Genomic DNA, 57,236 nt, shown 5'->3' on the forward strand with positions numbered 1-57,236 from the left:
CATGACGACAACAAACAAGAAGACAGCACCCGCCGAGGGTGGTGTCACCGCAGAAGAGTCGTTCACCCCGGAAGAGAAGCAGTGGGTGGACAAGAAGAAGTACGCCTGGATCCTCAGCATGGTGCCCGGTGCCATGCCGCTGATCATCTGGGGCATCGTGGAGTGGATGCGGGCCATCAACGCTCCCGACGTCCTGGTCTCCGCGTCCTGGTTCCTCGGGCCCATCGCCGTGTTCATCATCGTCCCCATCGGGGACTGGGTCCTCGGCCGTGACGGCGAGAACGCCCCCGAGGAGTTCGTGCCCTGGCTGGAGGAGACGAAGTACTACCGGATCATCTCCTACCTGTACTTCCCGCTCATGCTGGCCAGCCTGATCCTGTGCTGCTGGCAGTGGACCTACGGCGGGCTCGAGTGGTACGACAAGATCGGCCTGGCCTGGACCATGGGCATGACCTCGGGTATCGGCATCGTCGCCGCCCACGAGCTCGGCCACAAGAAGGGCAGCTTCGAGCGCTGGCTCGGCAAGATCGTCCTGGCGGTCCCCGCCTACGGCCACTTCTACGTGGAGCACAACAAGGGCCACCACGTGAAGGTCGCCACCCCGGAGGATCCGGTCAGCTCGCGCATGGGTGAGAACGTCTACGCCTACCTGGTCCGTTCCATCCCCCGTCAGATCCCCCGCGCCTGGGACATCGAGAAGAAGCGTCTCGCCCGCGGCGGCAAGGGCCAGTTCAACCTGGACAACGACGTGCTCAACGCCTGGCTGATCACCGTCCTGATCTGGGGCGTGCTGCTCGCCGTGTTCGGCATCAACATCCTGCCGTACCTGCTGATCCAGGCGGTCATCGGCATCGCTCTGCTGGAGTTCGTCAACTACCTGGAGCACTACGGCCTGCTGCGCCAGAAGCTCGAGGACGGCCGCTACGAGCGTTGCTCCCCGGAGCACTCCTGGAACTCGGACAACCTCACCACGAACATCTTCCTGTACCAGCTGCAGCGCCACTCGGACCACCACGCCAACCCCACCCGGCGTTACCAGTCCCTGCGTTCGGACGTCTTCGCCCCGGAGCTGCCCGGCGGTTACGCGACGATGATCGCCGTCGCCTCGTTCCCGCCCCTGTGGTTCAAGATCATGGACAAGCGCCTGATGCAGTACTACAACAACGACACCGAGCGTGCGAACCTCTACCCGCCGAAGGCCGCCAAGCTGCGTGCCAAGTGGGGTACGGCAGCACCGGCAGCCGCCACCAAGGAGGGCTGACCAATGACCGCGACCGCGAACAACGCATCGTCCGACGCCCCCGACATCGCCGCGATCCGCGCGACCGGCGGGGCCGACATCCCCGAGAACCAGGCTCCGCCGCAGAAGATGACGAACCCGAAGGTGCACTACATGCTCTGCACCGTGATCGCCGTCGTCGGGGCGGTGGCACTGGCCCTGGGCATCTTCGGGGCGTACGGCCTGGCCTACGTACACGCCGTGAGCCCGTGGCTCGTCCTGATCTCCCTGTTCTTCCTCCTGCCCGGCCTCGTCGGCCTGATCAGGGGCCCCGGGGTCCCGTCCACCCACGTGATCCCCCGGCCGAAGAACCGCAAGCCGATCGACTACGCCGCCGGCGCCGGTGGCGCCGCCGGCCCGGCCCCGGCGGCCTGACGAGTCCCCCTGCCCCACCCGTCGCCGTCGCCGGCGGCGGTTCCCTACTGCACACACCATTGAGAAGAGAAAGGACAGGTGACCACTGTGGCTGTCTACCAGTGCCCCCTGTGTGACTACCGTGTCGACACCGACGCAGGAGACGACGCCGAAGGGTTCTCCCCCGGATTCGACTGGGAGTCGGAGGTCCCCGAGGACTGGTTCTGCCCCGACTGCGGGGTCCGCGACAAGGTCGACTTCGACAAGGTCAGCTAGGTGCCGACCGCAACGGCAGCACCGGACACCAGCTCAGGAAAGGAGCTCACCATGGACGACTACAAAGTCTACGAATGCCTGCAGTGCGGGTACATCTACGACGAGGCTGAAGGAGACCCGGCGGAGGGCTTCCCCCCGGGCACCCTCTGGGACGACATCCCCGACGACTGGGAGTGCCCGGACTGCGGTGCGGCGAAGGCCGACTTCGAGATGGTCCAGATCAGCCGCAAGTAGCCGCACACCCTCACGTTGACGTACCACCGACTTCACAGACAGGATCCTGCTCATGACTGAACCCGACCACCAGCGCATCGCCGTCATCGGCGGCGGTGTGGCCGCCCACTCGGCGCTCAAGGCCTTCCTCGCTGCGGCCGGGGACACGGTCGGCTCCACCACCGTGGACATCTACACCCGGGAGGCGCACCGCCCGTACCGTCGCCCGTCCGTGAACAAGGACATCCTCATCGACGGCAAGGGCCCGCAGGACGTCTCCCTGCCCGGCGCGGTCTTCGACGGTTCCGACAACGTGGACGTCGAGCTGCACCTGTCCAGCGAGGTCACCGCCGTGGACACCACGGCCCGCACCCTCACCGTCGACGGCGAGGAGCGCCCCTGGGACCAGCTCGTGCTGACCACCGGGGCCTCCCCGCGTGAGCTCGACACCGCGTGGACCGCCGGACGCGACGTCCACTACATCCGCACCCCCGAGCACTCCACGTCGCTGCGCGGCTCCCTCCAGGGCCTGACCGCCGACGACAACGTCGTCATCGTCGGCGCGGGCATCCTCGGGCTCGAGGCGGCGGCCGCCGCGTCCTCCCTCACCGAGGCCAGCGTCACGGTGCTGGAGGCGCAGGACGACATCTGCCGGCGCATCCTGCCCGCCGCCGCGGCCGGCTGGCTGCGCCAGCGCCACACCGAGCACGGCATCGACATCCGCTGCGGTCTCAGCGACGAGCAGATCGACGCCGCGGTCAGTGAACTCGACCCGGCCGTCATGGTCGTCTCCGTCGGTCTCGACCGCGACGTCTCCCTGGCCCGCTCCGCCGGGCTGGAGGTCGGACGCGGCATCGTCACCGACGAGTTCGGCCGCACCTCCACCCCCGGCGTCTGGGCCGCCGGTGACTGCGTGGAGATCCGTGCCGAGGACGGGACCGTCAACCTCCCGGAGGACGAGGGGTCCGCCCGCCTGCTCGGCGGCATCGTCGGCGCCGCACTGGCCGGCAAGGACGCCGAGTCCTTCCTGCTCTCCCCGTCCAAGGGGTGGTCGCGCCAGTACGGTCTGATGCTCAACCTCGCCGGCGCCACCGGCCGACCGGTGCAGAGCGGCCAGCCCGGCCCGTCCGACACCCCGGCGGACCACGAGCTCGTCCTGCTCAGCGAGGACGAGGAGCTCGTGGTGTTCAGCCTTGTCTCCCGCTCCGGCGGGGAGTCCGAGGTCTCCGGTGTCACCACCGTGGGCCGCAGCCCGGTCGTCCGCAAGGCGAAGAACGCCCTGGGCATGACCCTGCACGAGGTCGAGGCGGAGTTCTTCACCGACGGGGCGCTCATCTCCTCGGCGACCTGAGTCCCGCCCTCACGGGCCCACCGTGACCCACCGTCCTCAACGCCCGGCCACCCCACGCGGGGGCCGGGCGTTAGGCTTGTCGGCATGCACCAGGGACCCCGCACCGTCCGCACGACCGTCGCCGACCGGTGGACCGTCACCACGACCACCGGGAGGATCCGGGGCCACGCCGTGAACCACGGCGTGGCCTTCCGCGGCATCCCCTACGCCGAACCGCCCGTCGGTGACCTGCGCTTGCGCCGTGCACGCCCGAAGACCCCGTGGGACGGGACCTTCGTCGCCGACCGCCCCGGCGAGTACTGCAGCCAGTGGCGCGACGCCCGCCACGGCTGGATCGGCTCCGAGGACTGCCTCTGGCTCAACGTCGTCGTCCCACACGGCGGGCCCCGCGACGGTGACGAGCAGCGTCCTGTCGTGGTCTACCTGCACGGCGGATCGAACATCCACGGCTCCGCCCGCGAACCGCTGCTGTCCGGCGAGTACTTCGCCAACGCCACCGACGCTGTCTACGTGGCGGTGAACTACCGCCTGGGCATGCTCGGCCAACTCGCCCTCGGCCACGCCGACGGCCTCGACACCGACCGTTTCGAGACCAACGCCGGGCTGTCCGACATCGTCACCGCCGTCGAGTGGGTCCACGCCAACGCCCAGGCGTTCGGCGGCGACCCGTCACGGATCACCGTGATGGGCGAGTCCAGCGGCGGCGCGATGGTCACCGCGCTGAGCGCCTCACCGCGGATGGACGGCCTGGTCGCCGGTTTCATCGCCCAGTCCCCCGCCGGCGCGATGGTGCACTCCCCCGCCCAGGCAGGGCAGCTGTCGGACGCGGCCCTGGAGCTGCTCGCCACCCGGACCGACGCCTCCCCGCTCGACGCCGACCACCGGGACCTCGCCTGGTTGACGGAGAAGCTCAACGCCGCGTCCTGGGGTGCCGCCGGGATCGCCGGCGCCTTCGCCCCGGTCGTCGACGACCTGCTGCCGCGCCACCCCCTGGAACCCGGCGCGCAGTTGGACGTGCCGCTGCTCGTCGGCACGAACCTCGACGAGTACGTGCTGATGCGCTGGAACCGGGTGTCGCGCAGGACGTTGCAGGGCCAGACCCGCGACTTCGCCGGCCTCATCGACGACGAACGAGGGCCGGACGTGCTGTCCACGTTCTACTCCGGCGGGCGGCGTCGCGGGGACGCCGGACGCTTCATCGGCGACGCCCTGTTCACCGCCCCCTCCATGCGGCTGGCCGACCAGCACCCGTCCGGGCGCGCCTGGATGTACCGGCTGGACCTGACGACACCGTCGTTGAACATCTCCGGCATCGGTGCCACCCACGCCCTGGACCTGCCGATCCTCTTCGGACGCTACGACTCCGGACGCGGCCCCGGTGCCCTGGCCCTGGGCGGGCGCGACCGGATGTCGGCGACGACGGCGGTGATGCAGCAGCGCTGGCGCGAGTTCATCCACCGGGGTGACCCGGGCTGGACGCCCTACCGGGACGGTTTCGCCACCCAGGTCTTCGACGCCGGCGAGGAGACCGTCGACGACCCGGTGCCGGAGCTGCGTGAGGCGTGGTCGCGGGTGCGGCTCACCGGGTAGCAGCTGGCCGCTTTCCTCTGTTCCCCTGCCCCGGTTCCCCTGCCCCCCCCCCTGTGAGACCTTGAGCCCTCAGGTCGCGGATCGGGGTGATCGGCGACCTGAGGGCTCAAGGTGCGGTGCGTGTAGTGCGTGCCTGTCGGTCAGCCGCGCACGGTGGAACCGGTGAGCTCGGAGTCCTCGGGATCCTCGGCGCTCCCAGCGTTCTCAGTGCTCCCAGTGCTCTCAGCGTCCTCCGGCAGGTGCGCGCGGTGGCTGTCCTCACCGGCGGAGGCCTCGAACCCGCCCTCCTGGGCGGCGTCCCAGATCTCCTTGTCCCAGATGCCTGCCCGCTTGGCCACCACCGTGGCAGCCAGGGACTGACCGGTGACGTTGACCGCGGTACGGCCCATGTCGATGATCGGCTCGATGGCCAGCAGCAGGCCCACACCGGCGAGCGGCAGGCCCAGCGTGGACAGGGTCAGGGTCAGCATCACGGTCGCGCCGGTGGTGCCGGCGGTGGCGGCCGAACCGATGACCGAGACGAAGATGATCAGCAGGTAGTCGGTGAAGCCGAGGTCGATGCCGTAGAACTGGGCGACGAACAGGGCGGCGATCGCCGGGTAGACCGCGGCGCAACCGTCCATCTTCGTCGTCGCACCCAGCGGCACGGCGAAGGAGGCGTACTCGGTGGGCACACCCATGGAGCGTTCGGTGACACGCTGCGTCACCGGCATCACGCCCATCGAGGAACGGGTGATGAAGCCCAGGGAGGTGACCGGCCACACGCGGCGGTAGAAACCGACCACGGGCAGTCCGTTGAACGCGAGCACCGCCGGGTAGATGACCAGCATCACGATCGCCAGGCCGATGTAGATCGCCAGGACGAACTTGCCGAGGGAGCCCAGGGCGTCCCACCCGTAGTCGGAGACGGCGTGGCCGATCAGCGCACCGGTGCCGATCGGTGCCAGGCGGATGATCCACCACAGCACCTTCTGCACCACGGTGAGCAGTGACTCGGTGACCGCCAGGAACGGTTCGGCGGACTTGCCCGCCTTCACCGCGGCCACACCCAGCACGATGGAGATGACCAGCAGCTGCAGCACGTTGAAGCTCAGGCCGATGTCCCCCTCCGAGTTGGCGGAGGCCGCCAGGCCGAGGATGTTGTCCGGGACGATGGACTCGAGGAAGCCGAGCCACGAACCGGAGCTGGACGGCTCGGCGGCGCTGGTCGCGTCCACCGAGGTGCCCTCGCCCGGCTTCATCACCAGGCCGACGCCGATACCGACGAGCACGGAGAAGAAGGCTGTGATGGCGAACCAGATCAGGGTGCTCACCGCCAGGCGTGCGGCGTTGGCGACCTTGCGCAGGTTGGCCACCGAGGTGATCACCGCGGCGATGATCAGCGGCGGGATCATCAGCTTCAGCAGGCTGACGTAGGTGGAGCCGACCTCGTCGAGGAGGGTGCCGAGCCAGCTCTGGTCGTCCTCGCCGAGGTCGGCGCCCTGGGCGCGGGCGATGAAGCCGAGGATGAGGCCGATGACGAGACCGGCGATGACCTGGGCGCCGAACCCGGTGAGCCAGCCCGGGATGCGGCTGCTCCGTTGGTCGTGTGTAGTCGACATGCGCGTGTTCCTGATTCTCTTCGCTGCACGGGTTACGGACAGACTCATCTGTCTATTCTTGGTGTCCATACTCTAACGCCACCGGCCCCCGAATCCATTCCCGGGTGGGTCCCGGCGGTGTCCCTGACCGTTGGCTGGCAGTGGCGTCCGGAGTCCATGTCGATCCGTCCACAGCCCGCCGATGAGCTCGCGGACCATGCCGCGGGCGGTATAACGTTGATCTGTAATGAGCCTGACCACCACACGATTCACCCCGTCCGCCCTGTTCCGGCGGCGTGCCACCGCCACTACCGCCACTGTCGACACCGCCACCCCCGCGCGCGCCGCCGCCCCGTCGCGAGGCGTCCGCACGCGGGACGTCCTGAACGTCCTGGCGGTCGTCACCGCCCTGGCCGTGATCAACGTCACCGCGCACTTCTCCCAACTCGCCGCCGTCGCCACCACCGTCCCGGTGGGCGTGGCGATCCTGTTGGTCATCGCCCGCGCGAACGGGATGACCTGGCGGGACCTCGGGCTGGGACGCCACACCCACGGCAAGGGCCTGCTGTACGGTCTCGGCGCGGCCGGCCTGGTGGTGCTGGCCGTCGGCATCGGCCTGGCCATGCCGTTCACCAGGGAGTTCTTCTTCAACGAGTCCTACGCGAGCCTGCGTACCGCGCTGATCGCCGCATTGGTGATCATCCCGCTGCAGACCGTCCTGCCCGAGGAGCTGGCGTTCCGCGGCGTACTGCACGGCACCCTGGCACGCATGGGCGGCACGAAGCTGGTGTTCTTCGGCAGTTCGCTGCTGTTCGGTCTGTGGCACATCGCCAGCTCACTGAACCTGACGGCCAGCAATGCCGGCCTGACCGCCTTCCTGGGGTCCGGGACGGCGGCACAGTGGCTGGGCGTGGGCGCCGCCGTCGTCGCCACCGCCGGGGCCGGCGCCGGGCTGACCTGGCTGCGCCACCACACCGGCAGCGTGATCGCCCCGATCGGCCTGCACTGGGCACTCAACGCGGTGGGTGCGCTCGCCGCAGCCGCAGCCTGGCAGCTGCTCTAACCGGCGCCGGTACGAGGCTCACTCGCAGGCGACGCCGTCGTTGTCGCCGTCCATCTGCGCCCGGTAGCCCGGCTGGCCACGGTAGAGCGGAGCCGCTCCGGCCGCACGTGCCGCGGTGCAGTTCTGGTAGTACACCTCACCGCCGACCTCCCCCGCCGGCTCGGCGGCAGGGGCCTGCTCGGGGGCCTGCTCCGGGGCCTGTTCGGCGGCAGGTTCAGCGGCCTGCCTGGGAGCCTCCTCCACCGGGGCGAGGCCGGCGGAACCGTCCGAGTCGCAGTTGCCGAGTTCGCGGGCGATCGCGTCATGCTCGGCGGCGGTCACCCACAACGCGTACTTCGCCTTGACCTGCACCTGGGTGGCCACGTAGCTGCAGCGGAAGGCGCGGTTCGCCGGCAGCCAGGTCGCGGCGTCCCCGTCGCTCTTCTGCATGTTCGCCGGGCCGTCGACGGCCAGCAGGTTGAGGTGGTCGTTGGCGAGCTCCTCGCGACGCTCAGCCGACAGCTGCTGCGCACCCTTCTGCCACGCGTCCGACAGGGCCACGACGTGGTCGATGTGCACCGCGGTACTCGTGTCCGGGCCACGCACGAAATCGATCGTGGTCGCCGTGTACGGGTCGTCCAGGGTGCCGGTCATCACCTTGCACGGGCCCTCCCGGTCGATGTCGGTCATGTCGCGGGCGAGGACGTCGTTGCGCTGGTCGCAGCCGTTGCGGTCGGTGTCCTTCCACCGCTGGCCGAACTCGTCGCGGCTGTAGCCGGTCTTCGGCGCCCGGCCCTTGACCTCCAGGGTGCCGAGCATGTCGACCATGTCCTGTACGGCGGGTTCGCCGGACGCGGCGTCGGCTCCGTCGCCGGCGTCCCCGGTCTCGGCCGCGTCCGTCGTCGGCTCCGGGGAGGACGCCTCGGACGACGTGCCGGACGCTGCCGCCGGCGCGGACGTGGCGGAAGGCGCGGCGGACGTGGCGTCCTGCGTGGTGCCGGCGCAGCCGGCGAGGACCAGTGCGGTGGCGGTGACGGCGGCGAGTACGGACGCCCGGCCGGTGAAGCTCATGTGACCCCTGAGTCTGATGTGGTCGTTACGACTCACATACTAAGGGGACAACTCACACGGGTGTTACTCAGGCTCGTGGGCGGCAGCGCCACGCGGCCACCAGCAGCAGCACGAAACACACGATCCCGGCGATACCCTGCACGTTGCTGAGCAACCAGTTGCCCTCGAACGCCCGGTAGTACGGCTCCACCGTGGCCCCCACGCTCACGTCGTTGCGCGGCAGCACGTTCGCCGCCAGCAGCACGAACACCCCGACCAGGGTCACCCAGTCGCGCGAGGCACCCTCCCGGCCCAGCACCAGCGAGACCAGCAGCCCCACCGCCACGATGATGCCCGTCCAGTGGTGCGTGACCGCCACCGGCGCGGAGATGCTCACCGCCAGCACCATCAGCAGCAGCACCGACACCGGACGCCCCGCCCGGCCCAGCTGCCAGGCACCCCAGCCCGCCAGCACCGCGATGACCAGCAGCCCGGGCAGCATGATCGTCTGCGCCAGGTCGCCGTCCACCCCGGCGCGGGAGATCAGCCCGGTCAACGCCTGGTTCGCCTCGTAGTCCGGCGGGCCGCCACGGTCGCCGTTGAAGAACTCCTCCGTCCAGTAGAACAGGGACTCCGCCGGACGCATCGCCCAGCCGAGCGCCACCGTGACGAAGAACGTCCCGGCCGAACGCGCCAGGTCGCCCCAGCGTCGCGACACCAGGAAGACCAGCGCGTACGCCGCCGGGGTGATCTTGATCCCCGCGGCCAGGCCCACCCCGGCACCACGCAGCCACCGCGGCGTGTACCCCAGCAGGTCCGCGGTGACCAGCAGCACCAGGAACACGTTGATCTGCCCGTACATCAGGTGCGTCTGCAACGGCTCCAGGCACAGCGCGAAGCCCAGCATCGGCAGCGCCACCAGCAGCGGACGCCACAGGCGCAGCCGGTCGGCGACCATCGCCAGCACACCCCAGGCGGCCACCAGGCTCGTCGCCGTCCACAACGCCTCCATGAGGTTCTCGTCGAACCAGGTCAGCGGCACAAACAGCGCCGCCGCGAGAGGCGGGTAGATGAAGGCGAAACCGCTACGTGAGTCGAAGTCCTCGCCGTAGAGCCCGCCGCCCTCCACGACGGCACGTCCGGCGTCGCGGAACACGCCCACGTCCAGCAGGTAACTCGAACTGACGTGCCCGATGACGCCCACCAGCTGCCACACCAGCAGGACGACGCCCACCGCCGCGGCCGCGCCGGCGACGGTGCGTCCTGCGGTGGTCCGTGGCGTCCTGCGTGGCGTCCTGCGAGATAGCTGCCCCGGCAGCGTGTCCGACACCGTCCCCGGGTCACTGGTGGGCTCGGGGCGCGACGGTGCGGCAGGGGTCATGGCAGATGGTCTCTTCCGTACGGGGCTCGGTTGGTCGGCTCAGGTGGTCAGGTCGGTGAACAAGCGTAGGGGACGGCGCTGGCCACGCCACCCCCGCACACTGTGAAACCGCTGTCAGCCCCGTTGGGACTGACAGCGGCTTCAGGAGAAAACGCGGCTACCTGCTAGGCGCCGGAGGAGATGTTCCCGCTACCGTCCTCCAGGTGAGCCCGGATGAACCACTGGAACTTCTCCATCTCGCGCACCTGGCCCACGATCAGGTCCTCGGTGACCGGATCGAGCTGGTCCACGGCGGAGTCGGCCTCGCGGGTGTCCACGATGACCTTGTCGTAGATCTCGTTCAGGGCGGTGAGGTGCTGCTGCACCGTGCCCTTGTTGATCGGGTACTGCAGCGGGTCGCGGCCCGGTGCGTGCGAATCAGGGGTGCCGACCGGCTCGCCACCGAGCGCGGCGATGCGCTCGGCCACGTCGTCCGCGTCACCACGGACACGGTCGACCTCGGGGTCGAGCATCTCGTGGACACCGATGAACGTCGGACCAACGACGTTCCAGTGCGCGTGCTTGAGAATCAGGTGCAGGTCGTTGTACGCGGTGAGACGCTCCTGCAGGATGTCGATGACCTGCTTGGCGTCGCCCTCGGACAGGCCCGGAACAGTGAAGTTACTCATGATGTGAATCTCTCCTTTCACCAACTCAGAGTACGCGCGGGCGGCGGGGCCCGCCATGTTCACATAATTGTTCTCGCCGACCTCCCACGGAATGTAGTGTTACCGATATTATGACTTCACGAACGAATCCCTCCCGCGTACGACGTCTCGCCCGCCGGGCCCAGGGGCAGGTCATGAAGCGGGTCTTCTCCGGCCCCCAGGCCTTCGAACGCTCCCTGGACGTGTGGCCGCCGCTCGCCGGCGCCGGCGTGAAGGTGCGCGGCATCGCCGACGACTGGTCACACGGCACCGTCGTCCTGCGACTCGGCCCGCTGAACCGCAACATGCACGGTGCGGCCTTCGGCGGCACGCTGTTCGCCATGACCGACATCCTCTTCGGCACCCTGGTGATGAAACGCCTCGGCTCCGACTACGAGGCCTGGACCCGCACGGGCAGCTTCCAGTACCTGAACCCGGGGCGCAACGGGGCCAAACTCCTCGTCGACGCGGACGACGCGATGATCGACGACATCATCTCCAAGGTGGAGCAGCACGGCTACTACAACGTGGCCTACACCTCGGTGATCCGTAACCCCGACGGCACCGTGGTGGGCATCGGCCAGCAGGACCTGCACGTACGCCCCCGCAAGGGCCGCGAGGCGCAGCGTCCCACCGCGCAGGACGGCTCGACGACCGCGCGCGGCGTCGAGGAGTCCGCCCCGCCGCTGGAGCCACGCGGCATCACGTTGGCGTCGCTGGTCACCGCCCTGGCGTGGCGGGCGTGGGGCAGTGAGGACGATGCGTCCGACCATGGCGGGCAGCTCAACTCCGCGCTGAGCCACTCCCGCCGTATCCCCGATCCCGAGGACCAGGCGCGCTACGTGGCGGCCGAGGCGCTGAAGACCGGCGCACTGACCCGCGAGCAGATCCTGGAACTGCACATCCCCGAACGGCTGCTGCCGGTAAGGAACGAGGAATGAGCGCGACCACCCCACCCCACTCACCGCACTCCCCGCCCGAGCAGGCCGGGCGCGGCACCGGCCGGCGACGGTCCCTCCCGGTGCGGCTCTACCGCTCCGTGGAGAGCTACATCACCCGCTACGTGTTCTCCACCCCACGCGGGATGGAGCAGGTCACGCGCCTGTGGCCGCCGCTGGCGGGCTCCGGCATCCGGCTGCGCAACATCGCCGACGACTGGTCCCGCGGCGAGGTTGTCCTGCGGCTCAGCCCGATGACCCGCACCCCGAACAACGCCGCCTTCGGCGGCACCCTGTTCGCCATGACCGACATCCTCTTCGGCACCCTGGTGATGCGTCGTCTGGGTTCCGACTACGAGGCGTGGACGCGCACCGGCACCTTCCAGTTCCTCAACCCGGGGCAGAACGGTGCGTTGCTGCAGGTCGAGGTCGACGACGACATGGTCGCGATGATCCGCCAGCGGGTGCGTGACGACGGCTACCTCAACGTGGCCTACACCTCGGTGATCCGTAACCCCGACGGCACCGTGGTCGGCATCGGCCAGCAGGACCTGCACGTACGCCCCCGCAAGGGCCGCGAGGCCAGCCGCGAGTTCGCCACCGACGGATCCTCCACACCGCGCTCGGCCGACGAGTCCGCCCCGCCGTACGACCCGACCGGAATCACCCTGGCCTCCCTGGTCACCGCCGTGGCGTGGAAGGCGTGGGGCGGCCCCGAGGACCGGGCCAACGGCGACGGCCGGTTGAACTCGGTGCTCAGCCACGCCCGACGCATCCCGGTGCCCGAGGACCGCGCACGCTACGTGTGCGCCGAGGTCCTCGCCGACGGTGCGATGACCCGCGACGAGGTCATCGGCATGCGCATCCCCGAGTCGCTGCTGCCGTAGCCGGCGCTACTGCCCCTGCCCCGCCTCGCGCGGCAGGACGAACGCCAGGATCTCCGGCAGCGTGACGACCCGCGGCAGCAGGGTGCCTGTGCCGACTGTGCCGCCTGTGCCGCCGGCGCCACCGGACCCGCTCACGCCCACGAGCTGCTCGCTGGCCTCACGCATCCGGCGGAACGCCTCGTACACCGGCATCGACGCCGGCAGCACCAGCAGGTCCCGGGCCAACGGGGCGGCCGGGGCCGTCCGCGCCTCCGGCAGGGTGTCGCGCACGTGCAGCACCGACGTCGACGTACCGTCCGGCCCCTCCAGTAGGACGCGCATCTGCGCGGTGCGGCGGGCGGCGTCCTGCACCTCCCCGACCGTCGCCGCGGCCGTCAGGTGCGGGACCTGCGTGCCCGGCAGCTCACCGAGGGTTCGTTGCTGCAGGTCCAGGGCGCCGGCGATCTGGGACTGGAACTCCGCCTCCAGGGCACCCTCCTCGGCGGAGTGCTCCACGAGGTGGCGCAGGGTGGCGGCGTCGTGCCCGCCCGCGGCGGCCCGGTCGACCGGTTCCGCCCCGGACATCTTCACCAGGCGGTTGGCCACCCGGTTCATCCACAGCAGCAGCGGACGCAGCACCCACGCCAGCGCCCTCGCCGGCACGGACACCAGACGGGCAGCGCGCTCCGGGAAGGCGATCGCCCACGACTTCGGCGCCATCTCGCCGATGACCAGGTGCAGGAAGGTCACCACCAGCAGGGCCAGGACGAAGGACACGGTGTACGCCGCACCGTCCGGGATGCCCCAGGCGGTGAACAATGGCTTCAACCAGGCCGACACCGCCGGCTTGGTCACCGCGCCGAGGGCGAAGGTGCAGGCGGTGATGCCGAGCTGCGCGGCGGCGAGCATCACCGTCAGTTCATTCACGCCGCGCAGGGCGGCGCGGGCGGTGAGGCTCCGGTCCGCCGCGTCCTCCAGCCGGTGGCGCCGCACGCCCAGCAGGGCGAACTCGATCATCACGAAGAAGGCGCTGCCCACGAGCAGCAGCAGGGTCACCAGGACCACGGTGAGGTCACTCATCGTCGCTCACCTCCAGGTGGACGAGCAGTTCGGTGGGTACGTGGTTGCCGACCTCGGTCACCTCGGCGACCAGGACGCGGTCCTGCGGGCGGTCGTCGACGACCTCACGCGGGTCCCGCGGCAGGGCGACGGGCACGACCTCACCGACCTCCGGCAGGGAACCGAGCTCGTCGATGACCAGCCCGGCGAGGGTCTCGTACTCCCCGTCGGGCAGGCGCACGTCGAGCACGCGTGACACCTCGTCGAGGTGCTCGTCGCCGGCGATACGCCAGCGCTGCACACCGTCGGAGGTGGTGACCTCCGCACTGATGTGGTGCTCGGGGGCGTCGTGCTCGTCGGTGAGTTCGCCGACGAGCTCCTCGGCCAAGTCCTCGGCGGTGAGCACGCCGGACACCCCGCCGTACTCGTCGACCACGCAGGCCAGCCGGTTGTCGGACTCCTGGAGTTCCACCAGGGCGTCCGGCAGGGCCATGACCTCGGGCAGCACCACCGGCTCACGCACCAGCGTGGCCACCGTGGTGGACGGGTCGAGGTCGGGGTCGAGGACGTCGTCCAGGTGCAGCACACCGTAGAGACGTTCCTCCTCCTCGTGGGACTCCTCGTCCTCCACCGAGCCGAGCACCGGGTAGCGGGTGTGGCCGCCGGCCATGCGCACGCGCGCCTCGGCCACGGTGGTGCCCGGGTCCATCTCGCCCAGGCGCGCCCGGGGCACCATCGCGTGCTCCACGGTGCGCTCGGGGAAGTCGAGGATGCGGTCGATCAGCATCGACAGCTCCCGGGGCAGGTCACCGGAGGCGCGCGAGTCGGCGACGATGCGTCCCAGGTCCTTGCGGTCGGCGGTGGAGTCCACGTCCTCCACCGGGGTCACACCCACCAGGCGCAGCAACGCGTTGCTGGACCAGTCGAAGAAGGCGATGAGCCAGCCGAAGAGGAACAGGTAGGCCTGCGTGGACCGGGCCAGGGCGCGGGCCAGCGGCTCCGGGGCGGCGATGGCGAGGTTCTTCGGGTACAGCTCGGCGAAGATCATCTGCACCACCGTGGCCACCAGCAGGGTGACCGTGGCGGCGACGGCGGCGGTGCCCGCCCCGCCGAGGATCTCCCCGACCGAGCCGCCGATCATCGGTTCGGCCAGCTCACCGACCAGCAGGCCGGTGACGGTGATGCCCAGCTGCGCGCCGGAGAGCATGAAGCTCGTCCTGCGGGTGACCGCCAGGGCACGTCCGGCCGCGGCGTCCCCGTCGGCGGCGAGGGCGCGCAGACGCGCCCGGTCCACCGACATGTACGCGAACTCCTGCGCCACGAAGTAGGCGTTGGCGACGATGAGGGCCAGGATGACGACGATGCCGAGCAGCAACGTCAGCAGCGGGCTCACCGGTCACCCCCTGAGGCCGGTGCGCTCCCTGCGCGGGGCGGGTGGCTGTGGCTGCTCCTGCAGCTTGTGCCACCCCTGGTACTCGGACACGGACCATCGTCCATGGTGGACGCTCAACTCCTTCATGCGGTGAATGTAAGTGATACGCAGGATACACGATCCCGGGTACCCTCGGCGCGCATGAGTACCGCAGAGTTCCCCGACGTCTACCGGGCCGCCGACGACCGCTACGCCACCATGCCCTACCGCCGCTCCGGCACCTCCGGACTGCAGCTGCCGGCGATCACCCTGGGCCTGTGGCACAACTTCGGCGACGACCGTCCACTGGACACCCAGCGGGCGATCCTGCGCCGCGCCTTCGACCGCGGCGTGACGCACTTCGACCTCGCCAACAACTACGGTCCGCCGCCCGGTGCGGCGGAGGAGAACGTGGGACGGCTCCTGGCGTCCGACTTCCGCCCGTACCGCGACGAACTCGTGGTCAGTTCGAAGGCGGGCTGGCGGATGCAGGACGGCCCGTACGGCTTCGGCGGCTCGCGCAAGTACCTCGTGGCCAGCTGCGACGCCTCACTGCGCAGGCTCGGCCTGGACTACGTGGACATCTTCTACCACCACCGTCCCGACCCGCAGACCCCCGTGGAGGAGACCGTGGCCGCCCTCGACCACCTGGTGCGCAGCGGGCGCGCCCTGTACGTGGGCATCAGCTCCTACTCCCCCGAGCTGACCCGTCGGGCGACCGCGGTGGCCCGGGACCTGGGGACCCCGCTGACCATCCACCAGCCCTCCTACTCGATGTTCAACCGGTGGGTGGAGGACGGTCTGCTCGCCGCCTGCGCCGACGAGGGCCTCGGCGTGATCGCCTTCTCCGCCCTGGCGCAGGGACTGCTGACCGGCAAGTACCTGGACGGTGTGCCGGAGGGGTCGCGGCTGGGCGCGGGGAAGATGTCGGAGTCCTTCCTCACCGACGAGACGGTCGAGGCGGTGCGCGCGCTGAACACCGTCGCCGAGGCGCGGGGTCAGAGCCTGGCGCAGATGGCGATCGCGTGGGTGCTGCGCCGCCCGGAGGTGACGAGCGCGCTGATCGGTGCGTCCTCGGTGGCCCAGTTGGACGACTCGCTGGACGCCCTCGACAACCTGGACTTCACCGGCGGCGAGCTCGCCGAGATCGACCGGTGGGCCGTGGACCGTGGCATCAACCAGTGGGCCGGTGCCACGGAGTCGACGGCGTAACCCGCGACCGGGTCAGGACGCGGCGAAGGCGGCGACGACCGCGTCGTTGAAGGCGGGCAGGTCGTCCGGGGTGCGCGAGGACACGATGGTGCCGGCGCCCTCAGGCCCCCCGCAGGTGTGCGCCTCCTCGTCGACCCAGGTGGCACCGGCGTTGACGAGGTCGGTGCGCAGGCTCGGGTAGGAGGTCAGCGTCCTGCCGGACAGGACGTCGGCGTCGGTGAGGATCCAGGCGCCGTGGCAGATCACGCCGAGCGGCTTGCCGCCGGTCACGACCTCGCGGACGAGGGCGACCGCGTCGGCGTCGAGCCGCAGCGCGTCGGCGTTGGACGTCCCGCCGGGCAGCAGGACGGCGTCCACCGTGGCCGCCTCGACGTCGGCGGTGCGGGCATCCGCGGGCACCTCGGTGCCCTTCTTGCCGGTGATCGCCTTACCGCCGGGTGTGGCGATGACGACGTGCGCCCCGGCGTCCGAGACCGCGTCGCGCGGGGAGGTCAGCTCGGAGTCCTCGAACCCGTCGGTGGCGAGGACCACGACGGTGCGGCCGGTGAGCTTCTTCTGGTCGGACATGGGTGGTGTACCTCCTTGACGAGAGTCGTTCTCTGGCACCCACCCACGCTACGCCGGTGAATCAGAACAGGCCGTTCGGGTTCTCGTCGTAGGACCACAGCAGGTTCTTGGTCTGCTGGTAGTGGTCCAGCATCATCAGGTGCGTCTCGCGCCCGATGCCGGACTTCTTGTAGCCGCCGAACGCCGCGTGCGCCGGGTAGGAGTGGTAGTTGTTCACCCACACGCGACCGGACTCGATGGCGCGGCCCGCCTGGTAGGCGGTGCGGCCGTCGCGGGCCCAGACGCCGGCACCGAGACCGTAGTCGGTGTCGTTGGCGATCTGGATGGCCTCGTCGAAGTCCTTGAAGGTGGTCACGGCGAGGACCGGGCCGAAGATCTCCTCCTGGAAGCAGCGCATGGCGTTGTTTCCCTTGAGGATCGTGGGCTCCACGTACAGGCCGTTCTCCAGGCCGTCGACGGTGCGCACACCGCCGCCGATGAGGACCTCCGCGCCCTCCTCGGGACCGGACTTCAGGTAGCTGGTGATCTTGTCCATCTGCTCCAGCGAGGCCTGCGCGCCGATCATCGTGGCAGGGTCCAGCGGGTTGCCGGCCTTGATCGAGCGGACGCGCTCGACGGCGAGGTCGAGGAACTCGTCGGCGATGTCCTCCTGGATCAGCGCACGTGAGGGGCAGGTGCACACCTCACCCTGGTTCAGGGCGAACATGGCCAGACCCTCGAGGGTCTTCTCCCGGAAGGAGTCGTCGGCGTCCATGATGTCGCCGAAGAAGACGTTCGGCGACTTGCCGCCGAGCTCGAGGGTCACCGGGATGAGCTTGTCGGCGACGGCCTTGTTGATGATCTTGCCGACCTCGGTGGAACCGGTGAAGGCGATCTTGGCGATGCGGTCATTCTGCGTCAGCGCCGCACCAGCCTCCTCACCGAGACCGTTGACGATGTTGAGCACCCCGTCCGGCAGGATGTCGGAGATCAGCTCGGCGACCAGCAGGATCGACGCCGGGGTCTGCTCGGCGGGCTTGAGCACGATGGCGTTGCCCGCGGCGAGGGCGGGACAGATCTTCCACGCGGCCATGAGGATCGGGAAGTTCCAGGGGATGATCTGGCCGACCACGCCGAGCGGCTCGTGGAAGTGGTAGGCCACGGTGTTCTCGTCGATCTGCGAGAGCGAGCCCTCCTGGGCACGCAGCGCACCGGCGTAGTAGCGGAAGTGGTCGACAGCGAGCGGGAGGTCCGCGGCGAGCGTCTCACGCACGGACTTGCCGTTGTCCCAGGTCTCGGCGACGGCGAGCATCTCGAGGTTCTCCTCGATGACGTCGGCGATCTTGAGCAGGACGCGGGAGCGGTCCTGCACACTGGTCCTGCCCCAGGCGGGTGCCGCGGCGTGGGCGGCGTCCACCGCCTTGTCGACGTCGGCGGCCTGGGATCGTGCGACCTCGGTGAACACCTTGCCGTCGACCGGGCTGATGTTCTCGATGTACTGCCCGTCGACGGGGGCGACCCACTGGCCGCCGATGAAGTTCTCGTACCGGGGCTTGAAGGAGACGAGCGAGCCCTCGGTACCCGGGGCGGCGTAGGCGTTGCTGGCGGTGGCTGTGGTGGTCATGGTGCGGTGCCTCCCAATGCAGGGGTCGTCTGGTTGGTTCTCGTGCCACGACCAACCTAGCGCCTCCACCGCGTGATGGCTACCACTATTTTTTTATAATATGAGCTGAATCACATTACTCACTTCGCGACGCGACGGCGGCGCAGCAGGCCGTCGACGCCGTAGCGTCCTCCCGCAACCGCACCGACCAGCGCCGCGCCGGCGGCGAGCACGAGCACGAGCTCGTAGCCGCCGTCCGAGACGAAGATGGTGCCCGCGTCACTGTGGGCGTACCAGAACGCGCCGGCCATGTCGGCGACGACGAGGACGGCGACCAGCGGCGTGAGCAGGCCGATGATCAGCAGGACACCACCGACGAGCTCCACGGCCGCGGCGAAGACCGCCGCCGCGGTCGCCGCGGGCACACCCATGGACTCGAAGCCCTGGGCGGTGGCGTCGATGCCGTTGGTGACGAACTTCTGCCAGCCGTGGGCGAAGAGGGTCACACCCAGGGCGATGCGGGCGAGCAGGATGACGATGTTGCTGACGACGTTGCTGACGGTGCTCGTGGAAGCGGTGGAGACGGTGGACATGAGGGGACCTCGCTACCGGTCGGAGAAGTGATTGACGTGTCCACGATAACGGAGGTGGTTGACGTGTCAACCTTTTCGTGACGTGCGCCTCACAACCGCCCGGCGCGCACCGCCACCGGCCACGACACCTGACGCGGGCGACCGTTGTCGCCCCAGATGTCCACCAGGTCCGAGGCGAAGTTCTGGAACAGGTCCGAGCGGCCCTGCCGCTCCGCCTTACGCACCGCCGACCACGTGCCCACGTACCCCAGGAACGCCTCCCGGTCCAGGTCCGCGTCGATGCTGAGCTCCGGGACGTCCAGCTCCTCGAAGGGGAATGGCATCGTGCGGTACCCCTCGTCGACGTAGCGACGCTCCGGATCCCAGTACGGCCCGATCTCGTCGTAGTAGAACCGTCCGAACCGCTCCTGCACGTCCGCGTCGGAGATCCGCAGCACCCCGTAACTCACCAGCGCGATCAACGCGCCCTCCCGGCCGATACGCCGGGCCTCGGCGTAGAAGTCCGGCAGCGTGAACCAGTGCGCCGCCTGCGCCGCGGTGACCAGGTCCGCCGAGCCGTCCTCCACCGGCAGTTTCTCCGCCGACGCCACCCCGTAGGCGATGTTCGGGTGATGCGTGGCCGACGCCAGCTGCGACTCGCTGGGGTCGAACGCCAGCACCCGGTCAAAGTAGTCCGCCAACTGCACCGACAGCTGCCCGGTACCGCAGCCCACGTCCACCGCCACACCCGTGCCCGGCGTGTGCTCCGCCAGGAACCCCGACACCTGCGTGGGGTAGGACGGACGGAAGGACGCGTACTCCGCGCCGCCGGTGAACCAGTTGCTGCGGGGCGCCTCAGGGTTGTCGCTCATGACACACAAGGCTACCGCCGATGTCATACCGCCGAAGTCATACCCGGGACTGACGACCCCGGGCACACGCTCCGGCATGCTCTAGGACGTGAAGAACGTGAAGAAACAGCAGAACCGCATCCTCGGGCTCGACATCGCCCGCGCCGTCGCCGTCGTCGGCATGACCGTCGACCACTTCGGCCCCGCCTCCTGGGCCACGTGGTTCACCGGGTGGCCGTCCATCCTCTTCGCCTTCCTCTCCGGCATGTCCATGGCGCTGATGACCTCCCACGGCCTGGCGTCCGGCGTGCCCGCCTCGCAGGTACGCCGACGCGTCGCGATCCGCGGGGCGATCCTGCTGGTCATCGGCGTGCTGCTGGCGTCCGCCGGACCCAACATGATCGTCGTGCTCGCCACGCTCGGTGCGTCCTTCCTGATCTGCACCGCACTGGTGACGCTGCGCGGCACCACCCTGCTCGCCCTAGGCGCCGGCGGCATGCTCGTCCTGCCGCAACTGTCGTACTGGCTGCGGGACGTCCTGCCCGCCGCAGGCGGCGGCAGCGAGGGCGGCGAGATCGAACTCGCCGTGGTCCCCCGCCTCGACCACCTCACCTCGCTGGACGGCGTCGCCACCGCGCTGCGCGCGCTGCTGCTGGACGGCATGTACCCGGTGATCACCTGGCTGCCCGTCATCGTGCTCGGCATGGGCGTGATGACCGTGGGTGTGGACAGGGCGAGGCGCGTGGTGTGGCTGGTCACCGGGCTCGTCGCCGCACTCGGCTCGGCCGCGTTCACCTGGGTGATGGTCGCCCGTTTCGACGTCCAACCCCTGATCGTGGACCTCATGGGGATGGACCTGCGCGAGCTCGCCGAGGCCTCCGACATCTCCGTCTTCGCCGCCTGGCGGATGTACGGCATGTCCATGGGCACCACCTCCTCCCCGGGTGAGCTGCTGGTCGCCGGCGCGCACTCCGGCTCCACCCCGGACCTGCTGCTGAACACCGGCATCAGCCTGGTGGTCGTGACCCTGTGCCTGTGGCTCGGTGACCTGGCGGGACGGTGGCTGTTCCCCCTCGTCGCCCTGGGCTCCTGCGCCTTCACCGTGTACGTGGGCCAGGCGCTGGTGTCCGCCGGGATCAACCACTGGCTGCCGGACGTGGCGGACGAACCGGGCGTGTCCCTGGTGCCGCTGGCCTGCTACCTCGGCGTGGCCGTGGTGTTCTGCACGGTGTGGAAGCACTTCTTCCGCCGCGGGCCGCTGGAGCAGGCCATGTACACCGCGTCGACCTGGGGGTCCGGCCCCCGGGCGCCCGAGAAAACCGGGACGGTCGCACCGAGCGCTCACCGGTGAGCTCGCCGAGGCAACGTCAGGCACGCACGTCGAGACGGCGCCACGTGGCCCAATACGCCAAGGCTGAGAGTACGGAGCACCCGGTCGCCAGACTGTTCGCGGTGAGATACAAATTCCACTCGATAATAGGATCCCGCAGATCCTGAATTCCGGACGCCACACCGATAAACGTACCGACAGCGAGAGAAAAGGCGCCCACCACGGCCATCGCGACGACATAGACGACCCTCACCTTCGGACGTGACCTACTCACGGTGACGGCCCCACGGCGAAGCAGGAGCAGAGCGGCGACGGCCCCGCAGATCAGGGCCACCATATCCGCGCCGAACGTATCGGAGAAACGATGCCACTTCGCGGTCGTGGTGTATGCGCCGATACCCACCGCCCACGTCATGACCACGAACATCGCCACACCTCGCCACCGGTACGGAACCACGAGAAACAGGGCGACAAGCACGGTCATCGCGATCGTGGTGTGCCCGCTGGGAAAGGAATTATGCGCGTAGTGTCCGGAAACCTCGACCAGATCGGGCCGCGGCAGCACGAATCGTTTCAACACCTGGGTCACGATCTGCCCACCCACGATGACCGAGACCGCGACCACCGCCAGGAACACCTTACGGCGAAGGAGCCCGATCATTCCGACCAGCGCAGTTGCTATTGCAAGGGTCCATATCGTGATGTCACCGAGCGCAGACCATGCGCCATCCGATTCCGCGGCCGGTGCCTGGTCCGCCCCGCGCAACGCAGCGTTCTCCAGCTCCTGCCCGGTAGTCGTCAACACGGCGAGCCAGTAGACCGCAACGAGCAGAACGAGGCTGACCGTCAACAGGATCCACCATCGCCGCCCCGTTATCGCGTTCGGGCTGACTTGTTCACGGTCATTCTCGCCAACAGCATTCATCACACCTTCTCCTCACATATCCTTCGCCACCGCACCACATGAAAGATCGGGCGCATCGGCCAACCTGGGGTGAATGCCGACATCGCACAGGATAGCGCCGGTCGAGCCGGGGCATCGGAATCGAGGATTCTTCCGATAGACTGCCGTTGGCAATGCTCCCACCAGGTGGATTGTGACGGCCGACAATGAACAGAAGAAACTACGGGGCATTCCAATCCCCCTGACATCGCAGCAGGAGTTCAGATGACAATAGCGCCAGCGATCGTGGCCGGCGTCATCATCTTCGGGGCCGTAGTTCTGGCGGCCGGGATGATCGGCCTCATCCGCGACGGCAGACGCCTCGCGACACCGGTCTACGTGACCATGGGTCTCGGCCTGCTCGCCATCGGGGTGGGCCTGCTGCTGACCAACCAGGGACACCCGGGGCCACTGATCGTCGTCGGCATCACGACAATGGCCCTGTTCATCCTGGGCAACGTGGTCGGCTATCCGTTGCTGATGATCTTCCTGCTGTACTCCGGCGCCACCGTACTGCGCAAGGAGAGCCGCTCCCTGGGCAATGCGCTGGCGCTGCTCGCCGGGCTCGGGCTGCTGTTCCTCCCGACGACGCTGGGGATCCTGGCCCCACCGGAGACCCCTCGTACCGACCCCGCCTACATGTTCCGGTACGCCACACACCTCTCGGTTGTACTGGTGGTGTTCTACTTCGGCTTCGTCTTCGCCGCCTTCTTCGCAGCCTCCCTGCTCTACCGCTGGCGACGCATCCGTACCGCCCCAGAGGCCGTCATCGTCCTCGGGTCCGGTCTCATCGACGGCAACGTCCCACCGCTGCTCGCCGCCAGGCTGGACCGTGGACTGTCCGTCCAGCAGCAGTTCCACGGCGAGCCGGTGCTCATCCCCAGTGGCGGACAGGGTCCCGATGAACCGCGACCCGAGGGCGAGGCGATGCGCGATTACCTGGTCGCGCAGGGTGCCGACCCCGCCACGGTGACCGCGGAGACCGAGTCCCGCACCACCGAGGAGAACCTCCGCTACTCCCGGAAGCTGCTCTCCGACCCGTCCTCCCCGGTAGTCGTCGCCACCAGCAGCTACCACGTCTTCCGTGCCGCACTCCTCACGAGGACGCTGGGTATGCGCGCGCACGTCGTCGGCGCGCCCACCGCCTGGTACTACTTCCCCAGCGCGGTGCTCCGCGAGTTCGTCGGGGTGATCCGCGACCGGCTCCGGTTCACCGTCCTCAGCATCGCCGTCCTCATTGTCTTCGCCATCGCCTTCACCGTGGTCATCGTGCCGGCGACGGCGCCAGGGATGGGTTAGGGGTTCCCCGCGTCCCGTGCCGGATTCGGCCTTTTCGTGCCGATGATCGGCCGAATCCGGCACGGGACGCGGGCACCGCCCGGCACACTCGAGGAGCGCCGTTGCTCCTCAGGCCGCACCTGGACGGCGTGTAGTCTCGACCAGACTAAGTTTTCATGAGGAACACGTTTCCCGCCTCCGAACGAAAGGACGGTCCCGATGAGAACGTCGACGACCATCACCGGCGTGATCGCACTCGGCACCATCGCCGCCCTGAGCGGATGCAGCAGTGAGGGGGACGCTGCTCCGTCAACGGAACCGCCGACATCGGCACCCGCGTCCGCATCAGCGTCCGACGCCTCGCAACCTTCGGGCGACCCGTCCGCCGGGGATCCCGAACGCTTCGCCGTCGACGGTGGCGGGTACATGTTCACCCTTCCCGACGGCGGGGTCTGCTCCGTCGACAGCGAGCTCAACGACAAGGTCGGCTCCGACTTCGCCTGCCTGCTCACCCTCGAGGAACCGATGCGGACGGAGGATGGCGAGGCGACCACCGGGCTCGAGTACCGGGACACCATGTTCGTCCCCAGCGCCGCGCTTACCGATCCCGACCTGCAGAAGGAGTTCACCGAGGCAGACGCCGAACCACTGGAGGCCGGCTCGCGAATCACCGCCGGGGACTACCAGGTGATGGCCGAGACGCAGGACGAGATCCTCATCGAGAACGACGTCATCGGTGGCAGCTTCTTCATCGCGGCACAGCAGCCGACCCGCTTCTGGATGCCCCGGCCGGACTGGGCCCCGGAGCCGAACTTCCCGCCGATCGACTGAGTTCCCTGACCCCGCCCGACATGACCTCGTCAGACACGGCGACCAGGTGCCCGTCACCCACGTCCCGCAGTTCCGCGCGCGGAGCGTCCTGCCCCGCCGTCATGCCGCGCTCCGGGTCGCGTCCGAGCAGGTCGGCGACGACGTGTCGGCGGCGATCCCGCGGGTCCGACACGGGCACCGCCGCGATCAGCGCGCGGGTGTAGGGGTGCCGGGCGTCGGTGAATATCTGGCCCCGGGTCCCGGACTCCACCACCCGGCCGCGTTCCATGACCACCACACGGTCACACAGGTGCCACACCACACCGAGGTCGTGCGAGATGAACAGGAAGGCCGTCTCCCGCTGTTCACGCAGGTCACTGAACAGGTTGATGATCTGCGCCTGAACCGAGACGTCCAGGGCGGAGACGGGTTCGTCGGCGACGACCAGTTCCGGACCCAACGCCATGGCGCGTGCGATTACGACGCGTTGCCGCTGGCCACCGGAGAATTCGTGCGGGTAGCGCCGGGCTGCGTCCGCCGGCATGCCGCAGATGCCCAGCACCTCCGCCACCAGGGCATCGACGGTGGACCTGGTGGCGAGGCGGTGCTGCAGGAGCGGTTCGCCGACGGCGTCACCGACGGTCATCCGGGGGTTCAGCGCACCATAGGGGTCCTGGAAGATGTACTGCATCCTCGGCCTGGCGCGCTGCAGCTGCCGCCGCGAGAACGTCGCCAGGTCACGGCCGTCGAACAGGACACGCCCCGCCGTCGGCGAGGTCATCCGCAGGACGGCCTGGCCGAGCGTCGTCTTGCCGCTGCCCGACTCACCCACCAGCCCGACGGTCTCGCCTCGCCGGACGACGAGGTCGACGCCGTCCACCGCACGCGTCGTGCCGAAGTGCTTCACGAGCCCGTCCACCTGCAGCAACGGCACGTCCTGCGCCCTCACGCGACGTCCTCCCGCGTCCGCCCGTCGTCCCCGGCGGCGAAGCGCCGGACGTCCTCCGGGATGGTCGGGAGCCGTCGGACGGTCCGGCCGATGACCGGCGACGTCGCGAGCAACGCCCGGGTGTAGGGGTGCGACGGGTTGTCGAACAAGGTGAGGACGTCCGTCTGCTCCATCACCCGTCCGCCGTACATCACCGTCACCGTGTCGGCGATCCGGGCGACCACACCCAGGTCATGGGTGATGAACAGGATCGCCAGACCAAGTTCATCGCGCAGGTCGAGCAGAAGGTCCAGGATCTGTGCCTGGGTCGTCACGTCCAGCGCGGTGGACGGCTCGTCCGCGATCAGCAGCTTCGGGCCCGCGCACAAGGCCATCGCGATCATCACCCGCTGCAGCATGCCGCCGGACAACTCGTGCGGGTAACGGGACATCAACGCCTCCGGTTCCCGCAGCCCGACGCGGTCGAGCCAGGCCACCGCGTCCCGGTGCGCCTCCCGCCGGGACATGTCCCGGTGGACCCGCAACGACTCGGTGACCTGGTCCCCGACGGTCAGGACGGGGTTCAGGGCGCTGCCCGGTTCCTGGAAGATGACGCCGATACCGCTGCCCCGCAGGCGTTGCAGTCCCGACCTGTCCAACGTGAGGACGTCCGTGCCGTCGAACCTCACGTCGCCGCCGACGATCCGGCCGGGCTCGTCGACGAGCCGGAGCAACGACATCGCCGTCACGCTCTTGCCCGACCCGGACTCCCCGACCACACCGCGGATCTCGCCACGCCGGACGGTGAAGCCGACGCCGTCGACCGCGGTCCTCACCCCTCCGTCCGGCAGCGCGAACACGGTGGTCAGGTCCTCCACCACGAGCAGGGGTTCCTGCCCGTCGTGATCCGTGAACTCCATGACCTTCTCTCCTTACATCTTCGGGTCCAGGGCGTCGCGGAGACGGTCCCCCAGGACGTTGATCGAGGCGACGGTGACCAGCACCGCCACACCGGGCGGGACTCACAGCCACCAGTGGTTGCGGAAGTCGACGAGGTTGTTCGCGGAGTTGATCATGTTCCCCCACGAGGCGTGCGGCTCCATCACACCGAGTCCGAGGAAGCTCAGCGAGGACTCGCTGATGATCGACGACGCCGTACCCAGGGTCGCCACGACGATCAGCACCGGCAGGACGTTCGGCAGCAGGTGCCGGAGGATCTTCGACCTCAGCCCCAGGCCGAGGACGTCGGTGGCACGCATGAACATCTGCTCCCTGAGAGTCAGCACCTGGCCACGGATGAGCCGTGCCAGGGCCGGCCAGCCGATGAGACTCAACATCAGCATCACCAGGTACAGGCGGGATTCCGGGGCAATCTTGAACTCGGAGAGGATCGCCGCCAGCACGATGAGCAACGGCAGCCCGGGGATGGACATGAGCAGGTCCACGACCCTCATCACCACCGCGTCCACCCACCCACCGAAGTAGCCGGCGACCAGGCCGAGGAACGTCCCGAGCACCAGGGACAGGGCCATCGAGGCCAGTCCCACCGTCAGCGAGATCCGCCCGGCCAGCATCAGCCGGGTCAGGACGTCTCGCCCGTACTTGTCCGTTCCCAGCCAGTGGTCTGTCGCCGGCGGGTGGTTGGCGATACGCAGGTTGATCTCGTCACCGGTGTACGGCGAGGCCAGCGGCCCGACGAAGCTGACGAGCACCATCAGGAGCAGCACCAGGGCGCTGATGACGGCCACCCGGTTGCCCCGGAGACTGAGGAGCGCCTCGCGCCACAGGCTGTGACGGCGCCGCGGCGATCCGGCCTGGGCCTCGGTGAGCGTGGCGGTCATGACGTCACCACCGCACCCCGGCGGACGGCCCGGCGCGCATCACGGCGCGCGGGACGACGCGCCTGCTCCACGAGACGGATCCGCGGGTCGGCGGCGGTGTAGAGGAGGTCGGCGACGAGGTTGGCCAGGATCGTCAAGGCCGCCAACAGGACGGTGACGGTCATCAGCACCGGGTAGTCACGGACCTGGACTGCCTCCAGCTGCATGCGCCCGATGCCCGGCCAGTTCATGACCTGCTCGATGATGATCGCGCCGGAGAACAGCCCCGGCAGCTCGAAGGCCAGCAGGGTGATCGCCGGCAGCAGCGCGTTGCGCAGACCGTGGCGCATCACCACCGCCTTCTCCCCGAGCCCCTTGGCACGTGCGGTCCGGATGTAGTCCGCCCGCAGGACCTCCAGCATCCCCGTCCTGAAGTACCTGGTCAGGGAGCCTGCGGACAGGAAGGTGAGGATCAGCACCGGAAGCACCATGTGGTGGGCGACCTCGATCACGGCGGCCAGGCCCGTGGCGTTGCTGCCGGTGTCGTACATGCCGCCGGTAGGCAGCAGGCCGAGGTCCAGGGACAGGACCTTGATCAGGACCAGACCAAGGAAGAAGGCGGGGATCGACAGCGAGGCGAAGAGCATCGCGGTGACGAACTTGTCGAACCAGGAGTACTGGCGGGTCGCCGCGAGAACACCGGCAACCACCGCGATCGTCCAGGTCAGCACCATCGACACCGCCGCCACCAGGAAGGAGTTCCGAAGGAACGGGGCGATGGTCTCCGTCACCGGCTGGTTGTACTGCAGGGAGTGGCCGAAGTCGCCGCGCACGGCGTTGCCCAGCCAGATCCAGTACCGCTCCACGACCCCCTTGTCGAGGCCGTAGCGGGAGCGGAGCTCCGCGATGCGCTCAGGCGTCAGGGTGCGGTTGGACGAGAAGTAGTCTCCCGGCATCACCGCGAAGAGGAAGAAGACCAGGGCACTGACCGCGAGGATCATCACCAGGGCGACCGCCACCCGTTTCGCCGTGTAGCCGAGGTAGCTCCTGTGGTTCATCGTTCACCGCCGTGGCCGGTCCGTGGGGTGGGGCGCACGGCGCTCAGTCCTCCTTCGGGGTGAGCTTCGCCAGGGCGATGGAGGAGTCCCCCGCCCCGGTCCGGAAGTCGCCGGTGCCGTCGATGTGGTTGTTCCAGGCGGTGATCGACCGGCGGTAGTCCACGAGGATCGTCGGCGGGTCCTGGCTGAGTTCCTTGTAGAGCTCGGAGTAGATCTTCTGCCGTTCGTCCTCGTCGAGGGTGGACTGACCGTCCTTGACCAGTTCACGGACGCGGGCGTTGTCGTAGCCGGTGACGTTCACCTTCGGGTCGTCCGTCCCGAACTCCGAGACCGCGTCGTCGGGGTCGGACAGGGAGTCGGTGCGAAAGGAGACCGCCTCGTAGTCGAGGTCGTTGAAGCGGGCGAACGCGGTGTTCGAGTCAAGGACCTCCGGGGTGAAGTCGATGCCGATGTCACGGTAGTTCTCGGTGGCGATCGGGATCACCGGGTCGTCCGGGTCGGTGGTGATGTAGTTCAGGCTCAGGCGCTCGCCGTCCTTCTCACGCACACCGTCGGCACCCTCGGTCCACCCGGCGTCGTCGAGGAGCTCGCCGGCCCGTCCGGGGTCGAAGCCGTAGGTGGTCACACCTTCGTCGTCGAAGGACCACTGGGTGGGGGCGGCGTAGATGTCGGCCACGCCTCCCTCCCCCTTGTACTTGGCCTGGACGATCTGGTCGCGGTCGAGCCCGTGGTGCAGGGCCTGACGTACCCGGGTGTCGGCGAACTTGGGGTTGCGGTTGTTGATCCAGATCTGCCCGATGTCGCCCACGGTCCGCGAGCTCGTGTCGGCGAACCGGAGGTCCTGCAGGGCCTGGAGGGTCTCGGGTCCGGTGCCGAAGCCGCTGTGGTCGATGTCGCCGTTCTCGAAGGCCGCGAGCCGGTTGTCGGAGTCGATGATCTTGAAGATCACGTGTTCCACGGCGGGCGATCCGCCGTAGTAGTGCTCGTTGGCCAGGTACCTGACCTCCTGGCCGACCACGTGCCGGTCCAGTGTGTAGGGCCCGGCGCCGACCGGCTCCGCGTAGAGGTCGCGGAGATAGTCGAGTTGGCCTTTCCGGTAGTCCTTGCCGTAGTAGTGCTCCGGGAGGACGGCACCACCCAGCGTCGACAGTGCCAGGGGGCTGACCGTCTCGGTCTCGATCTCCACCGTCCGGTCGTCGAGCACCCGGATCCCGCTGATCTCGTCGGCGTCGCCGTTCTTGTAGTCGTCACCGCCGACGATGCCGAATTTGCTGAAGTCGATGCCGCCGTCGAAGGCCGGGTCGTTGAAGAGGGTGAGGGTGAACTTCACGTCGTCCGCGGTCAGCGGCGTGCCGTCGCTGAACGTCAGGCCGTCGCGCAGGTGGAAGGTGTAGGTCAGGTCGTCGTCGGACACGTCCCAGGACTCGGCGAGGTCGGGGACGTAGGAACCGTCCTCCTGTTGCGCGACGAGTCCGGCGAAGATCGGGGCGACGGCATTGCCGTCCCAGCCGTTGTCGTAGAAACCGGGGAGGAAGACCCCGCCGGGCTTGTTGATCGTGGTGACGAACGTGTCAGGACGCTTCGTCACCGCAGCGGGCACGGCCGTGGGGTCCTCCGCCTCGTGGTACTCGTCGGCGGCGGTGAGTGCGTCCTCCCCGCCGGCGTCGTTGAGCGTGTCCTCGGTGCTGGAGCAGGAGGTCACCGCCAGGGAGACGGCGACGAGGACTGCGGCCAACGCCCGTCCCCTCCTGAAGTTCCTGCCGGTGGGGGCAGGTAGCCCGCGTGCGGGAGTCATGTTCGGTGGGTCCTCTCGGTCTACGTCAGTGGTGCTGGAAGGCACCTGAATCAAAGTAGACCGATCAGTCTGGAAGGCCGGAACGTTCCGCTCCGGCTGAGCCGAAGGCACCACAGGAATGGCGCAGCCGGGAGCGCGTCAGTAGTGCGGGCTGCCCCGGGTCACGGCACAGCGCCTACAGTTCCAGGCGCTCCCCTGCCCACCGTCGGCGCAGCCACCGGTCGTGCGAGGCGACCACGACCGCACCCGGGTAGGCGGGGATCGCCTCCTCCAACGCGGTGACCAGGGACAACGACAGATGGTTGTCGGGCTCGTCGAGCAGCAGCACGTCCGGCGGGTCGGCGAGCAGTACCGCCAGGGAGACGCGTCGTTGCTGGCCGAGACTCAGCTCAGCCAACGGCCGCGACTCGTCGCGCGGGTGGATCAGCCCGAACGTCGCCAGCGGCACGGCGTCCGCAAGTTCGTCACCGACGGCGTCGCGGTAGGCGCGCTCCACCGTGCGGCCCGGGCCGCGTCCCGCCGGGTCCGGCAGGACGACCTCCTGGGTCAGGTGCCCCACGCTCACGCCCGAACCTGCACCGGAACCCACACCGCCGACCGTGCCCGCCGAGGGGGCCAATGTGCCCGCCAGCACCTCCAGCAGGGTCGATTTGCCCGAGCCGTTCGGTCCGGTGACCAGGAGTTTCTCGTCACCGTTCACGGTGACGCTGGTGCGCGGCAGCCGCCCGGCGACCTCGACGCCGGCGGCGACGAGCACCGGCCCCGTGCGTCCTGCGGTGTCGTCGCGTCCTGCGGCGGTGAGTCCGGCGAACGTCAGCTCCGCCGGCGACTTGCGGACCTGCGACTCCTCGAGTTTCTCGAGCCGCGAGCGCGAGTCGTTCACCCGGCGCGACACGACCTTCGCATTGCGGTCGCCGTAGAACTTCTTCGTGATCTTGTTCTCCACCTGGATGTCGCGGTTGGTGTGCCCGACCTGGTGGTTGTCGCGCACCCCGGCACGCAGGCGTTTCAGCTCCGCCTGCTCGTCGCGGTACTGCCGCTCCCAGCGCTGCCGGACGTCCCGGCGCGCGGCGAGGTAGTCGGTGTAGTTGCCGGTGTAGCGGGTCACGCCGCCCTGCGCGCCGACCTGCGTCGGCGCGGGGTCCAGGTCCACCACGCAGGACGCCGCGAGGTCGAGGAACGCGCGATCGTGGCTGGCGAACAGCACCGGCCCCTTCCACGCGTTCAGCACGCTGACCAGGTACTCCGTCGCCGCGTCGTCGAGGTGGTTGGTGGGCTCGTCGAGCAGCAGCACGTCCGGGCGGTTGAGCAGCAGCCACGCCAACGACAGGCGCGCCCGCTGGCCGCCGGACAACTCCCCGGCAGGACGCTCCGGCGGCACCGCGGCAAGGCCGAGGCCCGCGAGCGTCGCGGACATGCGCGCGTCCGTGCCCCACACGTCGCGACGCTCGGCGCGGTCCAACGCCTCGGCGTAGGCCCCGGCGTCGTAGGGGTCGGCGGCGCGCTCCAGGTCGGACGCGGCGCGCCGCTCGGCGGCGACGGCGGACTCCAACGCGCCGGCGACGGTCTCGTCGTCGGCGAACGGTGCCTGCTGGTGGAGCAGGCCCACCCGCGACGAGCCGACGTCCACCGCACCGGCGGTGGTCGCCGCCTCCGGCAGCGAACCGTGGACGGCGTGCAGCAGGGTGGACTTGCCCGAGCCGTTCTCGCCGATCAGGCCGGCGCGCTGACCGGGCGGGACGACGAAGGACACGTCGGTGAGGACCCGGGTCCCGGCGATCTGAACGGAGAGGCCGTCGATCTGCAGCGGGGACTGTGACGCGGAGCCGGACATGGAGCCGGGCGTGGGAATAGTAGACATGGGGGAACTCCCTGAGTGGAGATGATGAGGTGTCCCGCCGGGCGGTCGGCCGCCTCGGGCACAGGACGATTCAGGGGTTCTACTTCCGCATGGTACCGAGCATAGCGTCACATGCGGGGAAGGTCCACCGTGGGCAACGAAACGATCTCGATACCTGCGATGAGAGCAGTTACCCGGGTGAAGGGGACTGGGTTGTCACGGAGTTCTTCTGCGATCCGGTCTCCGAGAACGCGACCATGCTCGCGTCCACCAGGATCTGATCGACGCTCCTGCGCGGTGGAGGCGGTGGCATCATCTTTTGCACCCTCCGGAGGGTAGCTGTCCCCGCCAGGTCGAAGAGACTCCCCACTCCGGTCAACAGCACCTCACCCCTCGAGGATCCCCTTGATGTTCTGGAGGGTCTCGGTGATGCCGTAGGTGGCGGCGTCCTTCCGGTCAGCCTCCTGCGCGGCGGCGTCGTCGCCGAACTTCTGCCGGAAGTACCGCTCGCCGTCGGCGGTGAAGGCGGTGTACTCGGTGAGCACCGTGGCATCCTCCCGCCGGTTCACCGGCTCCATGCGGAACCCCCACCGCGTGCCGCTGGAGGTCACCCGCCAGGAGAACTCCTGGCCCGGACGTGCGGAGACGACCTCGGAGATTGTCGACCACTCCCTCTCCGCGGTGCGGTTGTGCCCGGTGAACGTCGCGCCGTCGCCCCGTGCGTCGGAGTCCCACTGTGCGCGGTGGCACTGGGCGCTCCACTCCCCCGTGCGCGTGACGTCGCTGACGAGGTCGAAGACCTCCGCGGGGGTCGCGTGGATGGTGACGGAGTCGCTGATCTCGTAGGCCATGGGATTCAGCGTAGTCGGACGCACGGCGGGGCCGGCCAGACCCCGCGCACCTACACCGCGCCGCCGGCGGCGAACTGGCTGCGGTAGAGCTCCGCGTAGGAGCCGTCGGCGGCCAGGAGTTCGTCGTGGGACCCCTGCTCCACGATCGTGCCGTCGACCATCACCAGGATGCGGTCGGCGTCGCGGATGGTGGACAGCCGGTGGGCGATCACGAAGGACGTCCGCCGGGCGCGGATCGCGTTCATCGCCTTCTGCACCAGCACCTCGGTACGGGTGTCCACCGACGAGGTGGCCTCGTCCAGGATCAGGATCTCCGGTTCCGCGAGGAAGGCGCGCGCGATGGTGATCAGCTGGCGCTCACCTGCCGAGACCGATCCGCCGTCCTGGTCGATGACGGTGTCGTAGCCGTCCGGCAGGGCGTGGACGAAGCGGTCGACGTAGGCGGCCTTCGCCGCGTCCCTGACCTCCTCGTCGGTGGCGTCGAGCCGGCCGTAACGGATGTTCTCCAGGATGGTGCCGTCGAACAGGACGGCGTCCTGCAGGACCATGCCGGTGCGCGAGCGCAGCTCGGCGCGCCCCATGGCGCGCGAGTCGACACCGTCGACGTAGATCGCACCGCCGGTGACCTCGTAGAACCGCATGATCAGGTTCACCATCGTGGTCTTGCCGGCACCGGTGGGCCCGACGATCGCCACGGTCTGTCCGGGTTCCACGTCCAGGTTCAGGTGCTCGATCAGCGGGGTGGACGGCGAGTACCCGAAGGAGACGTCGCGGAACTCCACGCGGCCGCGCACGGCCTGCGGCGAGGCCGTGGCGGACGGGTCGGCGTCCTGCTCCTCGGCGTCGAGCAGCTCGAAGACGCGCTCGGCGGAGGCCACACCGGACTGCACCATCGTCATCATCCCGGCGAGCTCGCCGAGGGGCTGGTTGAACTCGCGGGAGTACTGGATGAACGCCGTCGCCGCACCCAGGCTCATCTGCCCGTTCGCTACGCGCAGGCCGCCGAACACGGCGATGACCACGTAGCTGAGGTAGTTGAGGAACTGCATCAGCGGCATCATCATGCCGGACAGGAACTGCGCCTTCGCGCTGGCCTGGTAGAGCTCCTCGTTGCGCTCGTCGTAGGTCACCGACATCTCGTCCTGCCGACCGTAGGCCACGACCAGTTCGTGGCCGGTGAAGGCCTCCTCGACATGCCCGTTGACCTTGCCGGTGCCGGCCCACTGCGCGCCGTACTGCTTCTGCGCCCGGGTGCCGACGATGCCGACGACGATGGCGGTCAGCGGCAGGGCCAGCAGCGCGACGATCGCGAGCTGCCAGGACACCCGGAACATCATCACGGTCACGCCGATGATCATCATGCCGGAGTAGGCGAACTGGCTCAGCGCCTGCTGGAGGGCCTGCTGGACGTTGTCGACGTCGTTGGTGGTGCGCGAGAGCAGGTCGCCCTTCTGCCGCGAGTCGTAGAAGCTCAGCGGCAGGCGGTGGACCTTGCGTTCCACGTCGGTGCGCAGCTCCACGATCACCGCGACGACGATCTTGTTGAGGATGAACCCCTGCGCCCAGTTGAACACGGAGGCCACCACGTACATGCCCAGCACGATGCCGATGAGCCGGCCGAGTTCGCCGAAGTCGATGCCGGCACCGGGCTCACCGTTCCAGGTGGCGAGCACGCCGTCGTAGATCACGTCGACGGCGTCGCCGAGGACCTTCGGCGCGTAGACGGTCAGCACCACGCACACCACGAGCAGGACGAAGACCCACGTCAGCGCGATCTTGCGGGGCGCCATCAGCGCCACCATGCGCAGCGCCGAGGGCCAAAAGGCCTTCGCCGACCGCGGCGCGGACTCCGCGCCCCGGTCAGTCACTTCGGTGTCACTCATCGCTGTGCCTCCATCTGCGACTCGACGATCTCGCGGTAGGTGTCGCTGGACGCCAGCAGGTCGTCGTGCGTCCCGCGGGCGACGATGCGCCCCTTGTCCAGCACCAGGATCTGGTCGGCGTCACGCACCGTGGACACCCGCTGTGCGACGGTGACCACCGCCGCGTCCCTGGTCCCGGGGTGCAGTGCGGCGCGCAGCGCGGCGTCGGTGCGCACGTCCAGGGCGGAGAAGGAGTCGTCGAAGACGTACACCTTCGGCGCGGCGACGAGCGCGCGGGCGATGCACAGGCGCTGGCGCTGGCCGCCGGAGACGTCCGTGCCGCCCTGCGCCACCGGGGACGCCAGGCCTGCGGCCTCGCCGTCACCGCGGCTGCGCACGAAACCGTCGGCCTGCGCGACGCGCAGCGCGTCCCACAGTTCGTCGTCGGTGGCGTCGGTGCGTCCGAAACGCAGGTTGGAAGCCACCGTCCCGGAGAACAGGAACGCCTTCTGCGGCACCAGGCCGACGGCGCGGGCGAGGTCCTTACGCGGCATCGCCGCGACGGGCACCCCGTCGATGAGCACGTCGCCGGACGTCGGCGCGAACAGGCGCGGGATGAGGTTGACCAGCGTGGACTTGCCGGAGCCGGTCGCCCCGATCACCGCGGTGGTCTGCCCGGGGCGCACCGTGAAGCTCACGTCGGTGAGCACCGGCTTGTCCGCGCCCGGGTAGGTGAAGGACACGTCGCGGAACTCCAGCTCGCCGCGCACCTGCGTCGGCGACACGGTCTCCACCGACGGATCGGCCTCCGGCTCGGTGATGGACGGTTCGTGGCCGAGGACGTCCTGGATGCGTCCGGCGCACACGATCGCGCGCGGCAGCATCATCGCCATGAACGAGCCCATCATCACCGCCACGAGGATCTGCAGCAGGTACTGCATGAACGCGGTCAGCGAGCCGACCTCGATCGCCCCGTCTGCCACGCGGTGGCCGCCGAACCACAGCACCGCCGCCGTCGCACCGTGCAGCACGACCATGATCACCGGGCCCATCAGGACGAACACGCGTCCCACGCGCTCGGAGACCCAGGCGACGGCCTGGTTGGCGTCCTCGAAACGCCTGGTCTCGAACTTCTCACGGACGAAGGCGCGGATCACCCGGATGCCGGTGATCTGCTCACGCATCACGCCGTTGATGGCGTCGATGCGGTCCTGCATCGAGCCGAACAGCGGCACCAGACGGGCGACCATCGTGCCCACGACGACCAGCAGCACGGCGACGGAGACCCACACCAGCCACGACAGGCCGGCGTCCTCGCGCAGCGCCATGACGATGCCGCCGATGCACATGATCGGCATGGTGACCATGAAGCTCAGGAACATCACGAAGACCATCTGCACCTGCTGCACGTCGTTCGTGCCGCGGGTGATCAGCGTGGGCACCCCGAAGGTGCCCATGTCCTGGGCGCTGAAGCGGTCCACGCTGCGGTAGACGTCGCGCCGGACGTCGCGTCCGACGGACATCGCCAGACGCGCGGCGCACCAGGTCGCCGCGACGGCGGTGATGACCTGCACGAATGCCACGGCGACCATGATGCCGCCGGTGGACCAGATGTAGCCGATGTCGCCACGGGACACACCCTGGTCGATGATGTCGGCGTTGAGACGGGGGAGGTAGAGCGTCGCGAAGGTGGAGACGATCTGAAGAAGGAGGACTGCCACCAACAGCCCCGGGTACTGACGGGCGTACCTACCCACGAGGCGAAGAAGTTGCACCCCGACAGTGTAGGCGATTATGTACCTGACCTGCCAGGAAGCATGCCCTCAACAGGCGCCGAGCACCGCCGCGGAGGACGACAGGCCCAGGCGCGTGGCGCCGGCGGCGACCATCGCCTCGGCGGCGTCGCGGGTGCGGATCCCGCCGGACGCCTTGATGCCGAGGCGTCCCCCGACGGCCCCGTGCATCAGTTCCACGGCGTGCACGCTCGCCCCACCCGCCGGGTGGAAGCCGGTGGACGTCTTCACGAAGTCGGCCCCGGCGTCCTCCGCGCAGCGGCAGGCGGTCAGGACCTCCCCGTCGGTCAGGGCCGCCGACTCGATGATGACCTTGAGCACGCCCGGTGCGGGCACCGCGGCGCGCACCACGGCGATCTCGTGGGCCAGCTCCTCGTCGCGCCCCTCCTTGAGCAGGGCGAGGTTGACGACCATGTCGACCTCGTCGGCACCGTCGGCGACCGCGCGTGCCGCCTCGGTGGCCTTGACCTCGGCCTTCACCGCACCGGACGGGAAGCCGACCACCGTGGCCACGCGCACGCCGTCCGGCGTGGCGACCGGCAGCTGGGACGGCGAGACGCAGATTGCGTACGTGCCCAGCTCCCCCGCCTCGTGCGCGAGGGCGGCGACGTCGGCGGGTGTGGCTTCCGGCTTGAGCAGGGTGTGGTCGATAAGGCGGGCGAGGTCGGTGCGCTGCATGTCCCGAAGCCTACCGCGCGGGGTGTGGGCCGACCGTGCACCCCTAACACAATCCGCAGGTCGCGCTACAGCTCGAGTCGTGTTCCCACGGAGGTGCTCAGGGCGCGGTCGTAGATCGCACGCCCAACGGTCACGTCGCATACCGCCATACCGATATTGCTGTTGACGATGAGCTGGTCGGAGTTCTCCCTACCCGGCTTCACACCGGCGAGGACCTCACCCGTCTCCGAGGTGATGGAGGGCAGTCCATCCGGGAAGTACCCCATCTGATTGAACAGCTCATGTTCTTCGATGCTGTCGACGATGTACTTGTCCGCCAGGCGTGCGATGTCCGGATCCCAGAAGGTGTTCAGGTCGCAGGGCAGGATCGTCTGCCCTGCCCCGACCCAACCCCGCTTGACGACGGACATCGGCTCCTTGAGGATCACGGTGGCCGAACTGAGCACCTCGCAGCTCTTGGCGACCGCCTCAGGCGATTCTCCCTTGACCAGGGTGAAGGAAACCTCTCCCTGCAGCTCCGCGATCAGGGCGTCTGCTGCGGACTCGCGGTTGTCGTAGACGAAGACCTTCTTCAGGTCAGGCATCGCCTCGGCAGCGAAACGGATGTGCTCCTTGCCCTGCACCCCGCAGCCGAACATCCCGAAGGTCTCGGCCCCCGGGTGCAGGGTGGCTGCCGACAGGACCGTGACTGCAGGCGTGCGCATCGCCGTGACCCACGTCGAGTCCATGATCGCCAACGGAACACCCGATTCGACGTCGTTGATCACCATCAGTCCGGTCGTCTGCGGAAGGCCGAACTTCTGCGGGTTGTTCGGGTAGCACTCGATCCACTTGCATCCCACGGCGTTCATCTCGGGCACGTAGGCCGGCATCGCGTGGTAGAAGACCTCCGGGTACGGGTGCACGCCGATCTTCGCCGGCATCTCGTAGCGGTGGTTCCCGTGTTCGACCAAGGTGTCGCTGGTGATGTCGAGGATCTCCCGGCGATTGATGCCCAGGTCGAGGACGTCCTGTTTGGTGAGGTACAGGATGTCCTTGCCGAGCTCGAGGCCGGCGGACTGGGAGGATGCGGTGGTTTCTGTCATGGCGTGCCCCTGACTCTCGATGTTCGGACGGCGAGGGTATCTCGCTCGTGAGATCCATCCTGGGGTGCCCTGCCCACCGGGTCATCCGCGCTGGAGAGGAAGTTCAGCCTCTCCGTTCCTCATCCTGTGGAATGCGCTGGTCCACGGCATCAAGCAGACGTTCAACCTTGAGCGCTACGTGCATGATGAGGCGGTCATGCCCCGTGCTGAGGTCGAGCCCGGTCAACTTACCGATCTGATTCAGGCGGTAGTAGAGAGTGCTGCGGTGGATGAACAGGGCCGCAGAGGTCATGCCCCGGTCTCCGCCGCAGTCTAGGTAGGTCTCGGCAGTGGTCCTGAGCACGCCTTGCGACGGGTCAAGCAGAGGTGTGACCGCATCCGGAACGAGCAAAGCATGGTGGCGGTCGCTGGCGGCGTCAAGGATCAGGTTGTACGGGTAGAACGTTTCCCAGTCCGTGACCGGCCCGCAGGTGCCGACCACCGTGCCGGCGTGAGCGGCAAGTTCGCTGTGGCGGTGGAGTTTCCGCGCCTCAGCGAGGAGCCCCGTTTCACTCACCCCGACCTTCGGGGCATATTCGGCCAGTTCCTCTTGCAGACGGACGGCGAGGAGGGTCGTGTCGGTCGCGACTCCGTCCGGCATGTTCAGCAACACCACCGCGCCGTCTGCACGGTCGATGACGATCACATGACGGTCCGGCCCGTTCCACGCGCCCAATACCGGCGAACTGGCGGTAGGAGGAGCCTCGATCCCCTCAGGCAACAGCACGGTGATGATCTTGGTCGCCGTGCGCTCAGCTCCGACCCCGTGGTCGCGTAGTCCCCGCAGGGCCTCCCCGATGTCCTGGTGGGGGTCCAACAGTTGCGCCGCCAGACGCGAACGTTCGGCGTGTTCGCCAGCTGGCGAGGGACGTTGGCCGAGGATCCCGGCGATTCGTTCAACATACGGCCGGACGTCACCGTCGTTCACGTCCGGACCGATCAACCACAGGAAACCACCGAGCTTGCCCTGCCATCGCAAGGGGTAGCAGCACCGCGCACGCAGGCCGAGTTCCCGGTTCTCCGGAATCATGATCCTGCCTGTCGCGGTCCGTATCCCGAACGAATGGAGGTACTTGTGGACCCGTCGGTCCATGTCACGGGTCAGCACCACATTGACCCGTGGCCCGTCCTCGTCACCGAAATGACGGCTTGAGGCGATCAACCGTCCCTCTGGATCGTCGATGGCGATCGACCGACGCAATGTGTTGGCCAGTTGGTCGAGTAACGGCTGAACATCCGTCACGGTAATTGCCCTCCCGGTGCATCATCGGCGAACCGTCGGGGTGGTGCGATCCTCTGACCAGCGGGGCGCGGGTCGATCCGTACACACGACGGCGCACAAGCCAGGGATCACAGACTACCAGTCGCCCGCGACCTGAACTTCCACGCTCGGAGGCACGGTGTCCATGCTCGTGTGTCTCGCACTGACAGAAGCATCCTACCGGTGGGTGCCGCCGCGCTGGCGGCGAGGAGGACCCGATCGCGGCGATGGCGTCGGCGGGCGCGCTCGGCAAATACGTGGTGATCGGTTCCGGCACCAACGGGCAGGCCTTCGACAGTCAGCTGACCGCATCGTGGAAACCATCGAACCCGTTCACAAGTTCATTCTCGTGGTGCCCTACGGCTACGTCAGGGGCATCGTCCCGGCCGCGCAGTAGGCGATCAACTGCGCCGCCGCGACGCCGGCCGGTCCTACTACGCCAACGCGGTGGAGGAGGCCTGCGCCAGGCCGTCAGCTGCGGTACGTGACCCGTCCGGTCACTTCGCCGAGAGGCGGTCTCGCACCACGGCGAAGCCCTCGGCCCAGGCCAGGAGGTCGCGCAGCAGGCCGGCGAACGGGGCGGTGGAGGTCTCCTGCGGGGTGAACTCCCCGTCGGTGGCGTCGGTGAAGATGGAGAAGGAGGCGGTGTCGCGTACGGTGGCCGCCTTGAAGTTCGCGAAGACGGAGCGCCACGCCTCGACGGCGCGCACACCCTTGTCGGCCCCGTAGGAGACGAAGGCGACGGGCTTGTGGGCGAACTCGGAGCCCACGAAGTCGATGGCGTTCTTCAGCGGACCGGGCACGCAGTGGTTGTACTCGGGGGTCACCACGATGTAGCCGTCGAAGGGCTCCAGGGCCGCACCCCAGGCCTTGGTGTGCTCGTTAGCGTACTTGTGTGCGCCACCGGGGATCTCCTCGTCGAGGACGGGGAGGTCGTAGTCGGCGAAGTTGACCACGGTGCTGTCCACGTCGGCGGCGTCGAGCTGCTCCTTGACCCAGGCGACGACCTGGGGGTTGAAGGCGCCGGGACGGCTGGAACCTGCGATGATGCCGATGCTGGTCATGGTTGTGCTCCTTGGGTTCTTTCGGGGTTGCCTACCCGCACGACGATACCATAGTTGACACGTCAACTACTTCTGAGCGTGGTCCCGTGCGGCGCGCGAGCACACCCACCGGTACAGGCCCACGACGATGCCCACGAACAGCAGCACGCCGACCCAGTGGGAGGCGCCCTCCCAGCCCGCCGGCATGATCGCCAGGGCGTCGGAGTCGCCGGAGGCGGCGATGATGCCGGCGTTGAGCACACCGAAGAGGCTCTCGCCCACGATCAGGCCCGTGGCACCCAGCACACCCAGGCGCTTCGCCGACTCGGCGTTGGAGCGTCCATCCGCCCAGCGGTTGTAGAACCAGCCGATGAACGCACCGATCGGGATGATCAGGGTGAGGCTGACCGGCAGGTACATGCCCATGCCGACGGCCAGCGGCGGCAGGCTGAAACGCTTGCCGGAGGTGCGGGTGAGCACCTCGTCGACGATGATCACGCCGATGCCGATCAACGCACCCAGGCCGATCAGGCCCCAGTCCAGCGAGTCACCGAAGATGCCCTCGGCGACCGAGGACAGCAGGCCGGCCTGCGGGGCCGCCAGGGCGTCCGGACCCGCACCCGGGGTGCCGGCGAAACCGAAGGCCGTGGCCATCAGACCCATCACCGGCGGAATGATCAGGGACCCGAAGACCACGCCGATGATCAGGGCTGTCTGCTGCTTCCACGGCGTCGCGCCGACGAGCTGACCGGTCTTGAGGTCCTGGAGGTTGTCGTTCGAGATCGTGGCGACACCGAAGACCACCGTGGCCGTGAACAGCGTGTAGGCCACCAGCGCGGTGGGGTTGCCGCCGTCGTCGTTGCCGGTGACCAGCTTGATCAGCAGCGCCGCGAGCAGCACCACGATCACGCCGACCCCGGAGATCGGACTGTTGGACGAACCGATCAGACCGGCCATGTAACCGCACACCGCGGCGATGACCAGGCCCAGGACCAGCACGAACAGGATGCTCAGGGTGATCAGCGGGCCGGTGTGGTGGCTCACGCCGGTGCCGCTCAGGAAAGACCACAGCAGCCAGCCGATCGGCAGCATCAGCGCCAGGACGGTGACCACGAGGACCTTCACCGGGATGTCGCGCTCCGCCAGGGCGACCTCCTCGCCCTGCTTCCGGGCGCGCGAGGCCGCCAACGAGGCGGTGATGCCGCGGATGACCGGGCCGATGATCTTCACCAGGGTCCAGACCGCGGCGATGGCCATCGCACCGGCGCCGACGAAACGCACGTCGCTGGCGAAGGTGTCGGAGACGACCTCGGAGATGTCAGCGACCACGGGGACGTCCCCGCTGGTGAACACCGGCAGCAGCACGCCGAAGGAGATCACCAGGCCGACGATCATCGCGATACCCACCGTGGGGCCCACGAGGTGGCCCACGCCGATCAGCGCCAGCGACAGGCTGCCGCCGGCCATCGTGCCGCCCGCACCGATGCGGAAGGTCCCGGCGACCTCGGACGCACCGACCTTCAGCGCGGAGAGCAGGGACATGCCCGCCGACGCGAGCGCGCCGACGACGATGGCGCGCAGGCCGTCACGGTTGTCTGCGTTGTCGTCGGCATCGTCGCCCTCGGCTTCGCCCTGAGCGTCATCACCGTGGCCGTGGGGGTCGTCCTCCCCCACCTTGAGCACCTCGGCCGCCGCCACACCCTCGGGAAAGGGCAGGTCGGAGCCGGTGACCAGTGCACGACGCAGCGGGATGGAGTACATCACGCCCAGCACACCGCCGATGAGGCAGACCAGCATCGTCGTCCAGTAGGGGAAGCCCGTCCACCAGCCGATCATGATCAGGCCGGGGAGCACGAAGATGATCGCCGAGAGCGTGCCGGCGGCAGAGGCGATGGTCTGCACGATGTTGTTCTCGGTGATGCTGTGGTTCTGCATCCGCCGCAGCACCGCCATGGAGATCACCGCGGCCGGGATGGAGGTGGCGAAGGTCAGCCCGACCTTCAGGCCCAGGTAGACGTTCGCGGCGGTGAACACCAGGGTGATCAGACCACCGAGGATGACCGCACGCAGCGTCAGCTCCCGGATCGGGGAACGTGCGCTTTTCTGGGTCCTGTTCTGGGTCGTGGTCGAGGCGTTGTTGTCGTCGGCCATGTCGTTGGCTCGCTTTCACGGACGGCGCGGCAGCGTCGTTTCGTCGGAACGTCGGCCGCAGGCGTCATCGGTTCAGTTGTGGGACCTGTGAAACTCTAGTCCCCCGTACCACAGATAGAACAGCGGGCTATACATTCTTTCGCGGCACTACTGGCCCACGGAGTCCCGGAATTCCTGCTCGATGGTCTCCAGTGTCTTGTCCTTGGTCTCAGGCACCACCCGGTACACCCACACCAGGGCGACGAGCTGCAGGCCGACGAAGATGAACACCGTCGGGCCGAAACCGATGGCGTCCATGAGGTAGGGGAAGAACAGGGCCACGCAGAAGTTCACCGACCACTGCACGCCCGCGGCCAGGCCCATCGCCTCGCCGCGCACACGCATCGGGAAGATCTCCGACATGAACAGCCATGTCATCGCGCCCACGGCACACTGCATGATGCCCACGAAGGCGACGATCGCGGCGAGGATGACCCACTTCTTCGCCTCCACGTCGTCCGGCACCACCATCGAGACCAGCGCCATGAGCGTCAGCGTGATCACCGTGCCGGTCAGCCCGCTCATCAGCATGCGCCGCCGGCGTACGCGCGTGTTCAGGAACATCGACAGCAGCATGCCGACCACCCCGGCCACACCGATCAGCAGGTTCACGGTGAAGGCGGTGTTGCCCTCGAACCCGGCCTGGGTGAGGATCGTCACGCCGTAGTACTGGATCACGTTGATGCCGGAGATCTGGTTGATCACCGCCATGCCGAAGCCGATGAGCATCACGCGCCTGATCCACGGTTCGGCGAAGAGGTCGCGGAACCGGCGGGAGGACGCACCGGCGTCGTGGTCGGCGAGCGAGCGCACGCCCTCGACGTCGCCGGCGACCGGGTGGGTGATCTCGTCACTGTCCGGCTTCGGGGAGTTGTCGCTGTAGCGCGAGGTCTCGTAGTCCGGGGAGCCGTAGACCTTCTCCCGGATGGTGCGCAGGGCGTCGAGCATCTCCTCGATGCGCCCGTGGCCGGCGAGCCAGCGCGGGGACTCCGGGACGATGGTCATGCCGACCCACAGGGCGATGGCCGGGACGAGACACACCGCCAGCATCCAGCGCCACGTGCCGCCCTCCTCGGCACCACCGGCACGGGCGATCAACGCGTTGAAGCTGAAGGCGAGGAACTGGCCGAAGACCACCATGAACTCGTTCTGGTTCACCACCCTGCCGCGCAGGTGGGTCGGCGCGAGTTCGGCGAGGTAGATCGGGATGATGCCGGAGGCGGAGCCCACGGCCACGCCCAGCACGATGCGGCACAGCATCAGCACCACCCAGGTCGGCGCGAGGACCGAGCCCAGGGAGCCGAGGATGAAGACCACCGCGACCACGGCGATGGTGCGGTGGCGTCCGACGCGGTCGGCGACGCGCCCGCCGAAGATGGCGCCGAAGATCGCACCGAACTGCAGGGCGGAGGTGACGATCCCCTCGAAGCGTTCCTCCAGGCCCAGGTCGGCGGTCATAGACGGCAGCGCGCCGTTGATCACGCCGGTGTCGTAGCCGAAGAGCAGGCCACCGAGGGTCAGGACGGTGACCGCCGCCCAGAAGCGACGGTTCGGCGGTCCCGCCTTCGGTGGCGGCGGTGCGCTCGGCGCGGTGCGGTCTTTCACGGTGGCGTACTCCTCGTACCGCTCGGCGGTAGAACTGTTTCAGGAACTGATCCTTAACCTGCCACCTCCGGCGAGTATTCCACCAACCCCTCAGAACCGGTCAGTCGGCGATCGCCTCCAGCGGCCGCACCCGCGACGCCTTCACCGCCGGCCACGCCGCGGCCACCACCCCGACCACGCCCGAGGCGACGACCATGCCCACGACCTGGCCCCACGGCACCGCGGTCTCACTGAGCCCCTCGGCGGCGAGCACCTGGAGGAACGCCCAGCCCAGGCCCAGTCCGACGACCACGCCGAGCAGTGCGCCGTAGAGCGAGATCTGCACGGCCTCGAGGGTGATCATGCGCCGCACCTGGCCGCGCAGGGTGCCGACCGCGCGCAGCATGCCGATCTCCTGGCGCCGCTCGATGACGTTGAGCGCGAGGGTGTTGATGATGCCGAGCACCGCCACCACCACCGCGAGCGCCAGCAGCGCGTAGAGCACGTTGAGCATCTGGTCGACGAGCACGGCCTGCTGCCCGGCGTACTCCTCGGGCGTCATCACCTGGACCACGATCTGGTCGGCGGTGGCGTCCTCAAGCCGGTCGCGCAGGGTGTCGGTGCTGACCGAGCCGTCGCCGTCGACGAAGACGGCGTAGAGGTTCGGCGAGGCCCCGGCCCCGAGCTGGGAGGCCACCGGCTCCAACGCCGACCAGGACACCAGGTGTGCGCCGAAGAGCTCGTTGGGTTCGTAGGTGCCCTGCAGCGTGACCTCGCCGACCTCGCGTTCGGGGCCGTCCGGCATGCGGACGGTCAGCGGCAGGACGTCACCGACGTCCCACCCCTCGGACGCGGCGACGTCCTCGTCGGCGACGACGCCCGGGGCGTCCAACGTCACGTCGCCGGCGGTGCCGACGAGTCCGCCGGAGACCGTGGGGTCACCGTCGATGACGCCGGTGCCGCCGCTGTAGCCGCCGACGGTGACCGGCAGGAAGCCGAACCCGGCGGCGTCCGCCACACCGTCGACGTCCCGGACCGCGTCGAGCGCGGACTGCGGGACGGGGAAGGCGCCGTTGGACGGCCCGGCGAGCACGTAGTCCGAGGTCACCGAGTCGCCGATGAAGCCGCTGATCGAGGCCTTCATCGACGCGCCGAGCATGCCGATGCAGGCGACCAGCGCCACGCCCAGGGTGAGGGCGAACGCGGTCGTCGCCGTGCGGCGCGGGTTACGTCCCGAGTTCGTCGCCGCCAGGCGTCCGACCTGGCCGAACGGTGCACCGACGACCGCGCCGATGCCGCGCACCACCGGCACCGACAGCGCCGGGGACACCAGGAACGTGCCCAGGATCACCGCCAACGCGCCGACGCCGACGAGCGAGGCGCGCGGGCCGGTGGACGCCCCGTCCAGCAGGACGCCGACCACCGCGGCGACCACGCCGACGGCCAGCACGACGGCCCCGGTGACCGTGCGCCCGCGCAACGGCGAGCTGGACGACTGGTCGCCGGAGCGCATCGCCTCGACCGGACGCACCGAGCCCGCGCGTCGGGCCGGGGCCCAGGCGGAGACCACCGTGACCAGCATGCCGAGGATCAGCGGCAGCACCACCGAACCCACCGTGACCTGCACACCGGTGTTCGGCAGGCCGGCACCGGTGGCGCCGATGACCGCGTAGATCGCCTGCGTCAGCCCCACCCCGGCGAGCACGCCGAGCAAGGAACCGACGATGCCGACCACCACCGCCTCGAAGACCACCGAGACGGTCAGCTGGCCGGAGGCCACACCGAGGGAGCGCAGCAGCGCGAACTCGCGCATGCGCTGCGCGACGATCATCGAGAAGGTGTTGGCGATGATGAACGTGCCCACCACCAGGGCGATCAGACCGAAGGCGATGAGGAAGTAGTTGACGAAGCTGAGCGCCTGGTCGATCTCGGCGGCCTGGTCAGCGGCGACCTGTTCGCCGGTCTTCACCTCGACGTCGCCCAGCTCCGGGTGCTCGGCGGCGAGGTATGCGCCGACCTCGTCGGCCAGGGCGTCCGCACCGGTGCCGGACGCCGCGGCGAGCGAGAATCCGCCGGTCGTCGCGCCGTCGGTGAAGGTGTCGACGAACGCCGGTTCGTCCATCATCAGGCCGAGGAACCCGCCGCCGTCGATGTCGATGTCGTAGATGCCCGACACGGTCACCGGGTGTGAACCGGAGGTGTCGACCACGGTGAGTTCCTCACCGACGCTGAGACCGTGCTCCTCGGCGGCAGTGCTGTTGACGACGACCTCGCCGGGGCCCTGCGGTGCCTCGCCGTCGACGATGGCGGTGTCCGGGCCGACGGCGGCGTCCGGCGCGTACCAGGGCATGGCGAAGGCGGGCGCGCCGCCGGTCTGCAGGGTCTCCTGCGTGCCGTCCGCCCCGGCGGTGGCGACGACCACGGTGACCTCGTCGCTGACGGTGACCCGGTCGACGCCCGGGACGTCCTCCAGCCCGTCGGCGAGGTCCAGCGGCAGGGCCGTCCCCGACGGCGGGGCGGACACGACCACGTCGATGCCGCGGGTCGTGGACTCGGTGAGGGTGTCGAAGGTCTTCTGCAGCGAGGAGGTGAACATCAACGAGCCGGCGATGAACGCGGTGCCCAGCACCACGGCCAGCACCGTGAGCACGAGGCGGACCTTGTGGGCGGCGAGGTTGCGCAGCGAGACCCGGCGCATGGTGGTTGCTGAGGAGGAACGGGAGGACATGGCCCCTACAACCCCTCGATACCGGTCATGGTGCCCAGGATCTGCTCCACGTCCGGGTCGCGCAGCTCGTGCACGATGCGCCCGTCGGCGAGGAAGACGACACGGTCGGCGTAGGCGGCGGCCTTGGCGTCGTGGGTGACGATGACCACGGTCTGGCCGTCCCGGTCCACCGCGGTACGCAGGATGTCGAGGACCTCCGCCGAGGAGTTGGAGTCCAGGTTGCCGGTCGGCTCGTCACCGACGATGATCTCCGGACGCGCCACCAGGGCGCGGGCGCAGGCGACGCGCTGCTGCTGGCCGCCGGAGAGCTCGGAGGGGCGGTGCCCCAGCCGGTCGGTCAGGCCCAGCCGCGAGGTGATCTCGGCGAACCACTCCTTGTCCACCTTGTCCCCGGCGATGTCGATCGGCAGGGTGATGTTCTCCGCGGCCGTGAGGGTGGGGACCAGGTTGAAGGACTGGAAGATGAACCCCAGCCGGTCGCGGCGCAACCTGGTCAGGGCCTTGTCGCCGAGACCGGAGATGTCCGTGTCGCCGAGGAAGGCGGAGCCGGAGGTGGGGCTGTCCAGGCCGGCCATGCAGTGCATCAGCGTGGACTTGCCGGAGCCGGACGGCCCCATGATGGCGGTGAACTCGCCTGCGGTGAAGTCCACGCTGACGTCGTCGAGGGCGGTGACGCGGGTGTCGCCCGCCCCGTAGGTCTTGGTCAGGCCCTCTGCGCGGGCTGCCGAGTGTGCGGTTGCGGTTGCCACTGGGTCTTGTCCTCTCTCACGGTGCGGGGAGAACGGCTCTCCCTGTCGTTACCCCTTAGAGCGTAGGGCATGGGACCGGCCGGCACCTCCGGGAAGACCCTGAGATGTGCCCCCGGTTACCGCCCGGCCTTCCGGGCGACACCCCACCCGGCGGCGCGCAGCAGGAGCAGGTACGGGATCCGGGTGAACCGCTTGGAGTACCACGAGAGGGTCGCCACCCCGTCCGGGGTCACCACGGTCCGGCGGGCCTCGACACCCTTCACCGCCCGGCGCGCGACGATCTCGGAGGTCAGCCAGGTCCGGCCGAGGAGGACGCGGGCCACGGCGTCCATCGCGTCGTCGTCCCCGACGAGCGAATCGGCGAGACCTGACCTGAAGAACTGCGGGCAGATCACCGTGGTGCTGATCCCCCGGTGCCTCAGTTCGGCGTCCAGTGTCTCCCCGAGCGCCACCACCGCGGCCTTCGTGGCGTTGTACGTCGACATCGCCGGGGCGTGGACGAGGCCGGCCGCGGACGCCGTGAGCACGATGCGTCCGCCGGTCGCGAGTTTCGGGACGAAGGACCGGAGTCCGCGCACCGAGCCGAGGAGGTTGATGTCCAGGGCCTTCTGCCAGGTGTCCACCGTGGTCTCGGTGATCCGTCCGCCGACGGCGATGCCGGCGTTGCTGACGAGGATGTCCAACGAGTCCAGGTCAGCTGCCGCGGCCTGCCAGTCTTCGTCGCTGGTCACGTCGAGCCGGCGGTACGTCCAGTCCCCCGCCAGCGACCGGACCTCGGACGGAACGTCCTCGTGGAGGTCGGTGAGGATCACCCGGTCGCCCTTGCCCAGGAACTGCCGGGAGATCTCCAGACCCAGGCCCGAGGCCGCCCCGGTCACCAGCACGGTGCGCGGACCGGCGTCCTTCTTCCTGGTCATCATCAGTTACCCGTCCTGTCGCGCACGCCCGTGTCGGCGTCGCCGTGGGTCGCCCACACGCCGAACAGGAAGCGCTGGTAGTGCTCGGCGAACTCCTGCGGGTACTCCAGCTGGGGCATGTGCCCGCAGTCGTCGAAGACCACGGCGTCCTGCACGTCGATCTGCTCGAGCCCCGCCCGGAAGTCGCGGTACGGCAGGATCGCGTCCTTGCTGCCCCAGGTCAGCATGACCGGGATACGCCCTGCCGTGGCGTCGCTGAACCGTGCGAGCAGGTCGCGACGCCACCGCTCCGCGACACCCAGCGGGGAGCCCAGGTGCCGGACGAAGGAGTGGAATGTCGCGGAGCGGTGCGGGTGGCGGGCGATCCGGCGCTGCACCTCCAGACGGTGGCGGGTGACGGCACCAGGACGGCGCAGGACGACGTGCTCGACCGGCTGGTAGACCGCCCGCAGGCGGGTGGTCGCGGCGTTGAACCGTCCCAGCCCGGGTACGGCGATCAACCGGATCAGCGGTGTGGTGCTGTCGCCGAAGCCCACCGGGTCCGCCAGGGAGACGCTCGACACCTGGTCGGGACGTTGCGCGGTCATCTCCATCGACAGCGCCCCGCCCAGGGAGTTCCCGACCAGGTTGACCCGGGTCTCCCCGAGGTCGTCGAGGACCTTCCAGAGCAGTTCGGCGGTGTCGGCGAGGGTGACGCGTGCGGCAGGGTCGCTGAACCCGAAGCCGGGGACGTCGAGGGCGATGTAGCGGCTGTTCTCCCCGACGAGGACGGCCTGGTCGTCCCAGTCCTCCAGGGAGCGTCCGATGCCGTGGATCATGACGATCACGTCCCGGCCGTCCTGCCGCGCGCCCGGCCCACCTCGGCGCAACCGCACCGTCCGGCCGCCCACGGTGACCGTCTCCGTCGGAGGGAGCGCCCGGAGGTCGGTCGCCACGAACGGGCCGTCGGCCTCGACGGTCTGGATCGCCGGACCGGGTCGGGACCGTCCCACGCGCGACAGGCAGCGGTCACCGAAGGCCATGTCCCGACGCTGGTCACCGAAGGCGAGGCCGGGCAGTTCGGTGAGGTAGTTCTGCGTGTACCGCCACGGTGAGGCGTCCCCCTGGGTGGGGAACCTGTGCACGCCGCGCCGGACGTAGCCCGCGTCGAAGTCGAGCAGCGGGCGGTCGCTGCGCCCCGGCGGCAGTTCCGGGCTGTAGTACTCCTCCCCGGTCTTCCACAGCTTCACCATGTAGCGCGACACCATGTCGGAACGCAGCGTCCAGGAGGCGTTCACGTAGCCGACGGTGAAGCTGAAGTTCGGCAGGCCGGCCAGCATGATCCCCCGGTAGAAGACCTGTTCGTCGAGCGCCAGTTCCCGCCCGTCGACGCTCAGCGTGCCACCGCCGAAGGCCTCGAGCTCCAGGCCGGTGGCGGTGACGATGACGTCGGCGGCCAGCTCCCTGCCCGAGTCCAGGCGGACACCGTCGGCGGTGACATGGTCGATGGTGTCGGTGACGACGTGGGCGTTGCGCTTCAGCGCGGAGAAGATGTCGCCGTTGGGCGCCTTGCAGACCCGCTGGTCCCACGGGTTGTACCGGGGGGTGAAGTGCTCGTCGATCTGGTCCCCGGACAGGTACGGGCGTTGCATCAGCCGCAGCGCGTTCCGGAACAGCCACGGGGCCCGCTGGGCGAGGACGTACTGTGCCATGTCACGGACGGCGTGGTTGAGTCGCGCGGCCCGGTGGGCGGGCCCGGCGGGCAGCAGTCTGCTCCAGATGCCGCTGATGACGTCGACGTCCGGCAGCGGTGCGACGTAGCTGGGGCTGCGCTGCAGCATGGTGACGTCCGCCCCGGCCTTCTCCAGCGCCGGGACCAGGGTGATCGCGGTGGCGCCGGAGCCGATGACCACGATCCTCGACCCCTCGACGGTGAGGTCCTCCGGCCACTCCTGCGGGTGGATGATCTGCCCGGTGAAGTCCTCCTCGCCGGGGAAGTCGGGCCGGAACCCCTTGTCGTGGGAGTAGTAGCCGGAGGCGTAGTGGACCCGGCGCGTGTAGATCGTGCGCTCCCCTTCCGTTCCCTCTGTACCCCCGGCGGTGACGGCGGTGACGGCGTAGAGGTTCAGGTCGGTCCGCCAGTCCGCGTCCCTGATCCAGGATCCGGTGTGCAGCCGTTCCAGGGCGCCGCAGTCGCGGGCGACGTCGCGGATGTACTCCTTGATGTCCGCGCCCTGCCCCAGCGTTCCCTTGTGCGGCCAGGGGCGGAACGGGAACCCGAAGGTGGCCATGTCGGAGTCGGAGCGGATGCCCGGGTAGGTGAAGGTGTGCCAGGTTCCGCCGAGGTCGTCGTGGGTGTCGTGGATCTCCCACGACCAGTGGGGGAAGTTCTGGGCGACGTGGTGGGCGAGGTCGATACCGGAGAGGCCCGCACCCACGATCAGCAGATCGAGGGGTTGGTCGACGGTGCCAGATTCTGTAGTCATGGCTACACCATAGTGATGTCTCCGAAACGATACCTGTTATCCGTTGAACTCGGCCGGGTGTGGCCCGGTGCGCATGCCCCGGTCCAGGGCGTCGATGCGGGCGAGGTCGGACGCCGTGAGGTGGACGTCGGTGGCCGCGAGGTTCTCCGCGATACGGGCCGGGGTGACGGACTTGGGGATCACCACGCGCCCCTGCTGCAGGTGCCACGCCAGGACGACCTGCGCGGCGGTGGCACCGTGGGCGGCGGCGATGTCGGTGACGACGGGGTCGGCGAGCGCCGCGCCCTGCCCGAGCGGACTCCACGCCTCGGTGACGATGCCGTGGGCCGCGTCGGCGGCGACGGTGTCGCGGTTCTGCAGCGCGGGGTGCAGCTCGACCTGGTTGACCGAGGGCACCGTCCCGCTGGAGTCATCCCGTTCGACCAGTCGCCGCAGGTGCTCGGGCAGGAAGTTCGAGACCCCGACCGAGCGGGTGAGCCCGGCGTCGCGCACCTCCCGCATGCCCTCCCAGGCCGCCAGGTAGTCGTCGGTGGCCGGTGCGGGCCAGTGGATGAGGAACAGGTCGACCTGGTCCAGGCCGAGTCGTTCGAGGCTGGCCTCCAGTGCGGGACGCACGCCGTCGCGCGACAGGCCGTCGAGCCAGAGCTTCGTGGTGACGAAGAGTTCCTCGCGGGGGACGCCGGACGCTGCGACGGCGCGTCCGACGCCGGCCTCGTTGCCGTAGACCGCGGCGGTGTCGATGCTGCGGTAGCCGGTCTCCAGGGCGGTGGCGACGGCGCGGTGCGCGCCGTCGTCGGGCACCTGGAAGACGCCGAAGCCGAGCTGAGGCATGGCGGTGCCGTCGTTGAGGGTGACGGTGGGGATCATGGTGTTCTCCTTGAGATGGGTTAGACGTGTGCGGGGTCGGCGGGAACAGTGGCGTCGGTCGCAGCGGCACCGCCCGGCGTCCGTGCGAACTCGCCGCCACGGGCGCGGGACGCCGCGACGAACAGGGCCAGGCCCGCCGCCGTGACGGCCGCGCCGACCCACAGCGGCGAGGTGTAGCCCAGGCCGGCGGCCAGGGCCAGGCCCGAGAGCCATGCGCCGACGGCGTTGCCGACGTTGAAGGCGGCGATGTTCGCCCCGGACGCCAACGTCGGGGCGTCCGACGCGTGGTTCATGATGCGCATCTGCAGGCCGGGCACGGTGGCGAACCCGACCCCGCCCATCAGCACCAGCGCGACGACGGTGGCGACCTGGCTGGTGGCGGTGAGCGCGAAGCCCACGAGGATCACCGTGAGCACGCCGAGCAGGACGGCGAGGGTCGCGCCGAGGTTGCGGTCGGCGGCGCGTCCTCCCGCGAGGTTGCCGACGAACAGGCCGACCCCGAAGAGGACGAGCAGCCACGGCACCGTCGCCGGGGAGAACCCGGAGACCTCGGTGAGGGTGAAGGCGATGTAGGTGAAGGCGCCGAACATGCCGCCGTAGCCCAGCACCGTGACCGCCATCGACAGCCAGACCTGGCCGGAACGGAAGATCGCGAATTCCCCGCGCACGGAACCGCCTCCGGACGCAGCGGACACAGAAGACGCTGCGGACGGCGCAGGCGACGCCGGCACCAGCGCGGCGATCGCGGCGAAGGCGACGAGGCCGACGGCGGTGATGGCCCAGAACGTGGCGCGCCAGCCGAAGGCCTGGCCGATGAAGGTGCCCAGGGGCACGCCGGCGACGTTGGCGACGGTGAGGCCGGCGAACATCATCGAGATCGCGCCGGCGCGGCGGGCCGGGGTGACCAGGTCGGCGGCGACGACGGCGCCGATGCCGAAGAAGGCACCGTGGCACAATGCGGCGACGACGCGTCCTGCCAGCATGAGGCCGTAGGTCGGGGCGAGGGCGGACATCATGTTGCCCACGATGAACAGGACGATCAGGCCGAGCAGGGCGGTGCGGCGTTCCATGCGGCGCAGGGCCACGGTGAGGATGATGCCGCCGACGGCGACGGAGAGTGCGTAGCCGGAGATCAGGTATCCGGCGGTGGTGTCGGTGACGCCGAAGTCGGCGGCGACCTCGGGCAGCAGGCCCATGATCACGAATTCGGTGAGGCCGATGCCGAATCCTCCGAGGGCCAGCGCGTAGAGGGCTGCGGGCATGGCGGGGTCCTTTCATGTTGTTGCGTCTGCAGTAGTTGTGCGTGCATTAGTTGCACGCGCAATGTTCTAGATAGTTGCACACGCGGTATATGCGCGCAAGTCGGCTATAGTGGGGTCCATGAGCATCTCCGACGACGCCGTCGAGGTCCGCACCCGCGGCTGGCGCACCCTCGCGGCCCTGCACAGCGCGATCGACACCTCCCTGGAACGCGCGCTGAAGGACGGCCACGACCTGTCCGTCGTCGAGTTCGCCGTCATGGACTCCCTCGACCGGCAGGACGGCTGGCACATGCGCATGGCCCAGCTCGCCCGCGCCGCCGCCCTCTCCCCCAGCGCCACGACACGCCTGGTCAGCCGCCTGGAGAGCCGCGGACTCCTGCGTCGCATCCTCTGCGACGACGACCGCCGCGGCATCTACACCGAACTCACCGACGACGGACGCGACCTGCTCAACGCCGCCCGCCCCACCCACGACCGCACGCTGGAGGACGCGCTGGACGCCGCCTCCGACGTCCCGGAGCTCGCCCCGCTCGCCGACGCGCTGCACGCCGGCAACTTCCGGTAGCACGGCGCGTCCGGCGCGTCCGGCGCGAGCGGCGACCCCGCGTCGCGTACAGGATCCGGTCGATCCCTGGCGCGGGAGGACCGAATCCGGCACGCGACGCGGGGTTGGTGTGACCCTGAAGGGCGTCACCGTCCGCGATACAGTCAGTGCCCAATGACTGTAGAAACCTGGCGCATCACCCACCCCTCACTGGGGCGCATCGAGGTATCCACCGGCCCGGAGACTCAGCTTCGCGCCCTAGACCCGCACTTCCCGCAGGGCAAGAGCACCTCGGACTCTCCCCGGCTTCTCGTGCGGGTCGACGGCGTGGTCGTCGCGCGTCGAAAGTCCCTGAACAACACCAAGATCGATATCTCGGAGAAGACCGTCGCCGACCCGGACAAGCGCCCGGCGCCCGGCGAATACGGGCACCAGGAGACCGTCCTCAAACCTATGCTGGAGATCGAGTCGAACTGGGCGGACTCCTGGGTGCGCACCGTCACCCTCCGCTCCCGCGACACCGTCGTCCAGCTCGACGCCCCGGCCGGGTCGCGCGCGGCGAAACGACAGGACGCCATGGACCGCTCCCGGGTGAAACGCTGGGCGTACCCGCTGCTCGCCGGGGTGGGTAAGGGTGGCTGGGCGCTCGGCGTCATCGTGCTCGGCCCCCTGGTGGTGGGGCTGCTACGCCGGCTCTGGCGGTGGGTGTCGCAGTTCCTGCCGGACTGGGACATCACCCTCCCGTCCATCCCGTGGCCGGACATCAAGCTGCCATCGATCCCGTGGCCGGACATCACCCTGCCGAGCCTGCCGAGCTGGGACGCACCGTGGTGGATCGGGATCCTCGCGGAGTACTCCAAGGTGTGGGTGCCTGTCCTGATCGGCATCGGTATCGGGGTCGTGGCGATCCGCAACCACCGCCGCTCCGAACGCACGAAGCGGGAGTGGAGCGTCCGGCAGAACGTGCGGACGGACGCCGTCCGGCAGGACGTCGCGGCGGCGCTGCACGCCCCGGCGTCCCGCGCCGCGCAGGCGTTTCGCGCGAGGGTCACCGAGCTGGAGCGCCGTACCGGCCCACCATCGGCGTAGCGTGGCGTCATGTCGAACACCACCGCAGAACTCGCCCGGAAGGCCACCCGCCTCCTCGACCTCCACCACGACGACGCCCCCGTCGTCCTCCCCACCGTCTGGGACGCCTGGAGCGCCCGCCTCGCCGAGGACGCCGGCTTCACCGGACTGACCGTCGGCTCCCACCCCGTGGCCGACTCCCTCGGCTACGACGACGGGGAGAACACCCCCGTCGACCTCTACTTCCAGGCCGTCGCGCGCATCACCGGCGCCGTCGACGTCCCGGTGTCCGTCGACGTGGAGTCCGGCCTCGGCCTGCAGCCCGCCGAACTCGTCCGCAACGTGCTGGACGCCGGCGCCGTCGGCGTGAACATCGAGGACACCGTCCACACCGAGGACCGCTACCGCAGCCCCGAGGAGCACGCCGCCTACATCGCCGCGGTGCGCGCCGCCGCCGACGCGGAGGACGTCCACCTCGTCATCAACGGCCGCACCGACGCCTTCACGAAGGATGGTGAGGACGCCGCACTCCTCGACGACGCGCTCACCCGCCTGCGCCTGATGCAGGACGCCGGCGCGGACTCGCTCTACCCGGTGAAGATCCCGTCGCAGGACGTCCTCACGCAGATCCTCGACCAGGTCAGCGTGCCGCTCAACGTCACCGCCCACCCGCGGGACGGGGCAATCCCCGGGGCGATGAGCCTCGCGGACGCCGCGCGGGCCGGGGTGGGACGCATCTCCTTCGGGCCGCTGCTGCAGGCCGCGCTCGCCGACACCGCCGGCGAGCTCCTGAACGGCTGGCGCGGGTAACTACCCCGCCTTCGCCCGCGACAGCGGCCACGTCGTATGCAACAATGCACCCCATTCGCATATGACCACGGTCTGCGGCAGTTTCCTCAACGAACTGCGGTAGGCATCGATTACGCATGGAGTCCGGTGTGAAAAAAGCGAAACTCTCCCCCACGGTGGAACTATCCTTCATCGTGGTTGGCTTTGTCTGCCTGATCGTCGGGCTTCCGTTTGCGTCCAGCTCCCCACAGGCGTTTGTCATCGGTATCTGGGGCGTGCTGGTGGGGGCGATTGCTTTTGTGACCACCGCCGCGACGCGCAGTCTGTCCAGCGCTGTAGTGATGACGATCCTGGCAGTGTCCGCACTCGCCTTCATCGCCGGATTCATCTACGTCGCCAACAACAGGGACGGCATACTGACCGCGTACATTCCGATCATCGCGGCCGGAATCCTCCTGTCGAGCGGCACTCAGATGATCTCCCGGCGCCTTTCGACGAGCCGGTAGGAACACAGTTCGACGAAGCGCATCCGGCGAGCCACGGTCGCGTGCCGGATCCGGTCGTTTCTCGGCACGAAACGACCGGATCCGGCACGGCACGCGGGGGTTCGCCGGGCGGGGCGGCGACTACTACGCGGCGTCGGCCGCGTCAGTGTCGCTGGAGTCGCTGGAGTCGCTGGAGTCGCTGGAGTCCGACTGGCCCGGCGCGCCGCTCGGCGGCTCGCCACCCATGTCATCCATGTCGCCCATGTCGCCGCCGGGGCCACCGCTCATGCCGCTGGCCTCCTGCTGCTCCACGCTGCCGGCGTAGTCGTTGGACGGGTCGCGGTAGATGGTGTGCACGTGGCCCCAGCCGGAGGTGCTGACCCCGTCGACGTCGGCGCCGGCGGAACCCTGCTGGGCCTCCAGGGCGACGTAGACGTTCGGGCCGGAGATCGAGAACGAGATGCCGTCGCCGGTGCTCATGTCGTAGGTCGTCTCACCGGACCAGGCGATCACCGTGTCGTCGAGGGTGGCCTCGATCTCGGCGCGGGTGGTGGCGTTGCTCTCGTCGTCGGCCATCTCGGACCAGTTCGCGATCAGGTCGAGCAGGAGTTCCTTCTGCTCGTCGGCGAGGTCGGCGCCGGTGAGTCCTTCGCCGGACTCGAAGTCGCAGGTGTCGCCGGGGGCGCACATGCTCACGTCGCCGGAGGTCAGCGTCTCCTGCTGTTCCTCGGTGAGGCTGTCGTAGAAGGCGAAGGCGTCGGTGTAGATGCCGTCGAAGGGCTGGACCTCGTTGCCGTCCTCGTCCTTGTACACGGCCGGCTGCACGCCGAGGTGCGTGGGGGCGAAGGTGATCGAGTCCGTCGAGCCGTCCAGGGTGGCGTTGATGCCCAGGTGGTGGCCGCCGAACTGGACCTCGAAGGCGCTGGTGTCGGAGGGGTCGCCGAAGAAGGCGATGTAGTACTGGCCGAGGGAGTCCTCGGTGGAGTCGCTGTTCTCGAGCAGGTACTCGTCGCCGCCCATGATGCCGGAGACGGTCTCGTAGGCCTCGTCGCTGAGCAGGTTCTCCAGCACGGCCAGTGCGGCGGTCTGCTGTTCCTCGGTGAGGTCGGTGAGGTTGAGTCCGGCACGGTCGACGAAGGTGACCGGGAAGTTGGACCAGGAGGTGGTCTTGGTCTCGTCGTCGTAGTCGTAGAGCACGGTCTCGCGCTCCTCGTCGGACAGGGTGTCGAGGAAGGCCTCGGCGGCGGTGGCGGTGTCCGAGATGGTGCCGGAGGTGGAGTCGGCGTCGGTGCTCGAGGCGTCGGTGGAGCTGCT

The 57,236-nt window shown here is 69.1% G+C and carries 50 protein-coding genes (1 of these 50 running past the window's edge); 17 read left to right on the top strand and 33 right to left on the bottom strand.

What is annotated here, in order from left to right; translation table 11 throughout:
* Position 1 precedes the first annotated feature (1 nt).
* The 6 genes from ACT3TD_RS08355 to ACT3TD_RS08380 all read left to right on the top strand — a co-directional run bounded on the left by ACT3TD_RS08355 (position 2) and on the right by ACT3TD_RS08380 (position 5,063).
* The gene (locus ACT3TD_RS08355) at positions 2-1,261 is read left to right on the top strand and encodes an alkane 1-monooxygenase (protein ID WP_441579310.1); all 1,260 of its coding nucleotides are present in this window, start codon (positions 2-4) and stop codon (positions 1,259-1,261) included.
* Between the two features lie 3 nt (positions 1,262-1,264).
* Positions 1,265-1,654 (top strand): hypothetical protein, encoded by a 390-nt coding sequence (locus tag ACT3TD_RS08360; protein WP_301443021.1) that lies wholly within the window; start codon positions 1,265-1,267, stop codon positions 1,652-1,654.
* Positions 1,655-1,732: 78 nt separating this feature from the next.
* Complete coding sequence (locus tag ACT3TD_RS08365; protein ID WP_441579309.1) at positions 1,733-1,909, top strand: rubredoxin; 177 nt, start codon at positions 1,733-1,735, stop codon at positions 1,907-1,909.
* A 51-nt stretch (positions 1,910-1,960) separates the two neighbouring features.
* Positions 1,961-2,143, top strand: a complete 183-nt coding sequence (locus ACT3TD_RS08370; RefSeq protein ID WP_075816283.1) for a rubredoxin — start codon at positions 1,961-1,963, stop codon at positions 2,141-2,143.
* 52 nt (positions 2,144-2,195) lie between these two features.
* Positions 2,196-3,473, top strand: coding sequence for an NAD(P)/FAD-dependent oxidoreductase (locus ACT3TD_RS08375; protein ID WP_301444032.1), 1,278 nt, complete (start codon positions 2,196-2,198; stop codon positions 3,471-3,473).
* An 84-nt stretch (positions 3,474-3,557) separates the two neighbouring features.
* On the top strand, positions 3,558-5,063 hold the full coding sequence (locus ACT3TD_RS08380; RefSeq protein ID WP_441579308.1) for a carboxylesterase family protein: 1,506 nt from the start codon (positions 3,558-3,560) through the stop codon (positions 5,061-5,063).
* Positions 5,064-5,203: 140 nt separating this feature from the next.
* Here ACT3TD_RS08380 and ACT3TD_RS08385 read toward each other — a convergent pair whose 3' ends face one another.
* Entirely contained in the window at positions 5,204-6,664 is a 1,461-nt protein-coding gene (locus tag ACT3TD_RS08385; RefSeq protein ID WP_301444178.1) for a dicarboxylate/amino acid:cation symporter, read from the bottom strand.
* Between the two features lie 226 nt (positions 6,665-6,890).
* On the opposite strand from ACT3TD_RS08385, the gene ACT3TD_RS08390 reads away from it, so the two are divergent.
* On the top strand, positions 6,891-7,706 hold the full coding sequence (locus tag ACT3TD_RS08390) for a CPBP family intramembrane glutamic endopeptidase (RefSeq protein WP_301444179.1): 816 nt from the start codon (positions 6,891-6,893) through the stop codon (positions 7,704-7,706).
* Between the two features lie 18 nt (positions 7,707-7,724).
* Here ACT3TD_RS08390 and ACT3TD_RS08395 read toward each other — a convergent pair whose 3' ends face one another.
* The 3 genes from ACT3TD_RS08395 to dps all read right to left on the bottom strand — a co-directional run bounded on the left by ACT3TD_RS08395 (position 7,725) and on the right by dps (position 10,784).
* Positions 7,725-8,756 carry a GmrSD restriction endonuclease domain-containing protein gene (locus ACT3TD_RS08395; protein WP_301444184.1) on the bottom strand — a complete coding sequence of 344 codons (1,032 nt, stop codon included), beginning with the start codon at positions 8,754-8,756 and terminating at the stop codon, positions 7,725-7,727.
* A 67-nt stretch (positions 8,757-8,823) separates the two neighbouring features.
* Positions 8,824-10,116, bottom strand: a complete 1,293-nt coding sequence (locus ACT3TD_RS08400; RefSeq protein WP_301444185.1) for a glycosyltransferase 87 family protein — start codon at positions 10,114-10,116, stop codon at positions 8,824-8,826.
* Positions 10,117-10,280: 164 nt separating this feature from the next.
* A complete protein-coding gene (gene dps, locus ACT3TD_RS08405) occupies positions 10,281-10,784 on the bottom strand; it encodes a DNA starvation/stationary phase protection protein Dps (RefSeq protein ID WP_301444084.1) in 504 nt (167 codons plus the stop codon).
* Between the two features lie 110 nt (positions 10,785-10,894).
* Here dps and ACT3TD_RS08410 point away from each other — a divergent pair, with 110 nt between their 5' ends.
* Together ACT3TD_RS08410 and ACT3TD_RS08415 are read left to right on the top strand one after the other, a co-directional pair.
* Positions 10,895-11,743 carry a PaaI family thioesterase gene (locus ACT3TD_RS08410; RefSeq protein WP_301444083.1) on the top strand — a complete coding sequence of 283 codons (849 nt, stop codon included), beginning with the start codon at positions 10,895-10,897 and terminating at the stop codon, positions 11,741-11,743.
* On the top strand, positions 11,740-12,627 hold the full coding sequence (locus tag ACT3TD_RS08415) for a PaaI family thioesterase (protein ID WP_301444082.1): 888 nt from the start codon (positions 11,740-11,742) through the stop codon (positions 12,625-12,627). The genes ACT3TD_RS08410 and ACT3TD_RS08415 overlap by 4 nt, the downstream gene beginning before the upstream one ends.
* A gap of 6 nt (positions 12,628-12,633) precedes the next feature.
* Here the strand turns inward: ACT3TD_RS08415 and ACT3TD_RS08420 are convergent, their stop codons facing one another.
* Together ACT3TD_RS08420 and ACT3TD_RS08425 are read right to left on the bottom strand one after the other, a co-directional pair.
* Positions 12,634-13,686, bottom strand: coding sequence for a CNNM domain-containing protein (locus ACT3TD_RS08420; protein ID WP_444614983.1), 1,053 nt, complete (start codon positions 13,684-13,686; stop codon positions 12,634-12,636).
* Positions 13,679-15,049, bottom strand: coding sequence for a hemolysin family protein (locus ACT3TD_RS08425; RefSeq protein WP_301443843.1), 1,371 nt, complete (start codon positions 15,047-15,049; stop codon positions 13,679-13,681). The genes ACT3TD_RS08420 and ACT3TD_RS08425 overlap by 8 nt, the downstream gene beginning before the upstream one ends.
* Before the next feature lie 189 nt (positions 15,050-15,238).
* Here ACT3TD_RS08425 and mgrA point away from each other — a divergent pair, with 189 nt between their 5' ends.
* Positions 15,239-16,288: an L-glyceraldehyde 3-phosphate reductase gene (gene mgrA, locus ACT3TD_RS08430; RefSeq protein ID WP_441579305.1), complete on the top strand. Its 1,050-nt coding sequence runs from the start codon at positions 15,239-15,241 to the stop codon at positions 16,286-16,288.
* Positions 16,289-16,300: 12 nt separating this feature from the next.
* Here the strand turns inward: mgrA and ACT3TD_RS08435 are convergent, their stop codons facing one another.
* From ACT3TD_RS08435 to ACT3TD_RS08450, 4 genes are all read right to left on the bottom strand, one after another.
* Positions 16,301-16,855, bottom strand: a complete 555-nt coding sequence (locus ACT3TD_RS08435; RefSeq protein WP_301443841.1) for a type 1 glutamine amidotransferase domain-containing protein — start codon at positions 16,853-16,855, stop codon at positions 16,301-16,303.
* 61 nt (positions 16,856-16,916) lie between these two features.
* A complete protein-coding gene (exaC, locus tag ACT3TD_RS08440; RefSeq protein ID WP_441579304.1) occupies positions 16,917-18,458 on the bottom strand; it encodes an acetaldehyde dehydrogenase ExaC in 1,542 nt (513 codons plus the stop codon).
* Positions 18,459-18,577: 119 nt separating this feature from the next.
* On the bottom strand, positions 18,578-19,030 hold the full coding sequence (locus ACT3TD_RS08445) for a DoxX family protein (protein ID WP_301444211.1): 453 nt from the start codon (positions 19,028-19,030) through the stop codon (positions 18,578-18,580).
* 89 nt (positions 19,031-19,119) lie between these two features.
* A complete protein-coding gene (locus ACT3TD_RS08450) occupies positions 19,120-19,881 on the bottom strand; it encodes a class I SAM-dependent methyltransferase (protein WP_301444210.1) in 762 nt (253 codons plus the stop codon).
* Positions 19,882-19,969: 88 nt separating this feature from the next.
* Here ACT3TD_RS08450 and ACT3TD_RS08455 point away from each other — a divergent pair, with 88 nt between their 5' ends.
* The gene (locus ACT3TD_RS08455; RefSeq protein ID WP_441579303.1) at positions 19,970-21,211 is read left to right on the top strand and encodes a DUF418 domain-containing protein; all 1,242 of its coding nucleotides are present in this window, start codon (positions 19,970-19,972) and stop codon (positions 21,209-21,211) included.
* 16 nt (positions 21,212-21,227) lie between these two features.
* Here the strand turns inward: ACT3TD_RS08455 and ACT3TD_RS08460 are convergent, their stop codons facing one another.
* On the bottom strand, positions 21,228-22,115 hold the full coding sequence (locus tag ACT3TD_RS08460; RefSeq protein ID WP_301443260.1) for a phosphatase PAP2 family protein: 888 nt from the start codon (positions 22,113-22,115) through the stop codon (positions 21,228-21,230).
* 243 nt (positions 22,116-22,358) lie between these two features.
* Between ACT3TD_RS08460 and ACT3TD_RS08465 the strand changes: the two genes are divergently transcribed.
* Both ACT3TD_RS08465 and ACT3TD_RS08470 read left to right on the top strand, forming a co-directional pair.
* A complete protein-coding gene (locus ACT3TD_RS08465) occupies positions 22,359-23,432 on the top strand; it encodes a YdcF family protein (RefSeq protein WP_301443253.1) in 1,074 nt (357 codons plus the stop codon).
* A gap of 198 nt (positions 23,433-23,630) precedes the next feature.
* Complete coding sequence (locus ACT3TD_RS08470) at positions 23,631-24,242, top strand: hypothetical protein (protein ID WP_444614984.1); 612 nt, start codon at positions 23,631-23,633, stop codon at positions 24,240-24,242.
* On the opposite strand, the gene ACT3TD_RS08475 is transcribed toward ACT3TD_RS08470, so the two are convergent.
* From ACT3TD_RS08475 to ACT3TD_RS08575, 21 genes are all read right to left on the bottom strand, one after another.
* Positions 24,160-25,170, bottom strand: coding sequence for an ATP-binding cassette domain-containing protein (locus ACT3TD_RS08475; RefSeq protein ID WP_301443255.1), 1,011 nt, complete (start codon positions 25,168-25,170; stop codon positions 24,160-24,162). The two genes, ACT3TD_RS08470 and ACT3TD_RS08475, sit on opposite strands and share 83 nt — an antisense overlap.
* Positions 25,167-26,069 (bottom strand): ABC transporter ATP-binding protein, encoded by a 903-nt coding sequence (locus ACT3TD_RS08480; protein ID WP_301443256.1) that lies wholly within the window; start codon positions 26,067-26,069, stop codon positions 25,167-25,169. Before ACT3TD_RS08480 ends, ACT3TD_RS08475 begins: the two co-directional genes overlap by 4 nt.
* A 102-nt stretch (positions 26,070-26,171) precedes the next feature.
* Positions 26,172-26,990, bottom strand: a complete 819-nt coding sequence (locus ACT3TD_RS08485) for an ABC transporter permease (protein ID WP_301443257.1) — start codon at positions 26,988-26,990, stop codon at positions 26,172-26,174.
* Positions 26,987-28,027, bottom strand: a complete 1,041-nt coding sequence (locus ACT3TD_RS08490; protein WP_301443258.1) for an ABC transporter permease — start codon at positions 28,025-28,027, stop codon at positions 26,987-26,989. Before ACT3TD_RS08490 ends, ACT3TD_RS08485 begins: the two co-directional genes overlap by 4 nt.
* Before the next feature lie 43 nt (positions 28,028-28,070).
* Positions 28,071-29,822, bottom strand: coding sequence for an ABC transporter substrate-binding protein (locus tag ACT3TD_RS08495; RefSeq protein WP_441579887.1), 1,752 nt, complete (start codon positions 29,820-29,822; stop codon positions 28,071-28,073).
* Between the two features lie 175 nt (positions 29,823-29,997).
* Complete coding sequence (locus tag ACT3TD_RS08500; RefSeq protein ID WP_301443019.1) at positions 29,998-31,683, bottom strand: ABC-F family ATP-binding cassette domain-containing protein; 1,686 nt, start codon at positions 31,681-31,683, stop codon at positions 29,998-30,000.
* A 365-nt stretch (positions 31,684-32,048) separates the two neighbouring features.
* Positions 32,049-32,513 carry an SRPBCC family protein gene (locus tag ACT3TD_RS08505; RefSeq protein ID WP_301443018.1) on the bottom strand — a complete coding sequence of 155 codons (465 nt, stop codon included), beginning with the start codon at positions 32,511-32,513 and terminating at the stop codon, positions 32,049-32,051.
* 50 nt (positions 32,514-32,563) lie between these two features.
* Positions 32,564-34,396, bottom strand: coding sequence for an ABC transporter ATP-binding protein (locus ACT3TD_RS08510; RefSeq protein ID WP_301443017.1), 1,833 nt, complete (start codon positions 34,394-34,396; stop codon positions 32,564-32,566).
* Positions 34,393-36,150 carry an ABC transporter ATP-binding protein gene (locus ACT3TD_RS08515; protein WP_301443016.1) on the bottom strand — a complete coding sequence of 586 codons (1,758 nt, stop codon included), beginning with the start codon at positions 36,148-36,150 and terminating at the stop codon, positions 34,393-34,395. The genes ACT3TD_RS08510 and ACT3TD_RS08515 overlap by 4 nt, the downstream gene beginning before the upstream one ends.
* Positions 36,151-36,198: 48 nt before the next feature.
* Positions 36,199-36,846, bottom strand: coding sequence for a deoxyribose-phosphate aldolase (gene deoC / locus ACT3TD_RS08520; RefSeq protein WP_301443015.1), 648 nt, complete (start codon positions 36,844-36,846; stop codon positions 36,199-36,201).
* A gap of 65 nt (positions 36,847-36,911) precedes the next feature.
* Positions 36,912-37,931: an ornithine cyclodeaminase family protein gene (locus tag ACT3TD_RS08525; RefSeq protein ID WP_301443014.1), complete on the bottom strand. Its 1,020-nt coding sequence runs from the start codon at positions 37,929-37,931 to the stop codon at positions 36,912-36,914.
* Between the two features lie 103 nt (positions 37,932-38,034).
* Complete coding sequence (locus ACT3TD_RS08530) at positions 38,035-39,213, bottom strand: PucR family transcriptional regulator (RefSeq protein ID WP_441578854.1); 1,179 nt, start codon at positions 39,211-39,213, stop codon at positions 38,035-38,037.
* A 515-nt stretch (positions 39,214-39,728) separates the two neighbouring features.
* A complete protein-coding gene (locus ACT3TD_RS08535; RefSeq protein WP_301443217.1) occupies positions 39,729-40,295 on the bottom strand; it encodes an NADPH-dependent FMN reductase in 567 nt (188 codons plus the stop codon).
* Positions 40,296-40,361: 66 nt separating this feature from the next.
* Positions 40,362-42,425: an OPT family oligopeptide transporter gene (locus ACT3TD_RS08540; RefSeq protein WP_301443216.1), complete on the bottom strand. Its 2,064-nt coding sequence runs from the start codon at positions 42,423-42,425 to the stop codon at positions 40,362-40,364.
* A gap of 147 nt (positions 42,426-42,572) precedes the next feature.
* A complete protein-coding gene (locus tag ACT3TD_RS08545) occupies positions 42,573-44,069 on the bottom strand; it encodes an MFS transporter (RefSeq protein ID WP_301443215.1) in 1,497 nt (498 codons plus the stop codon).
* Positions 44,070-44,169: 100 nt separating this feature from the next.
* Positions 44,170-46,776: an ABC transporter permease gene (locus tag ACT3TD_RS08550; RefSeq protein ID WP_301443214.1), complete on the bottom strand. Its 2,607-nt coding sequence runs from the start codon at positions 46,774-46,776 to the stop codon at positions 44,170-44,172.
* A 5-nt stretch (positions 46,777-46,781) separates the two neighbouring features.
* Positions 46,782-47,525 (bottom strand): ABC transporter ATP-binding protein, encoded by a 744-nt coding sequence (locus tag ACT3TD_RS08555; RefSeq protein ID WP_441578855.1) that lies wholly within the window; start codon positions 47,523-47,525, stop codon positions 46,782-46,784.
* Positions 47,526-47,641: 116 nt separating this feature from the next.
* Positions 47,642-48,445, bottom strand: a complete 804-nt coding sequence (locus ACT3TD_RS08560) for an SDR family NAD(P)-dependent oxidoreductase (protein WP_301443371.1) — start codon at positions 48,443-48,445, stop codon at positions 47,642-47,644.
* Entirely contained in the window at positions 48,445-50,907 is a 2,463-nt protein-coding gene (locus tag ACT3TD_RS08565) for an alpha/beta fold hydrolase (protein ID WP_301443370.1), read from the bottom strand. The genes ACT3TD_RS08560 and ACT3TD_RS08565 overlap by 1 nt, the downstream gene beginning before the upstream one ends.
* Before the next feature lie 36 nt (positions 50,908-50,943).
* On the bottom strand, positions 50,944-51,774 hold the full coding sequence (locus ACT3TD_RS08570) for an aldo/keto reductase (protein WP_301443369.1): 831 nt from the start codon (positions 51,772-51,774) through the stop codon (positions 50,944-50,946).
* A 20-nt stretch (positions 51,775-51,794) separates the two neighbouring features.
* Entirely contained in the window at positions 51,795-53,036 is a 1,242-nt protein-coding gene (locus tag ACT3TD_RS08575) for an MFS transporter (protein WP_444614985.1), read from the bottom strand.
* Positions 53,037-53,154: 118 nt separating this feature from the next.
* Between ACT3TD_RS08575 and ACT3TD_RS08580 the strand changes: the two genes are divergently transcribed.
* The 4 genes from ACT3TD_RS08580 to ACT3TD_RS08595 all read left to right on the top strand — a co-directional run bounded on the left by ACT3TD_RS08580 (position 53,155) and on the right by ACT3TD_RS08595 (position 55,943).
* Positions 53,155-53,601 (top strand): MarR family winged helix-turn-helix transcriptional regulator, encoded by a 447-nt coding sequence (locus tag ACT3TD_RS08580; protein WP_301443367.1) that lies wholly within the window; start codon positions 53,155-53,157, stop codon positions 53,599-53,601.
* A 153-nt stretch (positions 53,602-53,754) separates the two neighbouring features.
* The gene (locus ACT3TD_RS08585; protein ID WP_301443366.1) at positions 53,755-54,669 is read left to right on the top strand and encodes a hypothetical protein; all 915 of its coding nucleotides are present in this window, start codon (positions 53,755-53,757) and stop codon (positions 54,667-54,669) included.
* 9 nt (positions 54,670-54,678) lie between these two features.
* Entirely contained in the window at positions 54,679-55,458 is a 780-nt protein-coding gene (locus ACT3TD_RS08590) for an isocitrate lyase/PEP mutase family protein (RefSeq protein ID WP_441578858.1), read from the top strand.
* A 128-nt stretch (positions 55,459-55,586) separates the two neighbouring features.
* Complete coding sequence (locus tag ACT3TD_RS08595) at positions 55,587-55,943, top strand: hypothetical protein (RefSeq protein WP_441578859.1); 357 nt, start codon at positions 55,587-55,589, stop codon at positions 55,941-55,943.
* A gap of 123 nt (positions 55,944-56,066) precedes the next feature.
* On the opposite strand, the gene ACT3TD_RS08600 is transcribed toward ACT3TD_RS08595, so the two are convergent.
* Positions 56,067-57,236: the 3' portion of a DUF3500 domain-containing protein gene (locus tag ACT3TD_RS08600; RefSeq protein WP_441578860.1), read on the bottom strand. It continues 168 nt past the right edge of the window; only the last 1,170 of its 1,338 coding nucleotides appear in the window; its start codon lies beyond the right edge, outside the window — the gene reads right to left on this strand; it ends in the stop codon at positions 56,067-56,069.

It is taken from the genome of Corynebacterium sp. AOP36-E1-14 (assembly GCF_052377495.1).
Classification (GTDB): Bacteria; Actinomycetota; Actinomycetes; order Mycobacteriales; family Mycobacteriaceae; genus Corynebacterium.

Bases quoted from the DNA above. Each gene is read 5' to 3' on its own strand.
- ACT3TD_RS08560 (WP_301443371.1), bottom strand. From the start codon at position 48,445: ATGATGACCAGGAAGAAGGACGCCGGTCCGCGCACCGTGCTGGTGACC.
- ACT3TD_RS08410 (WP_301444083.1), top strand. From the start codon at position 10,895: ATGACTTCACGAACGAATCCCTCCCGCGTACGACGTCTCGCCCGCCGG.
- ACT3TD_RS08420 (WP_444614983.1), bottom strand. From the start codon at position 13,686: ATGAGTGACCTCACCGTGGTCCTGGTGACCCTGCTGCTGCTCGTGGGC.
- ACT3TD_RS08380 (WP_441579308.1), top strand. From the start codon at position 3,558: ATGCACCAGGGACCCCGCACCGTCCGCACGACCGTCGCCGACCGGTGG.
- ACT3TD_RS08495 (WP_441579887.1), bottom strand. From the start codon at position 29,822: ATGACTCCCGCACGCGGGCTACCTGCCCCCACCGGCAGGAACTTCAGG.
- ACT3TD_RS08370 (WP_075816283.1), top strand. From the start codon at position 1,961: ATGGACGACTACAAAGTCTACGAATGCCTGCAGTGCGGGTACATCTAC.
- ACT3TD_RS08465 (WP_301443253.1), top strand. From the start codon at position 22,359: ATGACAATAGCGCCAGCGATCGTGGCCGGCGTCATCATCTTCGGGGCC.
- ACT3TD_RS08525 (WP_301443014.1), bottom strand. From the start codon at position 37,931: ATGACAGAAACCACCGCATCCTCCCAGTCCGCCGGCCTCGAGCTCGGC.
- dps (WP_301444084.1), bottom strand. From the start codon at position 10,784: ATGAGTAACTTCACTGTTCCGGGCCTGTCCGAGGGCGACGCCAAGCAG.
- ACT3TD_RS08390 (WP_301444179.1), top strand. From the start codon at position 6,891: ATGAGCCTGACCACCACACGATTCACCCCGTCCGCCCTGTTCCGGCGG.
- ACT3TD_RS08400 (WP_301444185.1), bottom strand. From the start codon at position 10,116: ATGACCCCTGCCGCACCGTCGCGCCCCGAGCCCACCAGTGACCCGGGG.
- ACT3TD_RS08395 (WP_301444184.1), bottom strand. From the start codon at position 8,756: ATGAGCTTCACCGGCCGGGCGTCCGTACTCGCCGCCGTCACCGCCACC.
- ACT3TD_RS08570 (WP_301443369.1), bottom strand. From the start codon at position 51,774: ATGATCCCCACCGTCACCCTCAACGACGGCACCGCCATGCCTCAGCTC.
- ACT3TD_RS08485 (WP_301443257.1), bottom strand. From the start codon at position 26,990: ATGACCGCCACGCTCACCGAGGCCCAGGCCGGATCGCCGCGGCGCCGT.
- ACT3TD_RS08585 (WP_301443366.1), top strand. From the start codon at position 53,755: ATGACTGTAGAAACCTGGCGCATCACCCACCCCTCACTGGGGCGCATC.
- ACT3TD_RS08540 (WP_301443216.1), bottom strand. From the start codon at position 42,425: ATGGCCGACGACAACAACGCCTCGACCACGACCCAGAACAGGACCCAG.
- ACT3TD_RS08580 (WP_301443367.1), top strand. From the start codon at position 53,155: ATGAGCATCTCCGACGACGCCGTCGAGGTCCGCACCCGCGGCTGGCGC.
- deoC (WP_301443015.1), bottom strand. From the start codon at position 36,846: ATGCAGCGCACCGACCTCGCCCGCCTTATCGACCACACCCTGCTCAAG.
- ACT3TD_RS08355 (WP_441579310.1), top strand. From the start codon at position 2: ATGACGACAACAAACAAGAAGACAGCACCCGCCGAGGGTGGTGTCACC.
- ACT3TD_RS08460 (WP_301443260.1), bottom strand. From the start codon at position 22,115: ATGAATGCTGTTGGCGAGAATGACCGTGAACAAGTCAGCCCGAACGCG.
- ACT3TD_RS08490 (WP_301443258.1), bottom strand. From the start codon at position 28,027: ATGAACCACAGGAGCTACCTCGGCTACACGGCGAAACGGGTGGCGGTC.
- ACT3TD_RS08510 (WP_301443017.1), bottom strand. From the start codon at position 34,396: ATGAGTGACACCGAAGTGACTGACCGGGGCGCGGAGTCCGCGCCGCGG.
- ACT3TD_RS08415 (WP_301444082.1), top strand. From the start codon at position 11,740: ATGAGCGCGACCACCCCACCCCACTCACCGCACTCCCCGCCCGAGCAG.
- ACT3TD_RS08480 (WP_301443256.1), bottom strand. From the start codon at position 26,069: ATGGAGTTCACGGATCACGACGGGCAGGAACCCCTGCTCGTGGTGGAG.
- ACT3TD_RS08565 (WP_301443370.1), bottom strand. From the start codon at position 50,907: ATGACTACAGAATCTGGCACCGTCGACCAACCCCTCGATCTGCTGATC.
- mgrA (WP_441579305.1), top strand. From the start codon at position 15,239: ATGAGTACCGCAGAGTTCCCCGACGTCTACCGGGCCGCCGACGACCGC.
- ACT3TD_RS08385 (WP_301444178.1), bottom strand. From the start codon at position 6,664: ATGTCGACTACACACGACCAACGGAGCAGCCGCATCCCGGGCTGGCTC.
- ACT3TD_RS08535 (WP_301443217.1), bottom strand. From the start codon at position 40,295: ATGACCAGCATCGGCATCATCGCAGGTTCCAGCCGTCCCGGCGCCTTC.
- exaC (WP_441579304.1), bottom strand. From the start codon at position 18,458: ATGACCACCACAGCCACCGCCAGCAACGCCTACGCCGCCCCGGGTACC.
- ACT3TD_RS08375 (WP_301444032.1), top strand. From the start codon at position 2,196: ATGACTGAACCCGACCACCAGCGCATCGCCGTCATCGGCGGCGGTGTG.
- ACT3TD_RS08450 (WP_301444210.1), bottom strand. From the start codon at position 19,881: ATGAGCGACAACCCTGAGGCGCCCCGCAGCAACTGGTTCACCGGCGGC.
- ACT3TD_RS08590 (WP_441578858.1), top strand. From the start codon at position 54,679: ATGTCGAACACCACCGCAGAACTCGCCCGGAAGGCCACCCGCCTCCTC.
- ACT3TD_RS08505 (WP_301443018.1), bottom strand. From the start codon at position 32,513: ATGGCCTACGAGATCAGCGACTCCGTCACCATCCACGCGACCCCCGCG.
- ACT3TD_RS08435 (WP_301443841.1), bottom strand. From the start codon at position 16,855: ATGTCCGACCAGAAGAAGCTCACCGGCCGCACCGTCGTGGTCCTCGCC.
- ACT3TD_RS08445 (WP_301444211.1), bottom strand. From the start codon at position 19,030: ATGTCCACCGTCTCCACCGCTTCCACGAGCACCGTCAGCAACGTCGTC.
- ACT3TD_RS08550 (WP_301443214.1), bottom strand. From the start codon at position 46,776: ATGTCCTCCCGTTCCTCCTCAGCAACCACCATGCGCCGGGTCTCGCTG.
- ACT3TD_RS08360 (WP_301443021.1), top strand. From the start codon at position 1,265: ATGACCGCGACCGCGAACAACGCATCGTCCGACGCCCCCGACATCGCC.
- ACT3TD_RS08470 (WP_444614984.1), top strand. From the start codon at position 23,631: ATGAGAACGTCGACGACCATCACCGGCGTGATCGCACTCGGCACCATC.
- ACT3TD_RS08575 (WP_444614985.1), bottom strand. From the start codon at position 53,036: ATGCCCGCAGCCCTCTACGCGCTGGCCCTCGGAGGATTCGGCATCGGC.
- ACT3TD_RS08500 (WP_301443019.1), bottom strand. From the start codon at position 31,683: ATGTCTACTATTCCCACGCCCGGCTCCATGTCCGGCTCCGCGTCACAG.